The organism is Maribacter sp. HS (assembly GCF_048059195.1).
Taxonomy (GTDB): Bacteria; Bacteroidota; Bacteroidia; order Flavobacteriales; family Flavobacteriaceae; genus Maribacter; species Maribacter dokdonensis.
Map to the genome: position 1 here is coordinate 173,014 of NZ_JAYLVV010000009.1, position 57,671 is coordinate 230,684.

The window sequence follows — 57,671 nt, forward strand, 5'->3', positions numbered from 1 at the left end:
AAGAAAACAACAGCAAGTATTTTTATGAACTGGCTTCGGCAAAATTTGGATTTTCTTGGGATAAGCTAGACAAAGTTCAAGCTTTTCATTTTAAAGGCGGACAAGGTGCTAAAACAGGTACAGGGGGGCATTTGCCAGGTGCTAAAGTAAGTAAGGAAATTGCTGAGGTAAGAGGTTTAAAAGAAGGCGAGACGGCAATTTCACCGGCAACTTTCCCAGATTTTCATGGTGTAGATGACTTCAAATCTTTTGCAGAAAAAGTAAGAGAGCGTACGGGTGGTATTCCAATCGGTTTCAAAATTGCAGCCAGTCATATAGAAAAAGATATTCAGTTTGCATTAGATGTAGGTGTAGATTATATCATTTTAGATGGTAGAGGTGGGGGAACAGGTTCAGCACCAACCATATTAAGAGATAATATTAATGTACCTACAATACCTGCTTTAGCAAGAGCAAGAAAATATTTAGATAAAGTAGGTGCTACAGATGTAACCTTGGTAATTACAGGAGGTTTACGTATTGCAGAAGATTTTGGTAAAGCACTTATGTTAGGTGCGGATGCTATTGCCGTATCTAATTCGGCTTTACAGGCAATCGGTTGTTTGGGTATGCGTGCTTGTGGTAGTAACAACTGTCCGGTGGGTATTGCAACTCAAAAAGAATTTTTGCGTAGTAGGTTGATTATAGATTCTTCAGCGAAACAATTACATAACTATTTTGATGCCACAAATAACCTTATAAAAGTTATTGCAAGAGCTTGTGGTCATGATGATATCTCAAAATTCAATTTTGATGACTTATCTACTTTTAATCATGATATGCATCGTTTAACAGGAATTAATTATGGTGGTGTTAACCCCTAAAAACAAAATATAAATGGAAAAAATGATGCACTTAGCAGCACAATATTTAGCAGCTGCAGGAATAAGTTTTGTAGAGAAGAAGGCAGATGATAGTCATACTAATCTTGGATGGTCAATTGATAAACAACGTCTTGAAACGCACCCGTTATCAACAGACGGAGACGTTCTTACTTTAAACTACAACACCTTTTCTTTGGAGTGGGATTCTCCTAAGAACAAAGCTTCTTTTGCATTGGATGGAAAAACCCATCAACAAGTATTGGAACGGTTAACGAATTCTGCAGATTCATTTTTGGGTAAGACATATACCTATGATTTTCATTACGACCTGCCATATTCAATTGATGATTCTTTCACCTTTGTACTAGATGGGTCTAAATTAAAGGAACTTGCGGATTTAAGATCCCTGACGCAATCTAGTTTAGAAAAAACACTTGCCGTAAATGGTTTAGAATCAGACATTCGTATTTGGCCCCATCATTTTGATTCGGGTGCTTATGTTGTAATTTCTGATGATTTGTCTATAGGCTTTGGTTTAGCTGTACCCGATACGATGGTCACTGAACACTATTTTTATATCAGCGGATACAAAGGTCATAGTGGTTTAGATACTTCTAAGTTTGATTCACTTTCCTTAGGTGAATGGAAAAATGAAGGATTCAAAGGAGCAGTTTTACCAGCTACAAATATTAATGAAGAACAAGCGGTACAGTTTTTTACGGAAGCTATTAACACCTATAAAAAGTAAATATGCAGGTAACCAGTCTTTCCTTAGAAGCCTTTAAAGAAATGGATTATTGGGCAGTTGAAAAATACAACCTGTCCATTGAGTTGATGATGGAAAATGCCGGTTTGCAGTTGGCTAGGTTAATCGCTAAAAAAGCAAATAAAAGTTCGGTAATAACCATTGGGGTAGGTAATGGCAATAATGGCGGCGGCGGTCTGGTCGCTGCTCGTAGACTTGCTGCTTGGGGTTACAATGTAAATTTAGATTTGGTTGTACCTATTAGCAAAGACCTACCAAAAGCTCAATTAGAAAGAGCATTGCTATTTGGGGCAAAGAAAGGTATACCGGAAACTACTGATATTTGGGTAGATGCCTATTTGGGGTTCTCTCAAAGATTACCGCTGTCTGATGCATTTGCCAAAAGTATTGTACTAGCCAACGCATCATCGGCATTTAGAATATCGTTGGACATTCCCGTTGGTATTTCTAAAGATGGTGAATTATCAGGTTTTAAAGCGGACCAAATAATGACCTTGGCAGCTTCTAAAATTATTTTAGAAAAATTACCAAGCGGAGTAGAAGTGTTTATGGCTGATTTGGGAATTCCGAAATCTGTTTATGAGCATTTTAATATAAAAATGCCAAATTTTAAAGAACACCAATTGATAAAGATTAAATAACCTAAAAAGAACCGACCCATGGAAAAGAAAGTAGTGTGGCATAAAGTGTTAGATAATAAAAAGAGATTGGCAGAAGGTCGTGTAATGACCGTTACTGCTGCTCATAAAGGTATTTGCTTAACACATTTTAAAGGCAAATTTTCTGCTCTAGATAATAAGTGTCCGCACCAAGGTGGACCTTTGGGCGAAGGTTCTATTGAAAACGGATTGCTACGTTGCCCGTGGCACGGTTGGGATTTTGACCCTTGTACAGGTGTGCCACCAGGTGGTTTTGATGATGGTATTGAAACATTTCCAACAAAGGAAGAAGGCAATGAAATTTTTGTGGGTATTGAAGAGGAAGAGAAACACGCAGAAACGATTTCTGACGTGATGATTGAAACCATGGTAAATTGGGGCGTTGATACTGGTTTTGGCATGGTTGGTCATTCAAACCTAGGGGTTGCCGATGCTATGATGCGTCAAGAAGAAAAAGGAAATTTCAGATTTTATGGAATACGTCACGAAGGTGCTGCAGCATTTGCGGCATCTGCTTATGGTAAACTAATGGGGAAACCCGCAGTTTGTTTTGGAATAGCCGGTCCGGGTTCTACCAATATGTTTACCGGTATGTGGGATGCTAAAGTAGACCGCTCACCAATGCTTGCTATTTCTGGTCAGGTGAATACACAAGTACTAGGAACTGGTGCTTTTCAAGAAGTAGATTTGGTAGGTGCTTTTCAAACCGTAGCCAATTTTAACCATAGTGTACAACAAAACTCTAAGCATAGTGAGTTAATGAGTTTGGCTATTAAAAGTGCATTGATAAATAGAGATGTGTCTCATGTTACTTTCCCAGATGAGGTAGCCTTTATGCCAAAGCCAGATAACGAAAAGGCACAGACTCCAGAAGATAGAATTACACCTTTTAATATTTCACCGCCAAGACAAATGGTAGCGAAAGCGGTGGGTATGATTACAAATTCAGAACTACCTGCAATTATAGTAGGGCATGGCGCTCGTTTTCAAATGGATGCTATAATCGCATTTGCTGAAAAATTAAATTGTCCAGTAATCACCACCTTTAAAGGAAAAGGACAAATTTCTGACCATCATGAATTAGGTTGTGGTGTGTTAGGACGAAGCGGAACACCTATAGCTTCTTGGTTCATGAACGAGAGTGATTTATTGATTGTTTTTGGCGCATCGTTTTCTAATCATACAGGTATTACGCCTAAAAAACCTATTATACAGGTAGATTATGACCCAGCAGCTTTAAGTAAATTTCATAAAGTTGATGCTGCCCTATGGGGAGAGATTTCTGAAACCTTGACCATTATAGAAGAACAAACCGAAGGAAAAATAAATACGGTAGATAGACGCCCAGAAATTGCCAAAAGATGGGAGATTTGGCAAGAAGAAAAATCAAGTAGGTTACAAGATGAAAGTACGGTTGGTTTAAGTTCAATAGCCGTTTTTGATGCAATGAACAAAGTAGTGCCAGACAATGCGGTTATTGCCGTAGATGTTGGTAACAACACCTATTCTTTTGGTCGTTATTTTGAACCTAAAAATCAATCTGTATTAATGTCCGGTTACTTAGGTTCTATAGGCTTTGCGTTGCCTGCGGCAATGGGCGCATGGGCTGCTCAAGGCAACGAAAGACCTATTTGGTCGGTCTCAGGTGATGGTGGCTTTGGTCAGTATTTAGGTGAAATGATGACTTTGGTGAAATACAATATGAACATCAAACATGTGCTTTTAAACAACTCAGAAATTGGTAAAATTTCAAAGGAGCAAAAAGCGGCTGAATTAGATGTTTGGAAAACTTCTTTACACAATGCAAATTTTTCAAAATATGCAGAGAATTGTGGAGCACTTGGTATTAGGGTTACCAAAATAGAAGAATTAATACCTGCTTTAGAAAAACTAAAAGCACACGATGGTGCGGCATTACTGGAGATAATCACTGATGCTAATTTGATTTAAATAAGAAAACATGTTTCAATCATTTAGTATCATATTCTTAATTGCCGCCTTTTTTAGTTACGTTAACTATAAGTGGTTAAAGTTGCCATCAACTATAGGGTTAATGATTTTAGCCTTGTCAATGGTCGTGCTAATTACATTGACGAAAAATATATTTCCGGCATTTTATCTTTATTTCTGTGATTTAGTAATAAATACAGATTTCAGAAGTCTGTTAATGGACGGTATGTTGAGTTTCTTGCTCTTTGCAGGTTCTTTACATGTTAATATAGATGACCTAAAAAAAGAGCGGAAATCCATACTATTGTTTGCAACGTTTGGGGTGCTTATTTCTACTACAATAGTCGGTTTTTTAACCTTTTACCTTGCTCAATCCTTATCAATAGAATTACCACTTATACATGCTTTGCTTTTTGGAGCATTAATTTCGCCAACAGACCCCATAGCGGTAATGTCAATTTTGAAAAAGGCAAATATTCAGAAAAGCTTGGGAGTGAAAATTGAGGGCGAATCTTTATTTAATGACGGTATTGGAGTTGTAGTGTTTTCTGGTTTGCTAATTGTAGCACGTTTAGATGAAAATAGTAATGAATCATTAAGTAGTACTATTGGTGAGTTATTTTTAATGGAAGCCGTTGGTGGAATTGTCTACGGTTTGATTTTAGGTTATATAGGATATAGAGTTATTAAATCTATTAATGAAAATCCGCAATTAGCGGTACTAATAAGTTTAGCCATTGTTATAGGCGGTTATGCAATAGCCTCTATACTTCATGTTTCTGGACCTTTAGCTATGGTGGTATCTGGAATGGTCATTGGTAATAAAATTAATATAGCATCAAATAAAGGAATGACGCGGAAAATGCTGAATAATATTTGGGAAGTTCTAGATGATGTTTTCAATGCTATTCTATTTGTTCTAATAGGGTTGTCAATACATCTTCTTAAATTTGATTCGTTATATCTTACATTAGGCTTCTTGTCTGTATTGGTGGTACTTTTGGCTCGTTTTATATCGGTATTATTACCGTATAGCTTACTTAAACATGAAGAAAGTAAACCTATAAAAACAGTGGCGATTTTAACTTGGGGAGGCTTGCGCGGTGGTATATCAATAGCGCTGGCACTTAGTTTATCAGAAGACCTTTCCGCAGAAATAATATTGTATATAACCTATGTTGTCGTACTGGTGTCGGTAATCGTACAAGGATTAAGTGTTGGTAAAGTAGCAAAGAAAATATATAGCGAGTAAAATTATTTAATGATGGACGAATCAGAAAAAGTAATAAAAAAGCAGGAAAAAGCGATTGATAAGCAATTGATTGCCGAATTGGGTATTGATAAAGAGAAGCTGAAAGAGCTAAAGAAGAAACTTTCAAAAGTTGAACCTCGCTCAGAACGTGGAGCAGAAACCTTGTTTCGTTTAGTGTCTAAAAATCAGTATACCTTGAATACAATGATCGATAGAAAATCGAACATTCTTATTTCCATAAACGCGCTTATTCTTTCTATAATTTTAGGTACCGTATTAAGTCAATTAGATAAAGATCCACATCTTATATATCCGGCAATTATAATGTTAGGAACCAATCTCATTTCTATAGCATATGCCGTATTTGCGACTAGACCAGAACTTACGCATGGAGATAGGAGTACCAATAACCTTTTGTTCTATGGTAATTTTAATACCATGAATGAAGAAGAGTATACCGAAGGGCTAACGAGTTTAATGTATAAGGGAGACGAGCTTTATAAGACTATTGCAAGAGATACGTTTCATTTAGGTAAGACGATAGATAGAAAATTTAAACTACTTAGAACTTCTTTTCATGTATTCTTAGTAGGTATTATTTTGGCGGTGATAGGGTTTATAGCGTGCCATATCATGTTTGCTATGTAGTATTAACTTAACAGTACAGCGTTTGTTTTAATTCTAAAACAACGTTCTTCTCCCAAATAAAGAGGATTACCGTGTTTCTCGGACCAAAATCCGTCTAGAACATCTTTGCTAAGGCACTGGTACACTACAACACCTTTGTAAATATTTTGGTCATCGCCAGTATAGCTGAAATTTATCACCAAAATATTATTCTTGAAAAAACCTGTTCCAGTCTGTTTCTGAGTATTATTAATGGTCCATTTTGCAATAATTCTTTTATTACCATCAAGGGATAATAAAAGTAGGCCTTTGTAATTATGCGATTCCCCATCTTGGTTGCTCCCTATAATAGAATACGAACCAACTAATTCTTCAATATTCATATGGCATTCAATTAAAAGGCGAAAGTATTGAAAATTTCATTTGAGGTCTCCATAAAGTGAAGCCTACCCTTCATATGTTCCGTTTATGTTTAAATATTCTTTTTCATTTAAATTTAAACCTTCTATAATTTCAAGAGAGTTGTAGATTCTTCAGAAAAGAACAATCTTTAAACTTTAAATTAAACTGACAACGACCATGAGGAAAGTAACCGTGTATTTTGTAATATTATTTTGGTGCGGATTTAACATAAAGGCACAAGAACAAGAGTATGGAAAAAATCAGCCCTATTCTTCTTATTGGTTTGTACACGAGCTTTTAGAATGGTCACCAGAAAATGATAGGGAAGCAAAGTTTAATGTAAGTAGTATTCCTTTGGCAGATCGGTTTTTAAATGATAGTACGGATTTAGGAGAAAGTTCACCAAAAATTCCGGGTATTATAGCTTTAATGGCACCTCATACCACTAATTTTCATCCATCTCAAGGGTTTTCTTCGGTAAAACAATATGCTTTTCCATTTTGGCAATACATAGATTATTTTGTGCAATGGGGTGGCTCAGCAAACGAAGGTATTATTGTGCCACCAACAGCGTTCTGGACAGATGCTGCCCATAAAAACGGAGTAAAGAGTATAGGTACGGTGTTTTTTCCGCCCAACGTTTATGGTGGTAAGGAAGAGTGGGTGTATGAGTTTCTTGTAAAGAATGAGGATGGAAGCTTTCCCGTTGCCGATAAACTTATTGAAGTAGCTAAAACATATAATTTTGATGGCTGGTTTATTAATCAAGAAACGTATGATTTGGTGGGCAATGTGGGGGAACTCATGCAAGAGTTCATCACATATTATAGGGAACGATCAAATTTAAAATTGGTCTGGTACGATGCCATGATAGATGATTCACGCGTAATTTGGCAAGACGAATTAAACGAGCACAATCAAATGTATTTTCAAAATGGAGATACTAATATGTCTGATGTGTTTTTTATCAATTTTAGGTATCACGATGTTAATTTAGAAGATAGTAAAGTTCTGGCCAATAAACTGGGAAGAAGTGAGTGGGATCTGTTCGCGGGTATAGATGTACAGTCCAAAAGTTATAAGACTCTTGTTAAATGGGATGCACTATATAAGAATGGTAAACCTAATAATACATCTATAGGTATTTACTGGTCCAATGCTACCTTTGATATTTCTGAAAGTAAAATGCCAGAGGACGTATACCGTAATGAACAAAATTTTTGGAATGGTGGTTCAACCATAGAGACCAGGTTTGGCGAAAGTACTTGGCAAGGATTCTCCAATTATTTTGAACCACGTAGCGTAATTAATGAACTGCCTTTTAAATCTAATTTCAATTACGGACTTGGTAGTTTTTACAATGAGAAAGGAATAACGGTTTCTAGAGAAGAATGGCATAATTTAAGTATTCAAGACGTATTGCCAACATGGCAATTTCATGTAGATACTACCAAAGTTGAACCTACCATTAGTTTTGAGGATAGTTATTTTGGTGGTAGTAGCTTATTCTTAGAAGCGTACGAGAATGCAGAACTACCTTTGTACAAGACAAAAATAAGTTTAGAAAAGAATGTGAATTTTAGCGTTGTCGCTAAAACTACTGGTGATATAAGTTTAGAGTTTTATTGCCAATTATCTAACGGGGAGATTTTAACCAATGCGCTTAAAAATTCACTTTCCTGGAAGAAAAACAATTTTAGAATAACCGCTCGTAAAAACGTTCGTATAATTAAGATTGGAGTTAGAACTAGGGGCAAAGGTAGTGCGTATTTAGGCGAGGTTGCCATAAACTCCAAACACGAACCATCACCAACTACATCTCAATTTCAGGTAAATGGTTTTTTAAATGAAAACAATGCCGAATTGTATGTTCATTTTAAAACTTTAGATGCTCCTGTATATCATAATATATACTTTATAAATGAAGAAAATGACAAAATTTGGTTAGGTAAAACACCCTCTAAAGATTTTTATATTTCAAAAATTCCTACAAAAAACGGAAAAATAAAAATTGAGGTGCAATCGGAGAGTTTTGGTGGTAAAAAAGGTGAAATCATTAAAAAAACCATTGACATTTCTAAATGATACCATTTGATTTTTTAAAGAGAAAATTGAGTTTTTTAGACAGATGGGTAAAGCTATTATATTGAAGAAAAACGACTTAAGTTGGTCAACTTAAATTGTAAAAAATTACATCAATGTTAATAGTATGTTATTAGAAAAAAATGACTATGGCCAACTTTATTAAAAATTATTTATACAATTATTAGCTGAAGTAATTCTTTAAGCAAATCTAAATTTAGAATTTAAATTTATCAATATAAAACATTGATTTAAAGATCTTTAGTGTGTGATTTGGAGAAGGTTGGCATTCTTCTATTTTTAGTTAAAATTGCAATTGTTGATAACCATGTTAAAAGCTTAACGAGGTAAATGTGAAAATAAGGTGATTAATTTTGGAACTTTACACCTCGCTTAATTAGTTCATCATTAACATTATTTTAACATGAAAATCACACAGGTCATAAAACGGGATTTTTCAACAAAACCCTTCCATTTACACAAAATTACAAATGCTATTTTAAAGGCTATGACAGCCGTTGAACATGGTGGTCCTGGTGAAGCTGAAATAATTTCCAATAATGTGCATTTAGCACTGTTAGAAAGAAAGAAATTAGACGATAATTATATTCCTACAGTAGAGGAGGTTCAAGATTTCGTTGAGAACAAGTTAATGGAAGGCGGTTACTTTGATGTTGCTAAGGGATATATTCTATATAGAAATGAGCAAGCACAGAAAAGAAAATCGAACATCTTTGAAAAGCGAGTGAATCTAAAACCATATGAATACCCAGCATTGTACGAATATGTATCGGCAATTAGACATTCATATTGGATACATACGGAATTTAACTTTACAAGTGACATTCAAGACTTTAAGACCGGCTTGAATGACATTGAAAGAAATGCCATAAAAAATGCGATGTTGGCCATTTCCCAAATTGAAGTTGCGGTTAAGAGCTTTTGGGGAGATATCTACCATAAGATGCCAAAACCAGAAATTGGTTCGGTAGGTGCAACGTTTGCAGAAAGTGAAGTAAGACACCATGATGCGTATTCTCATTTGTTGGAAATATTAGGTTTAAATGCAGAGTTCAAGAACTTGAAGAAAAAGCCTGTTATAATGAAAAGGGTTCATTATTTGGAAACGGCTCTTAAGAACTCTAAAAGCGAAGACAATCAAGAGTATTCAGAATCAATTCTATTATTCTCATTATTCATAGAGCACGTATCATTGTTCTCTCAGTTCTTGATTATCATGGCCTTTAATAAACATAAAAATATGTTTAAGGGTATCTCTAATGTTGTTGAGGCAACCTCAAAAGAAGAGCAGATCCATGGCGATTTTGGTATTGATATTATCAATATTATAAAAGATGAGAACCCTAAGTGGTTTAATGCAGAATTTAATAGTACTGTTCAAGATATGTGTAAAGATGCATTCTTGGCCGAGAGTGATATTATAGATTGGATTTTTGAAGCAGGTGAAATAGATTTCCTTCCTAAAAACTTAATCAAGGAATTCATTAAAAAGAGATTTAATGATTCGATAGAAAGTATCGGAATCGAAAAAATATTTGAGGTAGACGAAGAATTATTATCTCAGACAGAATGGTTTGATGATGAGATAATCGGTACCAAACATGGTGATTTCTTCGTAAAGCGCTCCATTAACTATAGCAAAAGAACACAAAGTATAACCAGTGACGACTTATTTTAAATGAACGATTCAAAAATTAACTTAGAGACTAGCGTAAAAGAAGAAATTAAGCTGAATGGTTCTAATGAACTGGTACAAGCAAGAAAAGAAGCGCTTAAAAGTATAAAACAAGACAAAGAAGAAGGGTTTAAGTGGTTAAATCAAGATAGTCGTAACTTCTTGGCTTCTGGTTATTTAACTCCTGGAGTATCAGCCGAAACCCGTATTCGTGAAATTGCCGATAGAGCGGAGAAAATATTAGGTATGCCTGGTTTTTCAGATAAGTTCTATGGGTATATGAGTGAAGGTTTTTACTCATTGGCATCTCCGGTATGGTCTAATTTTGGAAAAGAAAGAGGATTGCCAATTAGTTGTTTTGGCTCTAATATAGCCGATGATATGGGTAACATTTTGTACACCCAATCTGAAGTAGGTATGATGTCTAAATTAGGTGGTGGTACCTCTGGTTACTTTGGTAATATTAGACATAGGGGAGCAGAAGTTAAAAATAATGGTAAAGCATCTGGTGCGGTACATATTATGCAGCTTTTTGAATCTATGGTAGATGTCGTAAGCCAAGGTTCTGTACGTAGAGGTCGTTTTTCTCCTTACTTGCCGGTAGAACACGCTGATATTGAAGAGTTTTTGGAAATTGGTACTGAAGGTAACCCTATTCAAGAATTGACTCATGGCGTAACTGTTACGAATAAGTGGATGCAAGAAATGGTAGATGGTGACAATGAAAAACGTTCTATCTGGGCCAAAGTGTTACAAAGAAGAGGTGAAATGGGCTACCCGTATATCTTCTTTAAGGATAATGCCAACAATGGTGCTGCAGATGTATACCAAGAAAAAGGTCATAAGATTTATGCTAGTAACCTGTGTACGGAGATTATGTTGCCATCTAGTGACGAGTGGTCTTTTGTATGTGTATTGTCTTCTGTAAACGTTCTTCACTACGATAAATGGAAAGATACAGATGCTGTTGAAACTATGGTTTTCTTTTTAGATGCCGTAATTACGGAATTCTGTGAAAAGTTAGAAGTATACCGCGATTCTGAAAATAGGGAAGATCGCCAAACCTTTTTGTTCATGGAACGCGCTTATAATTTTGCAAAAGACAACAGAGCGCTAGGCTTAGGAGTATTAGGTTGGCATTCATTATTGCAATCTAAAATGTTGCCTTTCAACAGTCAAGAAGCCTATAATCTAAATAGTGAGATATTTAAGACAATTAAAGAGAAATCTTATAGTGCTTCTGAAGAGTTGGCAGATAAATTTGGAGAGCCAAAGGTTTTAAAAGGTTTTGGAAGAAGAAATGCGACATTGAATGCAATTGCACCTACAACGTCATCTGCATTTATATTAGGTCAGGTTTCTCAAGGTATAGAACCAATTTGGTCAAATACATACGTAAAGGATATTGCCAAGGTGAAGACAACAATAAGAAACCCATTCTTAGTTGATCTTTTAGAGGAGAAAGGCATGAATACCACTGAGGTGTGGAGAAGCATTCGTGATTTTGATGGATCTGTACAGCATTTAGATTTCCTTTCTGATTTGGAGAAAGATGTATTTAAGACCTATTCAGAAATTGACCAGATGGACATTATCTATCAAGCAGCAAATAGACAGAACCATATTGATCAAGGTCAATCCGTTAACATTATTGTTCATCCAGAAATGCCAGTTAAAGAAATCAATAAGATTCACGTAACAGCATGGAAATTAGGATTGAAGTCATTGTACTACCAACATAGTATGAATGCTGCCCAAAAATTCAAGCAAAAGAAAGATTGTGCTAGTTGTGAGGCATAAATAATTGTTCTAGAAATAGAATATACAGTTTAAGATCCGGTGTTTTAGAGAACGAAAACGTTCTGCTAAGGCACCGGCTTTTTTTTATTAAACAGTTTGTGCTGTTATCATAGCGTAAATATGTTCAGCGTATAAATTCTGAGAGGTTAAAATATGTTAAATAATAAGGTATATTAAACCATTTTTAAATTTTGAAGTCATATTTAATTGCCTTTATGATAGTCTTTGATATCATTTTTTATTTAGTTGAAAATATGGTGCTAAAACCTTGTTAAATATAGCTTAAGATATCCCCAAAATAGGTGTTTAGGTTTAGATTTGTTAGTAACCAAACTAACTAAAAACAATCCACCACCTATGAAAACAAAATACATTGTTTACGGTATCTTGCTGATAGGGTTGACCGCTTTGATCGTTTATCGAATAAATGCCAATAACGAAATTGGAGAGCCTAAACTGTCAGAGGAATCATCAACAGCTACAACAGTAAAAGGCCTTGTTTTACAAGAACAAGAATTTAATGACAATATTTCTCTCTCTGGAACTATTGAAGCCAATGAACAAATAGAAATTAGAAGTGAAATATCAGGAGTTGTAGAGAGTATCAATTTTGAGGAAGGTAGTAAAGTGGTAGAAGGTCAAGTACTTTTTACTGTAAATGATGTTGAGCTACAGGCACAACTTTCAAAAGTACAAACGGCACAAAAATTAGCTTCTGAAAATGAACGAAGGGCAAAATTGCTTTTAGAAAAGCAGGCTATTAGTCAAGAAGAATATGAAATTGCAAGTGCGGATTTTCAGTCCGCAAGTGCAGAATCACAACTCATACAAGCCCAATTATCAAAAACTATTGTTAGGGCACCGTTCTCAGGTACCATTGGTTTACGTTCCATATCAAAGGGAACCTATGTTACACCATTAACACCTATTGCTAAGTTGGTGAATACCAGTAAACTTAAAATCACCTTTTCCATACCCGAAAAGTATGCATCCCAGGTGGAGATTGGTACAAATCTCACTTTTACCACTTCAGACGCCAATATAAATCATCAGGCTACCGTGTATGCTATAGAACCTGAGGTTGAAATTGCTACCAGAACCTTGAAAATGAGAGCAATTGCAGAGAATAGTGACGGGAAAATTTATCCAGGTACTTACGCAAACGTGCTTTTGCCTTTAGAAAGCGTTGATAATGCGTTATTGGTTCCGTCAGAATCTTTGATTCCGGTACAGAACGGTAAACGCATTTTTATATCTGAAAAAGGTAGGGCGAAAGAGATAGATGTAGAGATTGGTACAAGAACTGGAAATGAAGTTAGGGTGTTGACAGGCTTAAAAGCCGGTGATACCATTTTAACTTATGGCGTAATGGCCTTAAAAAATGGCACACCGGTGGAAATAGATCTTAATCAACCAGAAGCAAGAACAGGGGAATAATGAATCTATCTACTTTAAGCATAAAAAGACCGGTACTTGCCATAGTAATGAATGTGACCCTGGTTCTTTTTGGAATTATAGGTTACACGTATTTAGGAATTAGGGAATTTCCGTCAATTGACCCGGCACAAGTTTCGGTAAGAACTACATATTCTGGTGCCAATGCAGATATTATAGAATCTCAAATTACAGAACCACTGGAGAAGGCCATTAATTCTATTGACGGCATTAGAAATTTAAGCTCATCTAGTGTACAAGGTTCAAGTTCTATTAATATAGAATTTAATCTAGATAAAGATCTTGAAGAAGCAGCAAACGATGTTAGGGATAAGGTGTCACAAGCAATTAGAAGTTTGCCCGATGATCTTGACTCTGCGCCTGTGGTGTCTAAATCTGATGCGGATGCACAAAGAATATTGTCAATGACCGTTCAGAGCGATAATAAAAATATTCTTGAATTATCCGATTATGCTGAAAACGTCATCGCTCAAAGAATAGAAACCATACCAGGCGTTAGTAGTGTGCAAATTTGGGGTCAACGAAGATATGCCATGAGGCTCTGGATAGACCCTTTAAAACTTTCCTCATATGGATTAACGGTTTCAGATGTACAAGATGCATTATTGGCACAGAATGTAGAATTACCATCGGGAAAATTAACCGGCGATAACACAGAGCTAACAGTAAAGACCATAGGTAATTTAAGTACTGAAGAACAATTTAATAATATCATTATCATGGCAGATAATGATAAGTTAGTGCGTTTAAGTGATATAGGCCAAGCTTCATTAGAGGGTGAGAACATGGAGACTAAAATGAGTGATTCTGGTCAGCCCATGGTAGCTACTGCGGTAATCCCACAACCCGGTACTAACTATTTGGAAATCGCAGATGCTTTTTACGAAGAATACGAAAACCTTAAAAAAGATTTACCGGAAGGCTTTAAATTGAATATTGTAATTGATGACACCGTCTTTGTAAGACGGGCGGTTACCGAAGTAGCCGAGACCTTACTTATTTCGGTAATTCTGGTAATACTGGTCATCTTTGTTTTCTTTAGAAATTGGTCAATGGCCATGCGCCCTTTAATTGATATTCCTGTATCCTTAATTGCTACGTTTTTCGTAATGTGGTTGTTTGGTTATTCAATAAATGTTTTAACACTTTTGGCTATTGTATTGGCAACGGGATTGGTTGTTGATGATGGTATCGTTGTGACCGAAAATATTTATAAAAAGGTAGAAGAAGGTATGAGTCCCATTGAGGCGGCTATCAAAGGGTCTAATGAAATATTTTTTGCCGTCATATCCATATCTATAACATTGGCTGCCGTATTCTTGCCCGTCATCTTTTTAGAAGGGTTTGTAGGAAGACTATTTAGGGAGTTTGGGGTAGTACTTGGAGCAGCTGTACTAATTTCGGCATTTGTGTCCTTGTCGTTAACTCCCATGCTTAATGCTTACTTGATTAAACCGGGCAAACAAAAGCAAACTAAATTTTATCACGTAACTGAGAAATACTTTTTGCAAATGAATAAATCCTATGCAGAATCGCTAAGGGTTTTCATGAAAAGAAAATGGTTGAGTTTCCCTATTCTAGCGGGCTGTATAGCTTTAATTGCGGTATTTTATATTCTTCTACCAAAAGAAACGGCTCCTTATGATGATCGTAGCTTTATACGTTTAAGTGTTAATGCTCCTGAGGGTTCTTCTTATGAGTATATGGATCGGTTAATGACCGATATTACCGAATTGATAAATGATTCGGTGCCAGAGAAAAAGGTGAGTTTGGTTTTGACTTCACCTGGTTTTGGTTCTTCATCTGTGAACAGCGGTAGGGCTAATATTGCATTGGTAGATCCTAGTGAGCGTGATCGATCGCAAAGAGAGATTGCCAATGATTTAGGTGAATGGGCAAAAGCTTATGTAGGAGGAAAATCTAACGTATCGGAACGCCCAACTATTTCAGTGAATAGACGTGGAGGTCCACCGATACAGTATATTATTCAAGCTCAGAATTTTGATAAGTTAAAGGAATACATACCGGAATTTATGGCAGAAGCTGAGAATGATGAGACCTTTTCTTATGTAGATGTCAATTTGAAATTTGATAAACCGGAGCTATATGTTTCCATAGATAGGGAGAAAGCGGAGACATTAGGAGTATCTGTTATAGATGTAGCCCAAACTTTGCAATTGTCATTAAGTGGTCAGCGTTTTGGCTATTTTTTAAAGAATGGAAAACAATATCAAGTAATAGGTCAGTTTGATAAGGAGGATAGGAATGCACCAATGGACCTCACATCCATATTTGTAAAGAACAAGGACGGATTACTTATTCAATTGGATAATTTGGTACATACTACCGAGCATAGTAGTCCGCCACAATTATATCATAACAATCGCTACATGGCAGCTACGGTTTCAGCAAATCTTGCACCTGGAAAAACTATAAATGATGGTATTGCCGCAATGGAAAGAATTAAAGAAAATGTACTTGATGATACCTTTACCACTGATCTGGGAGGTGAATCTCGTGATTTTGTTGAGAGTAGTTCCAATACACTCTTTGCATTTGGACTAGCATTATTACTGATATTTTTGATTTTAGCGGCTCAATTTGAAAGCTTTATTGACCCTTTTATTATCATTTTAACGGTGCCTATGGCGGTTGCCGGTGCACTGTTTTCATTGTGGTTGTTTGGGCAATCTTGGAATATATTTAGCCAGATCGGTACTATAATGCTAATTGGTCTTGTAACTAAGAATGGTATTTTGATTGTTGAGTTTGCAAACCAATTAAGGGAGCAAGGTATTGAAAAAAGTGAGGCAATTATGAAGGCTTCAGAATCAAGGTTAAGACCTATTTTAATGACCAGTTTAACCATTGCATTAGGCGCTCTACCAATTGCGTTATCTCTTGGAGCGGCATCAACTAGTAGAATAGGTATGGGGGTAGTAATTATAGGAGGTACCATGTTTTCTTTACTATTGACCCTTTTTGTGATACCTGCCCTGTATTTATTGTGGTCTAGGGAGAAAGTAGAGAGACCGGAGTTTAAAGTACTTGAAACCAACTAGAATGAATATAACCAAGTTACCATTTTTATTATTGATTATTTTACATCTTAACGCCGCCGCACAAGAAATTCTGACTATTGAAGATGCCGTTAAGATTACGGTGAAGAACAACTATCAGATCATCACGGCCGCCAACAATTTAAAAATTGATTCTGTCTCCGTAAGTCCAGGTTTTGCTGGTATACTTCCTACTTTAGAAGCAAGTATTGAAGATAATAATAGTGTGCAGAATTTATCACAAACAAGAACAGATGGTTCTCAAGTAGAACAGGACAATGCTAAAAATAATAGTTTGGACTATGGAGTAACTTTAGATTGGACCTTATTTGATGGGGTAAGTATGTTTGCGGCATATGATCAATTGAAACAGAACCGGGAATTAGGTGCAGAAGAATTAAAGCAAGTGGTATTGACCAAGGTTGGCGAGGTAATGATTACCTACTACGATTTGGTACAACAACAACAGCAATTAGCCGCTTTGGACAGTACTATTTTTATTTCAGAACAAAGAGTAGAATTGGCTAGAAATAGATTCTCTATTGGAAAAGCCTCTAAATTGGAAGTTTTAAATGCTCAAGTAGATTTAAATACCGATCAAACTTTAATGCAACGCCAAAAAGAACTGTATGCAAATACCAAAATTCAGTTGAACGAACAATTGGCGAGAGACTTAACAACCGATTTTAAGGCAGTACCTGAAATTTTTGTTGATGAAAGTCTAATACTGACCGATTTAGAATCGAAGTTAATGGAAAATAATCCCGAATTAAATGCAGAACGAATCAGTAGAAGGATAAGTGAGCTAGAACTTAAACAGGTTAAGGCATCAAGGTACCCCACCATTTATGCTACTACCGGTTATAATTTTGGAAAATCAGAATCTAGTCTTGGTTTTACTACAAGTTCGGAGTCTAACGGATTTAGTTATGGATTTGGGGCAACATTAAATTTATTTGATGGATTTAATCAAAATAGGAATGAGAAAATAGGAAAAATAGAATTGGAAAACGCAGCAATAGCTATTAAAGAAAAAGAACAACAGCTGCTTTCTACTTTGAGTACAACCTATCAAACTTATTTGACCAATATTAGTTTAATTGAACTAGAGGGAAATAATGAAGCAATAGCGAAAGAAAATTTAGACATAACCGTAGAAAAGTACAGGATAGGAATTATTCCTACAATAGAGTTCAGAACGGCACAACTTAATTATATAAATGCTAGGGTTAGGTTTAGTAATGCAAAATTTCAAGCCAAATTATCTGAAATTATTTTAAAACAAATGTCTGGAGAATTGGACATATGAAACTGGTTCATTATGAACGGGAAAGCCTTGGAATTTAGCCATCAATTACAGAACAAATTCCAAGACTTATAATCATCACTAATTAATTAACTGGTAAACCTGTTTGGCAATTTCTAATTCTTCATTTGTAGGGATTACCAGAATTTTAACCTTAGAATCCGTGGTGTTTATTTCTCTAACATTTTTAGACCTTAAATCATTTTTGGAGTCGTCTAAGTGAAGATTAAAACAATCCATATCCTTGCACACAAGTTGACGCATTAAACTAGAGTTTTCTCCAATACCGGCAGTGAAAATAATAGCGTCTAAACCGTTCATTGCCGCAATATAGGCGCCTATGTATTTTTTAATTCGGTAGGCATTCATTTCTAAGGCAAGAATGCAGTCGGTATTACCTTTACTCGCCTCTACTTCAATATCACGTAGGTCATTGTAACCTGTAAGGCCTAGCATTCCACTTTTTTTGTTTAAAAGTTCATTTACTTCATCTAAACTATACCCAAGTGTTTTCACCATATAAAAAATAATGGAATGGTCAATATCTCCACTTCGTGTACCCATTACCAATCCGTTAGACGGTGCAAATCCCATACTATGATCTATGCTCTTACCATTTTTGATAGCGGTAATACTACAACCATTTCCCAAGTGAATGGAAATGAGCTTGGTATTTTGATTGCCTAAATATTCATTTGCTTTCTCAGAAACATATTTATGGCTGGTACCATGAAAGCCATACGCCTGAACTCTCTTTTCTTCGAACAGGATATTTGGAACGGCATATTTTTTAGCTTTTATGGGTAACGTACCATGAAAGGCAGTATCGAAAACAACGATTTGCTTAGATGATTTAAAAATTTCTTCCGCCATTAGTATTCCTTCTAGATTGGCAGGGTTGTGTAAAGGGGCTAGGGGAGAAAGTGATTTTATTTTTTGTTTAACTTCTTCATTGATTAAAGTAGTATCTACATAATCTTTACCACCATGTACCACACGATGACCAATGGCATCTATTTCCTCAGTACTATCGATCACGCCCATTTCAGCATCAAGCAAAAGAGAAGTAATTCGCTCTAGACCAGCTTTGTGAGTTGCAATTTCATAGGTTTTTTCAACCTTATGTGTATCCGTTTTATAGGTTGAAATAGCTTGGGTACTACCAATACGCTCAATAGATCCTTGGCAAATAATCTTTGCCGCAGGCATATCTAAAAGTTGATATTTTATAGATGAGCTACCAGAGTTGATAATTAAAATGTTCATGAAAATGAGTTTAGAATCCTTCTGCTTGAATAGCAGTAATTATTACGGTGTTAAAAATATCATCTACGGTACAACCTCGGCTTAAATCATTAACCGGTTTATTTAGACCTTGTAACATTGGTCCGATCGCCAAGGCACCAGTTTCTCTTTGTACCGCTTTATAAGTATTATTTCCTGTATTCAAGTCAGGGAATATAAACACGCTAGCTTGTCCTGCAACTTCAGATTCGGGCAATTTACTTAAACCAACTTTGGCATCAACTGCTGCATCATATTGAATGGGACCTTCCACTTTTAGGTCGGGTCTTTTATCTTTTATGATTTCAGTAGCTTTTCGTACTCTATCAACATCTTCACCAACACCCGATGCTCCTGAAGAATATGATAGCATGGCTACTTTAGGTTCTATGCCAAATGCAGCGCTTGTTGCCGCAGATGAAATTGCAATTTCAGATAATTGCTCTGAAGTAGGATTAGGGTTAATGGCACAATCTCCAAAAACAGTGACCCTATTGGGTAAACACATAAAAAATATAGAAGATACTATAGAAACACCAGGCTTTGTTTTTATAAACTGTAATGCAGGTCTTATGGTATGTTGGGTGGTATGTACGGCACCGGAAACCATGCCGTCAGCATGCCCTTTATAAACCATCATGGTACCATAATATGATACGTCTTCCATTAAATCTTTGGCCATTGCCAAGTTTACGTTTTTATGCTTACGTAATTCAAACAGGGTAGTGGCGTAATCTAAAAAATTGTCAGATGTTGTAGGATCAATAATGTTTATGGTACTAAGGTCTATGTCAATATCCAGTTCAGTGATTTTTGAAATAATCTGATCTCTATTGCCTAAAAGTGTAATGGTTACCGCTTCGGCATCTATCAGCATTTTGGTTGCCATCAGAATTCGTTCATCTGAACCTTCGGGCAGTACAATATGTTTTTTAGATGATTTGGCTTTTTGCAGAAGGTTATATTGAAACATTCTAGGGGTAATGCCCTTAGCTTTAAAAGTGATTAACCTTTCGGCCAGTTCTTTGGTAGGAATGTGTTTTTCGAACTCTTGTATTGAGGTCTGTATTTTTTCGGTATTTTCAGCATAAATACGTGGTCTAATAGTCCCTATTTTATTGGTGACATGGAAGGTACCTCTTGCTACAGATAGAATAGGAATGATGTCTGAAAGTCCCTCTATCAACTTTATAATGGATTCTTCCGGTAATAAACCACCGGTTAGAACAATACCGGACAAGCTAGGGTAGTTCGTAGAAATATTTGCCTGTAGCGCCCCTAAAATAATATCTGCGCGATCACCAGGTGTAATCACCAAGCTATCATCTTTTAAATGCGTTATGTAGTTACGTAATTGCATGGCGCCAACACTAAAACTACCAACTTGATTATTGATATAATCTTCACCAAAAAGTATTTTAGCATCTAATTCTTGGGCAATTTCCTTTAATGTAGGGCTACCTAAAATAGGGTTTACAGGTATGGTACCTACCAATACATCATTGGGTAGTTTTTCTTTTAATCCTTCAGAAACAATAGAAATATTTTCTGGTTGTACTTTATTGGCTACGATTAAAAGTACATCTACACCTTTCTCTTTAAAAGAGTCATAGGCCATGTAAAGATTACCGACCAACTCATCCAAAGTTTTGTTTTTTCCGCTTGCTAGAATAACTGCAGGTATACCCAGGTTTTTTGCAATAAGAACATTAATGTCCCATTCAATTATGGCACCTTCTCCAGAAAAATCGGTTCCTTCCACTAAAACGAAATCGAACTTTTTTTCAATAGTTTTATACTTGTGTATAATATGCCCTACAATTTCATCGTCTTTATCTAGGTTTTTTAATTGTACTACTTGACTTCGTGTATATGCAAAAGCTTCTTCAGGCTTCATATCCACATTAAAGTAGCTTAAAACAGTGTCAATATGATTGTCGGTTTTCCCTTTGGGAACATCATCGATAATAGGTCTGAAATAACCAACTTTGGCAGTTCTACCTAAAAGAAGTTGCATAAGACCTAATGAAATAATTGATTTTCCACTATTTGGTTCTGTAGTAACAATATATATAGCTTTACTCACGTGTAAATGGTTATATGTGTTTATTAAACCTTTAAAAATAAGGTGTGCTTGTTAAAATCTGACACTAAATTTAAAGTTCTAGATTATTTTAAGTTTTATAAGGTATTAGATATAAATATAAGTAATGTTATTGCGACAACAGTCTCGTTTTCTTATTTGAAACAAGGTTAATTTAAATTGTTTTAAGTTTTCAAATCTGAATTATAACTAAATAAACAAAGGCAAATTTAATTACCATAGGCTCATTTAAACATGACAATGCTCATATAACAATGTAGTACGTAATATGACCGAAAAGTTTAAAAAAAACCTGCTCCACAATTTTTAACAGAAGAACGTGCTTTTCTTGATGGTCCTAGAAGTAGGTTTAAAGAATTGTGGTTTACGTTTAAGGTACAATATCAGTTTATTAGAGCATTCAGAAAATTACACTTTATTGGACCTTGCGTAACCGTTTTTGGTTCTGCTCGTTTTAAAGAAGATAATGTCTACTGCAAACAGGCAGAAGAAGTAGGTAGAGCATTATCTGAAATGGGTTTTGCTGTTATGACCGGTGGCGGACCAGGTATTATGGAAGCGGCTAATAAAGGTGCTTACCTAAACAATGGTTATTCTATTGGACGTAATATTATACTGCCGCACGAACAAAAACTGAATCCCTATTTACATAAGTGGATCAACATACCTTACTTCTTTGTACGCAAATTTTTACTGCTGAAATATTCATACGCATTTGTTGTGTTGCCAGGTGGTATTGGAACGCTGGATGGCTTTTTGAAGCAGTAACGTTGATATAGACAAAAATGATTCACAACTTTCCGGTAGTGGTTATTGGTAAAGAATATCATAAAGAATTGTACCACCATATAAAGACCATGGCGGACAATGAAAGTATTTTAAAAGAGGATATGGATTTAATGTTCTTGACAGATTCGGTTGAAGAAATGAAAGCGCACCTTAAAGAATATGCCGTTAAACTATTTGGACTTATTAAGAAACCAATGCGGAAAAGATGGTGGTTTGGAGAAACTGAAAGAAATTATAAAAATAATAACCTATAATAATGAAAATCAGATTTATATATTTAATCACCCTTATTTTTTCTTTGGTCTTTTTTAATTCTTGTCAGTCAAAAAAACAATCAAATTTAGAAACAGCCCAAATAGACAGTACAGGAATAACACTGGTGTACCAAAAGTTAGTTAATGAACCAACACTCATACAGATTTCAAAAGATATTAGGGTAGGAAAGTATTATCAGTTCATAGATTCTGTGGTTGATAAATATGATTCTATTGTACCTTATGATTTATCTGAACACCTACTGGTGCGCAATAACTCTTGGATTATTGATACACTTGAAAACACTGATTATTACAGAATGATGGCTCGCGATTCATTTGTATATGACCAAAAGCAAATGATAGTGCTACCAAAAGGGAGTCAATTAACTATTCCAGATTCACTCAGTGCCTGTAAATTATTAGAAGCATTTTCTAATATAGAAATTGATGTGAATATACCTGAGTATAAATTACGCATCTTTCAAGATTCTACTTTGTTGTACGAGTTTCCGGTAAGAGTAGGGCAATTTAGAGAACTGTATTTAAAATTTGGAGACCGAGTAACAGATTTAAGAACGAAAACAGGAAAAGGTACTATTGTTAAACATGTGAAGCATCCAGATTTTTATAATCCTGTAAATGGCAAGCGTTTTTACGTAACCAGAAGAGATGATGAGAAGACTACAATGGTGCCGCAAATTCCATGGATAAAAACTGAAATTAATAATGTTAGAAATGGACAAATGATTCACCCTACTACAAACCCTAAAACATTAGGTAAAGCTGATTCTAACGGATGTATTGGGTTAGGGGAGGCAGACTCTTGGAGGGTGTATTATTATGCACCATTGGGTACCAAACTCCGAATTAGGTATGATTTAGAGACTTATGATGAAGGCATGGTTATTTCTGTACTATGAGATATTTAATATTTAGCCAATTAGAATGAATATGAATTGGCTTTGGATCCCAAACTAAGGTATGCTATATTAAAAATTTTATTAATTTTACTTAAGTGAATAAACTGTTTTCCATACTACTATCATCGCTCATTATGCTGCAAAGCTTTGGTGTGCATTATGATGATATTGTTCAATTAGATGAACTAATTGAACATGCGCAGTTTCACAGTGACCAGTATGGAGATAATATGATTGTTTTTCTTTCCAAGCATTATGGGGAATTAAAAGCAGATCATCAAAGAGATCACCAAGAAGAAAAAAAAGATCACGAAAAACTTCCTTTTAATCATAGTAGCACTTCTCATACATGTTTGGCAGATGTTTTTATTAGTGCCTATAAGTCAGACTTGAATGTAGTTGAATTTTTAGATTATAAATCTGCCAACTTCTATTATCAGGCACCAACATCTTCATTGCATACACAAGGTATTTTACAACCACCACGCATTTCATAATAAAATCGATTTTTAATTTTTTAGTTCAAATTCATTTTGTGGAATTTGAGCGCCTAACATTGATTTATATGAAAACATGCTTTCACATATCATTAATTTCAGTTTAAAGAATAAGCTAATTATTCTATTATTTACCATATTTATAGTTGGCTACGGACTATTTGCCCTTTCACAAATTCCGATTGGGGCAGTTCCAGATGTAACGAATAACCAAGTTCAGGTCATTACTACTTCGCGTAACCTTTCTACTCAAGATATGGAGCAATTCATAACCTATCCCGTAGAATTGGAAATGGCAAACTTGCCAGGAGTTAAAGAAATTCGTTCTGTGTCAAAATTCGGTCTATCGGTGGTAACCATAGTTTTTGACGATGATTTAAAAACATACTTGCCAAGACAATTAATTGCCGAGAAAATAGCTTCTGCTTCAGAGAAAATACCAGCTGGTTTTGGCACTCCACAAATGGGACCAATAACTACAGGATTAGGTGAAATCTATCAATATATATTGGAGGTGGAACCGGAGTATAAAGATGAGTATACCACTACAGATTTAAGAACAATACAAGATTGGGTCGTTAAGCGACAATTGTCTGGTATACCAGGTGTTGTTGAGGTCAACACATGGGGTGGATTTTTAAAACAGTATGAAGTCGCCATAAACACCCAAAAGTTAAACGCCATGAATATTACTGCAGGTGAAGTTTTTAAATCGCTTGAAAGTAATAATAGTGTTTCTGGTGGTGGGTATATAGAAAAGGTGAATCAGGCATTTTTTATTCGTGGAGAAGGCTTGGTTACATCTCATGATGATATTAGAAATATTGTTGTGAAAAATGAAGGCGGAGTCCCTATCTATATAAAGGATATTGCCACGGTAGATTTTGGTAGTGCCATACGTTTTGGAGCGATAACCGGTAATGGGGAAGGTGAGAAGGTTATGGGGCAAGTGATGATGTTAAAAGATGCGAACTCTAAAAAAGTGATAGAGGCTGTTAAAGAACGTGTTGCTGAAATTTCAAAGTCATTACCAAAAGGCGTTTATATAAATCCGTTTTTAGAGCGAAGCGAACTGATTGCGAAAACCACTTTTACGGTCACCGAAAACTTAATTTTAGGATGCTTGATAGTCATCTTTGTAGTTGTGTTGTTATTGGGAAACTTCAGATCAGGTTTAGTGGTTGCATCGGTAATTCCGTTATGTCTGTTGTTCGCATTATCACTCATGTATATATTCGGAGTCGATGCCAATTTAATGAGTTTAGGGGCAATTGATTTCGGTATTATAATAGATGGTGCGGTAATTATTGTAGAGTTCATAGCCTTTGAAATCACTAGAAAACAGGAAGAAATTAATAGTCTGGCAACGTCTGAAAAACAACAGTTAAAAGATGAGATAACCTTTAATGGGGCATCAAAAATGATGAATTCTGCCATTTTTGGGCAGCTCATAATTTTAATTGTTTTCATTCCCATTCTATCTTTAAGTGGTGTGGAAGGTAAAATGTTTAAGCCTATGGCATTAACATTTAGTTTCGCCCTAATTGGTGCAATGATTTTATGTTTCACCTATGTGCCAGTGGCTGCATCAATTTTCTTGAAACCGTCTAAAGAATCTGATAAAAATATTTCGGTTCGCCTAATGAAATGGTTGAACAAGAAATATGAACCAATTATAGACTGGGCATTACAAAGTAAGAAATTGGTCTTGGGGATTGCGTCGGTATTTCTTTTTGGTGCAATATTCTTGTATAGCACTATGGGTAGTGAATTTGTGCCAACATTAGATGAAGGTGATTTTGTAATACAGCCTGTTTTAAAAACGGGAACGTCATTAAGCAAGACGGTAGAAATAACCACTGAGATTGAGAAAATTCTACTGAAAAAATTCCCAGAAGTTCAACAGGTGGTAACTAGAATTGGGGCTGCCGAAGTACCAACGGATCCAATGTCAATGGAAGAAAGTGATGTCATCATTAAATTGGCTCCAAAAGCGGAATGGACAAGTGCTGATTCCAAAGATGAACTAGCTGATAATTTTAAAGAAGCCTTGGCTGTAATACCAGGCATGGAAGTAGAGTTTACCCAACCTATAGAAATGCGTTTTAATGAGCTGATAACCGGAGTACGGGCAGATATTGCCATTAAAATATTCGGACCTGATTTAGATGTTCTGGCTAAAAAAGGTAGTGAGATAGGTAATTTAATTAAGAATGTAGAAGGTGCCGCAGATATTAGTGTGGAGAAAATTGCGGGTTTACCAGAAATGAGCGTCAACTATGACCGTGCTAAAATTGCCCGTTTCGGGTTAAACATTCAAGAATTGAATGATATGGTGTCTATGGGTTTTGCAGGTAAAACTGCTGGCAGTGTGTTTGAGGGGGAAAAGCGATTCGATTTAGTAGTACGATTAGATAAAGCGAAGCGACAAGATATTGAAGATCTTAAAAATTTATATGTAGACCTACCAATGGGCGGTAAAGTGCCTTTGATTGAATTGGCAGAAATCAGTTATAAAAAAGGAGCCGCTAAAATTTCTAGGGATGATACAAAGCGCCGAACCGTAGTAGGGGTAAACGTTCGTAACCGCGATTTGCAGTCGGTAGTAGACGATGTTCAGCAATTGATTAATGAGAAAGTTAAGTTGCCAGCAGGTTATACGATTACCTATGGTGGACAATTCGAAAATTTACAGAGCGCTCGTGACCGTCTTATCATAGCTGTGCCAATTGCGTTGGTGCTCATTTTCGCACTACTTTATTTTGCTTTTAAATCGGTAAAAGAAGCGTTAATCATTTATTCTGCAATTCCATTGGCAGCAGTTGGTGGCGTATTGCTTTTATGGATGCGAGGTTTGCCATTTAGTATATCTGCCGGGGTTGGCTTTATAGCGCTTTTTGGTATAGCGGTACTAAACGGAATCGTTTTAATAGAGCATTTTAAAGAACTGAAAAAACATTCGTTCGATAGTTTAGACGCGTTAATAAAACAAGGCACAAAAGACAGACTAAGAGCTGTATTGCTTACCGCTTCTGCAGCTGCTCTTGGTTTTTTACCGATGGCTATATCTACAAATGCAGGGGCAGAGGTGCAAAGACCATTGGCAACTGTAGTAATTGGGGGCTTGTTTACGGCTACTATATTAACCTTGGTCGTTTTACCTGTTCTATATTCCATCTTTGATAAATATGAGAATACAAAAAAGCCAATTCCTAAAACAACTTTGCAAAATGGTATAGCATTTATTGCGCTACTCATAACTGTAGGCGTATCTGCACAAGAAATAAAAGGTCAAAATCTTGATGAATTGTTATTCTTAGCTATTGAAAACAATATGGGTTTAAAAGCTGGTAAATTAAAAGTTGAGGAATCTCAATCGATGATTAACAGTGCTTTTAATTTTAATAAAACGCATGTGTATTATGAATACGATGAAAATAATCTTGCGATCAATGATGTGCCATTAATGGTCTTTGGTGTTCAACAAGATTTTCGTTTTCCTACTGAATATTTTTCTCAAAAGAGGGTGAATAAGGTGAGAAATAATTTGGCACAAACTGAGTTCGATATTCAAAGTAAGGCTTTAGAAAGAGATGTAACAATTGGGTATTACGAATATCAGATTGCTCGCGAAAAAGTTAGGGTTTACAAACGTTTAGATAGCTTATATGCTAATTTTTCGTCTGTCGCCGCAAGAAAATTTGAATTGGGCGAAACCAATTATTTAGAAAAGATAACTGCAGCTTCAAAACAGCGAAAAATCAATCTAGATTATCAACAGGCAATTCAGCAAGTATCTATAGCACATGCTAATTTGTTGCAAATAATTCAAGTTGAGGATAGTTTGGAGCTATCTGAAGAAATGAATCTTAAAATCGATTTTAAAGCTATTACTGTTGAAAGCACTCCTGAGATTGCCTATTATGAAACTAATATGCAATTAATGGCTGCCGAAAGTAATTTTGAAAAACAGCAATTACTTCCAGATATAAGTGTAGCTTATTTTCAAGGTTCAAATTCAGAGTTGAACGATAACCTTATTGGATATCAATTGGGTTTAAAAATTCCGTTGTTGTTCAGTGGGCAAGTCGCTAGAATTAAAGCTTCAAAAATTGCCAAAAAACGGGCGGTAAGAGAGTCTATTGATTATAAAATTCAAATAAAGTCGAAGCAAGAAATCTTATTCGAAGAAATTGCACAGATTCAAAATTCGCTCAATTATTATGAAAATGAGGGCACTGAGCTATCCGATGAAATTTTAAAAACCGCTCAAATTAGTTTTAAAAATGGTGAAATTGATTTCTATCAATATATACAGAGTTTAGAAAGCGCCTATGATATTAAATTGGGCTATCTAGATAAATTGAAAGAGTACAATGAAACTGTTATAAACATTAATTTCTTAACCTTATAAATACTGCATCATGCAAAACTATATATATAAAATTTTAGCCTTATTCATTTTTGTATTATTATCAAGTTGTGGAGAAGCAGAAAAACAATCCAACGAAAATGGTGCGTCAGAAGGAAATACTGATGACCGAATTCAAATTTCTAAAGCACAATTTGATCAGAACAATATGGAGTTAGATGTCATAAAAGAATTGGAATTTCCTCTAACGATTACTACTTCAGGTATGATAGATGTGCCGCCAGAAAATAGAGCAGTAGTTAGTGCCACAATGGGCGGTTATATTAAAAGAACACCTTTGTTAATAGGGGATAAGGTTCGTAAAGGTCAATTATTGGTGACTATTGAAAATCCGGAGTTTGTAGCCTTACAGCAAGAATATATGGAGGTGAATGGTCAACTAAGTTATTTAAAGGCTGAGTATGACCGCCAGCAAACTATGGTTGAAGAAAAAATATCTTCACAGAAAAGCTTTCTTAAAGCAGAGAGCGACTATAAAACAGCGGTCGCAAAATATAATGGGCTACGTAAGCAATTAGGTATGTTAAATATTTCAGCAGAACAAGTTGAAAAAGGTAATATAAGTTCTGTAGCATCCATTTTTGCACCAATAGCAGGTAGTATTACCAAAGTAAATGTATCTAGAGGAACGTTCGTTTCGCCGTCGGTTTCAATCATGGAAATTATTAACAACGACCATATTCATTTAGAGTTGTCTGTTTTTGAGAAGGATATTTTGAAAGTGAAGAAAGGGCAACCGGTAGCGTTCAAAATACCAGAATCATCAACAGAAACTTTTAAGGCAGAAATTCATTTAGTAGGTACTTCAATTGATGAGAATAGAACAATTAAAGTTCACGCTCATTTAGAGGATGAAGTGGCAGCTAATTTTCTAACGGGAATGTTTGTAGAGGCGAATATTATTACAGATTCATCCAAACAAATGGCATTGCCTACAGATGCTATCGGTGTAATTGATGACCAATCATATGTACTAGTTTTAGATGATACAAAAGAGGACAGTTATTACTTTAAACAGGTGCCGGTAAAAGTTCAAGGCAGTTATCAGGATATGAGTGCCTTAGGTGAAAAGGTGATTTTTAAGCAGGAAACACAATTTTTAACAAAAGGTGCGTTTAGCCTGATAGGAGAGTAAATGATTATTCCTTTTTAGTTTTAGCGTAATTTGGTTTTAAAAGAAAGTTTTGGGTATAATTATTGACTTATGTTAAGTCCAATTGATAAAAGATATGAAAAAATATATAGTGCTAGTATTGCTTGTAGTAACAGGATTAGGTTCATCGTTTGCCCAAGATTGGCAGACGGATTTTACTGAAGCAAAAGAACTTGCTAAAACTCGCAATTTGCCTATTGTTCTTGTTTTTCAAGGTTCAGATTGGTGTGCACCTTGTATTAAATTGGATAGATCGGTGTGGTCAACAGATGAGTTTAAGAAGTATGCCATAGACCATTATATTATGTTACAAGCAGATTTTCCACGTAGAAAAAAGAATGCATTGCCAGTAGTGCAATTAAATAAGAACAAGGTTTTGGCAGAAAAGTACAACCGTCAAGGTATCTTCCCCTTCGTGGTAGTAATGAATGCGGATGGTAAAGTGTATGGCGAAACCAGTTATAAAAAACTGTCACCAAAAGAATACATTGCAGAATTAAATTCATTCATAAAATAGCTTGAAAAAACTAGTTCTCATAGTAATGATATGTTCTGTTGGGCGGCTTTTGGCTCAAGAGCCTTTTAAGCGTACTATGAAATTAATGGGTAGCCGTTTTGATATTACGGTTGTGGCTAAAGATCCTATTGAAGGTGAACAGTATATAGATTTGGCTATCAATGAAATAAAGAGAATAGAAAAGTTGATTTCTTCTTGGGACCCAAATTCACAGACATCGGAAATTAATAAAAACGCAGGAGTACAACCTGTTAAAGTTGATGTGGAATTGTTCAATTTAATACAAAGGGGAATAGGAATTTCTACATTGACCGATGGTGCTTTTGATATCAGTTATGCATCAATGGATAACATCTGGAAGTTTGATGGTAGTATGACTGAAATGCCTGAAGAAGCAGCCATTAAAGCATCCGTTTCTAAAGTAGGATATCAAAATATCCTTTTGAATAAAAAGGATCATACCGTTTTCCTCAAATTGAAGGGTATGAAAATAGGTTTTGGAGCAATAGGAAAAGGTTATGCGGCGGATAAGGCAAAAGAACTATTGATTTCCAGAGGTGTGGTAGCAGGTATTATAAATGCATCTGGAGATATGAATACTTGGGGAAAGCAACCTAATGGTGATAGTTGGCAAGTAGCCATTACCAACCCTATGGATAAGAACAAGGTGTTTGCATTATTACCCTTGGATAATGGAGCGGTGGTCACCTCAGGTAATTATGAGAAGTACGTAACTTTTAATAATACCAGATATACACATATTATTGATCCCCGTAGCGGTTATCCGGCAACGGGTATAGTTAGCGTAACGGTATTTGCCCCAAAGGCAGAACTTGCAGATGCACTTGCAACATCCGTTTTTGTAATGGGTAAAGAAGTAGGTTTAAATAGAATAGAGCAGTTGCCAAAGGTAGAGTGTATTATTATTGACGACTTGGGTACAATAATTACATCTAAGAATATTCAAATAAATAAGTAAAATGAAAAGGATTTTAATTGTGTTGGTAATGATTGGTGGTCTTAGTAGCTGCACGGTATTAAAGGAATACGATAAAGTGAATATCAATGATCCGGATATGACCTTGCAAGATAAAAAGTGTGATAGAAATGTAATTACCATGCATTCGTATAGAGAAGCAGCGGTAGGCGCAAACGGAGGTAAAACAGGTGGAGGCTGCGGCTGTAATTAGTAAGTAATGAAACAACAAAGACATAAGTTTAAATTTATAGTGCTACTCATTGCATGTATGCTATGCGGTGCTGGTTACGCCCAGCAAAATACCGGTGCAACCAACTCTTATAAAAAACGTGTGTTGGAAACTACCGAAGTAGATTTCTTGAGCAGTTACTATTCTCAAAACGGTGATAATGCTGCTGTTACCGGTGGTATTGGTACAGAAGAACTTACAGATGTTACGGGAACTATTATAGTATCGGTACCATTGAATGATGATGATATTTTAACCATTGATGCTGGTGTTTCTGCCTACACCTCTGCATCTTCCAGTAATGTGGATCCATTTGATGGTAGCGAAAGGGCAGATGCTTTTGTAGCAAGTACTGGAGCTTCTAGGTCAGATGTATGGACCAACTTGTCCGGCACATACACGCATAGTTCAGATGATAGAAATACTATGTACTCTGGAAATCTATCAGTGTCATCGGAATATGATTATTTTTCATTCGGATTTGGTGGTGGGTTAACAAAGCTCTTTAATGAGAAAAATACCGAGGTAAGTATTAATGCGAATATATTTCTAGATACCTGGACTCCCATTTACCCAACGGAACTAAGACCTTTTGCAAGTGGGGCAAATGGTTTGGATAACGGATTCTTTTTAAACAAAACAATTACCGGGAACACAGATTACAGCCCTACTTTTGAGAAGTTTACAGATGAGACAAGAAACTCCTATTCGGTAGGTTTGGGCTTTTCTCAAATTCTAGGTAAAAATCTTCAAGGTTCATTGGCTTTGGATTTTGTAAAGCAAGATGGTTTACTGAGTACACCTTTTCAACGTGTATATTTTGCAGATGTAGCCGATTCATTTATTCAAGAATTTCAACTTGCGGATGCTATTGAGCAATTACCGGATAGCCGCTTTAAAGTTGCAGGTGGCGGAAGGTTGAATTGGTATATAAATGAAAGTGTTGTGTTACGATCCTACTATAGATATTATTTTGATGATTGGGGTATTAACTCGCACACGGCAAGTGTAGAAATGCCTATTAAGCTAACGGATAAGATTACGGTATACCCATCCTATAGATTTTACCAGCAGTCAGCGGCAGATTATTTTTACGGATATGAAGAAGCATTTTCTACGGATACGTTTTATACCTCTGATTATGATTTGTCTAAATATTCGGCAAACCAATTTGGAATGGGAGTTTCCTACACGGATATTTTTACAAAAATGCATGTCTGGAAACTCGGACTTAAAAGTATAGATGTAAAGTTCTATAAATATGATAGGAATACGACCTTTAGTTCCAGCATTGTTACAGCAGGCTTTAAGTTTGTGATGGATTAATTTTATATTACATTTTAAAAATTTATAATGGTTTTACGAGAAGAATATGACCTAATATGTGTAGGTGCAGGTATCATGAGTGCTACGTTAGCTTTATTGGTAAAACAGTTAAAGCCAGACCTTAACGTTTTGATCGTTGAACGATTAGGTAAAGTGGGACAAGAAAGCTCTGCCGCTTGGAACAACGCCGGTACTGGTCACTCTGCCTTATGTGAGTTGAACTATACTCCAGAAAACGAAGATGGTGCTGTAGATATTAGCAAGGCTATTAACATCTGTACCCAGTTTGAAATATCTAAGCAATACTGGTCTTATTTGGTAGCGGAAGGCTTGATCAAAGACCCTAAATCATTCATCACTCCCGTACCACATCATAGCTGGGTAAAGGGAGAAGAGAATGCCAACTATCTTGAAAATCGTTTCAAAGCTTTTAAAGAGCATTTTATGTTCAACTCGATTGAGTTTACTAGAGAAGTTGAAAAAATGAAAGAATGGTTTCCTTTAATGATGCATAATCGCACTGAAAATGAAGTTATGGCAGCATCGCGCATAGATAGGGGAACCGAGATGAATTACGGCGCTTTAACGGAAAAATTATTTACTATACTTAAAGATGAATATGATACTGAAGTATTGTTCCATACAGAGGTAGAAGACATAGACCCTGACCATGATGAAGAATGGTTGGTGAAAATGAAAAATTTAGAAACAGGTAAGAAAAATACGATCGATGCCGAACATGTTTTTATCGGTGCCGGTGGCGGTAGTCTTTTATTGCTGCAAAAGGTTGAAATTGAGGAGAAAGACGGCTACGGTGGATTTCCTGTTAGTGGCGAATGGTTAGTCTGTAAAAATCAAGATATCATAAATCAGCATAACGCCAAGGTATATAGCAAAGCAGGTATTGGTGACCCGCCTATGTCGGTACCGCATTTAGATACCCGTTATATCAATGGAAAGAGAGAATTGTTATTTGGTCCGTTTGCTGGTTTTAGTCCTAAGTTTTTAAAGGAAGGTTCTTATTTAGACCTGTTTAAATCTATCAATTTTGATAATATACCATCCATGTGGGGCGTGTTTTGGTATAATCTTCCATTGACAAAATATTTATTGGAACAAGTTGCCATGAGCTTTGATGATCGCATGGAATCATTGCGTCAATTTGTTAAGGATGCCAAAAATGAAGATTGGGAAATTGTAATTGCAGGTCAACGTGTTCAAACGATAAAAAAAGATGAATTTGAAGGCGGTTCGTTGGAGTTTGGTACACAATTGGTAAGTAGTAAAGACGGTAGAATTACATGTTTGTTGGGTGCATCACCAGGAGCTTCAACTTCTGTTAAAATAATGCTCGATGTTATTGAAAAAGCATTTCCAGAATTGGTGGCATCGGAACAAGGGAAAGATAAACTAAATGAAATGGTCCCATTTTATAACAAGGAAGTCACTAAAGAATTATTCGATCAAGAATTGGTTAGGGTAACTAAAGATTTGAATTTGTAGTTTAAGGTAAATCTTTTAAGATACTTTTATGCTTATTAGAACAACAAGTGTACAATAAATAGACCGTACTTGCATTATCCTTAATTAGATAGATGGTAAGTACAATTACATGCATCATAAAATTTTAATCCTTTTTTTATTTTTGATTACCGGATCTGCCTCGGCACAGTTGAGCGATTTGGCAAGAATAGATTTTACGTTTATACCCAATAAAAATTCTGATGTAGAATATACCCGTTCTAGAGTATTGATAAATGCTCCAATACCTTTAAAGGGAGAAGGTAAATATTTGTTTTTAGGGTTTGATTATAGCAATATTCATCTTCGCTTTAAAGATGAAGAATTGCCGTTTGATAGAAATCAATTAAATGACTTTAGAATACTTGATTTTACCATAGGGTATACACAGCCACTAAAGAATGATTGGCGATTAGGGGTAAGGTTTCAGCCGGGTATAAGTACAAATCATACGGCAAGAAATTTAACGGTTGATGACATCGTCTTTTCGGGAGACTTGGTTTTTATTAAAAAATATGAAGATGACTATAAGCCATCACGATTGATCTTAGGGCTTTCGTATTCCCAAAATAGAGGCTATTTGTTCCCTTTGCCGTTTATAAGCTACTACAAGAAATTTAGTGCAGATTGGTCATATAATTTGGGGATTCCCAAAACCAATTTACAATACCATATATCGGACAAACATAGAATGAAGTTGTTTGCCCAATTAGATGGTTTTACTTCTAATGTGCAGAATGGGGCACTGGTGAATGATACGGATGTTGCGGAACTCATAAATATGTCTTTGATCAATGGTGGTCTACAATATGAGTATCATTTTACAGAACATTTTCAGCTAGATTTAAGGGCGGCTTATAACTTTAGTTTAAGCAATAAGCTAAAAGATGGAGACAATAATACCATACTTACAATAGATAACGATTCTAGAAGTTATTTGAGGGCGGTATTGAAATTTAAAATATGAACTAAAAAAACGCCAGAATTTTTATTCTGGCGTTTTAGTATTACAATAGCATAAGGGTATTAACCTATTACGGATTTCTCCGTAATAAACGGTTGATTATAATGTCTTTGTCCTGTAGCTTTATAAAGGGCATTGGCCAACGCGCCAATAATTGGAGGTAAAGATGGCTCTCCCAAACCTGTTGGGTCAATTCCGTTATCCACAAAGAACGTTTCTATTTCTTTAGGTGCTTCCTTATGTCTTATTAAGCGATAGGTGTCAAAATTCTTGTGCTGTGGTTGCCCGTTTTCAAAGGTCATTTCACTATAGGTGGCATGCCCTATGCCATCTATGATACCACCTTCAATTTGGTTTTTTGCAGCCATTGGGTTGATTACAATACCGCAATCTACTGCACACCATACTTTATCAACTTTTGGAGCATCCGTATCATCATTTAAGTCTAATACTTGTGCAACATAAGAGTTATGGCAGTAATAGGCAGAAACACCTCTTTTTGCACTACCTTGCCCGTTAGACCAACCGGATTTATCCCTTACCAATTTTAAAACGCCGGCATAACGCTCGGGATCGTAATCGTTCTTCTCTGGTTCACCAACAGGATTTTTAATTGCTCTGTCAAAAAGTTCCAGTCTGAACTCAATAGGGTCTTTACCTGCGGCTTCTGCAACTTCATCAATAAAGGCTTGTTCTGCACCGGCAACAAAGTTTGAGCGTGGCGCTCGCCAAGCTCCGGTAGTTACTACCGTTTCTAAATTAAACTTCTCAGCTAAGTAATTATCTACGGCACCGGCAGGAAACCTGTTTTCAAAAAGTAGGTCGTCATTAGATCCGGCACCTTTAACATGCCATGCAAGCAAGTTACCCTCTTTATCCAATGCTGCTTTATATTTTACCTTGTAGGTAGGGCGATATGTTCCTTGGGTCATATCATCCTCTCGGGTATATACTAATTTTATGGGAGCTTGCATTTTTTGTGAAATCACCGCAGCTTCTACTCCAAATGTTCCATAGAGGCGTCTTCCAAAACCACCACCCATACGGGTCATTTTAATATCGATTTTTTCAACCGGTAAGCCTAATCTAGAAGCCAATGTTTTTTCTAAAAACTCAGGTGTTTGTATGGGACCGTTCAATAGCGCCCTTTCTCCATTTACATCTGCAAAGAAGTTCATGGGCTCCATAGTATTGTGTGCTAAAAATGGTGCGCTATACGTACGTTCAATAATCTTATCGGCTTTTCTAAATGCACTTGCCACATCACCATCTTTACGTGCAGGTTTTTTAGAAGTAGAATTCAATAATTTAGTCAATGCCTCATCATGGCCTTCGGTACTTTCTAAGGTCGAAGTTTCTTCCCATTCAACCTTCAACGCTTTTTTGGCTTGCATACATTGCCAGGTAGAATCACCTACAATGGCTACCAACTTAGCAATTGCACCACCATCTGACCACTGCTTTTCAACATTTTCAGGATAAACATCAATAGGGAAAACATCTTTAATGCCGGGCATAGATTTTACGGCTTCGGCATCCATTGATTTATAGGTGAGTCCAAAGGCTGGTGGATGTATGATCATGGCAATCATCATACCTTCCTCTTGAATATCAATACCAAATAAAGGTTTACCGGTAACCAAATTAGGTCCGTCAACGTTTCTTTTATCCGTTCCTATAATATTGAAATCACTTGTTTCTTTTAACGCAACCTCTTCTGGCACCGCCATGGTAGCAGCTTTAGAGGCCATTTCCCCAAAACCAGCGGAATTATCAGAGGCGGTATGGCTTATAACACCATTGTCAACGGTTATTTCAGAGGCATCTACTTGCCACGCATCCGCTGCCGCAGCAACTAACATATGTCTCGCTGTGGCACCGGCCATTCTAAGTCCAGACCAACCAGCTCTTATAGATTGGCTTCCGCCTGCAAGTTGTCTTTGAAAAATATCGGTATTCAAAGGGGCTTGTTCAACCACAACATCTTTCCAATCAACACCTAGTTCATCTGCTATGATCATAGGCATTGAGGTTTTTACATTCTGTCCAATTTCTGGATTTGGAGACATTATGGTTACCAAACCGTTATCGGCAATTTTTAAGAAACCATTAATGTTGAACCATTCCTTTGGAATACTTTTTATTTGTTCTGGTGTAGGTTTGCATGAAGCAAGCCAGCTAAACCCTAAGATCATTCCGCCACCTGCTAGCGTACTACTTTTTAGAAAGGAACGTCTATTATATGAAGTTTTAATGAGTGTCATCTGTTTGTTTTTTAGAAGGTTAAAATCTCAATTAGAGTGCAAATCTTTTACGCATTTGAACTACTTGCAGCGTTTTTAATTGCTTTCTTAATTCGAGTATAAGTACCACAACGGCAGATGTTACCGTTCATGGCATCTTCAATTTCAGTATCGGTCGGATTAGGATTTCTCTTTAAAAATGCACTGGCATTCATAATTTGACCGGCCTGGCAATATCCACATTGGTACACATCTTCTTCTAACCAAGCTTTTTGAACTGGGTGATCTCCGTTTTCAGAGAGACCTTCAATAGTAGTAATTGATTGTTCGCCAACCGCTGATACGGGTAGTTGACAAGACCTAACGGCATTGTCGCCCAAATGAACGGTGCAAGCGCCACATTGCGCAATACCACAACCAAATTTTGTACCTACTAATTTTAAATGATCTCGTAGTACCCAAAGCATTGGCGTTGATGGGTCAACGTCTACTTCTTGGGTTTTTCCATTAACTTTTAAATTGAAGTTTGCCATTCTATTTTTTGTATTTGTTTGAGTCGCTTGAAATTAAGGTTTTTTTTAGAGTTTTAATGTGGTTTCAACTTTAAATATTCTTAAAGAAATGCCAACTTTTTGGTTAGCCATTGAAAGTGTCAAATTTGAAAGAGTTACTATAATATTTTATCGTGATATCGTAAGAAAAGTAATGCCGGTACATTTATCAAAATTAATATCCAATTGCTTAAGGGCATTTAATTGATAAGCACGGTATGATTACTCAAAATATAACCTCAATTTCAGAATCTATCATAGACACGGTAGGTAATACACCATTGGTAAAGCTTAATAACGTTCTAAATGATTCACATTTTAATTTATTTGGTAAACTAGAGGCGGCTAACCCTGCGGGGAGTATTAAGGATAGGACCTCACTTTTTATTTTAAAACAGGCTCTTGCTAGCGGAACAATTAAAAAGGGAGATACCGTTATAGAATCAAGTTCCGGAAACATGGCCGTGGGCCTTGCCCAAGCTTGTTTGTATTATGATCTAAAACTTATAGTGGTAGTAGACCCCAAACTAAATTCGCATACAGAAAAGATTTTAAAAACCTATGGCGTACGCATTGAGCATGTTACGGTACCCAAGGAAAATGGCGGCTATTTAGCGGCTAGGCTTGAGAGGGTTCAGCAATTATTGGATCAAATACCCAACAGTTATTGGTCTAACCAATATGGTAACCAAAATAATCCTTTAACGCATCACGAAACTATGTCTGAGCTAATGGATTCTTTACATGGCAAGTTAGATTACCTATTCGTTGCTACAAGTACTTGTGGAACACTAATGGGCTGTGCAGATTATATCCACGAAAACCATTTGAACACCAAAATTATTGCCGTTGATGCCGTTGGAAGTGTTCTTTTTGGCGGTCCACCATTAAAGAGGTTGATACCGGGTCATGGTGCCGGTGTGCCCTCTCAATTTTTAAATACCAGTAGAATTTATGATCATGTATATGTAGATGATGTGGATTGTGCCCGCGGATGCTGGAGCTTACTGGAAAAAGAAGCCATTTTATGTGGTGGTTCTTCTGGTGGAATGATCAGTGCCGTACGTAAATACAGTCAAAAAATGGAGCAGGATAGTAATTGTGCATTGTTTCTATGTGATCGTGGAGAGCGTTATTTAGATACCATTTATAATAGAGATTGGTTATTAAAAGAACTTCCGGAAAGTAAAAACGCTTTTACGCCAATTGGCGGTTGGTAGAAGAGATATGTTATGGAAAATACACAATCATATAAAATAGGAATTGTAGGTTTTGGACCTAAAGGCTTCTATGCATTTGAAAGATTAATTGCATATATAAAAGCTTATAATCTGCTTGAACACATACAAGTACATATTTTTAACACGACGGGTTTTTTAGCCTCGGGAGATGTTTATAGGCAGGATCAACCGGAGTTTTTGATTATGAATTATACCAATGGCAATATTTCTGGTTGGGCTTTGCAAGAGCCATTTTCAGTAGTACCTAAAACACCTGATTTTGTATCATGGCTTGAAAATAACAATTATGGAAGCACTTCGCCTAATTCATATGCTCCTAGAGCGCTAGTAGGTGAATATTTATCAGATTGTTATCATCAGGTTATGGAACATTTACCAGACAATGTAGAAGTTATAGATCATATAGGTTTGGTTACTAACGTAGTCAAGAATAACAACGAGTATCAGTTGCATTTTAAAAATGATGGGCTATCACAGGAATACATGGTTAATTGTGATAAGGTACTTTTTGCTACTGGTCACAATACGTTTAGATCTCAACGAGATAGATCCATTGACAATGCCAAAAAGATAAACTTTATTTACCCTACCAATGATACATTAAAACATCTGAAAAAAGATTTATTAGTGGGGATTAAAGGCTTCGGGTTAACTGCCATTGATGCTATTTTGGCGTTGACCGAGGGTAGGGAAGGAACTTTTGTCAAAAATGAAAAAGGAGTATTAAAATACGAGGCATCTGGTAAAGAACCATTTAAAATTTATCCGTTTTCAAGAACCGGATTGCCAATGATACCTAGAAATGGTTCTATTGAATCTTCTATAGAATTACATTATTTTACCAAAGAGTGTATGGCTCACTTAATGGAAAATAAACCCGTAAGTTTTGAGTGCACGGTACTGCCTTTGATAAAGAAGGAATTCTATTTTGCTTACTACAGTGTTTTGTTCAAAAACTATGGGCATCAGTTTTATTATGATGAAGATTTTACCGTACTAGAAAATCAAGTGCAGTACTTTCATGAAGATTACCCTGAATCACCCATTTTTAATTGGGATAGCATAGTGAATCCGTTTAATGATGAGCCTATTTTATCAACGGTGCTTTTACAATGCTATCTAGAATTTTTAATACAGGAAGCAAAAAAAGGAGAGGATGAAAGTCCATTTATGGCTGCTGTTGGCGCATGGCGCAAAATAAGTCCGTTATTCAATGAACTGTACAGTTTTGGAGGATTGGATGCCGCTTCGCATAAATTGTTTGATACGTACTATTTTGGACTGTTCAATAGATTGTCTTATGGTCCACCAGTACAGAATATGCAGAAAATGCTGGCATTGTGCAAAGCGGGTATTTTAGATTTTACTTATATAAAAGCTTCGACCATTACAGAAAACACCGTGGAAGACAATTATACTTTGCAATTAAATGATGCCCAGGCTACAGAACTAAATTACATAGTTAATGCCACCATTTACAGGGCAAGAGAGGGTGAATTTAAAAATGAGCTATACCAAAACTTACTAAAGAATGGACTAGTACGTGCGTTTCAAAATAAACTAAATACCAGTTATAGCCCGGGTTGTGTAGATATAGATGAAAACGGTAATGCCATAAATGCACATGGTAAAGTTGATTCCCATATTACATTTTACGGTACTCCAACTGAAGGAATAACCTGTGATAATGATACCCTATCAAGGTCTAGAAACAATTTTGCAACTATTTGGGCGAAGCAAACCTGTAACACCATATTAAAAAAAGCTAGAATCACCGAAAATTATGGAAGAGAATAAGATGTATTATAAAGGAAAACCAAAATATCAACTTACACCGAAAACATCGGATTGGATGCATGAATTATTTAACAATCAATCCGTTGTTAAGGGTTTGGTAGAAAGATATGGTTCACCGATCAATGTACATCATTTGCCATCTTTCAATAACAATTGTGAGATGTACAAACAAGTATTTGAGAGTTACGGATTAAAATATAGAATCTTCTATGCCAGAAAGGCCAATAAATCCAGAGGGTTGGTAAAACAAGCATTTGCATCGGGTATTGGTGTAGATACCGCCAGTTTTAAAGAATTGGAACAATCATTGGCATTAGGTGGTAATAGTGAAAATTTAGTGCTTACAGCTGCAATTAAGACAGAACCGCAAATTGAATTGGCCATAAAGAATGGCGTTCCTATCATATTGGATAATGAAGACGAGTGTGTACTAACACAAGCAATTGCCAATAGAATTGGTCTAAAAGCAAATGTAGGTTTTCGCATTAGCGGATTTACGGTTGACCAAGAAAAACTATATAGCCGTTTTGGTTTTGATATTGATGAGGTAGTAAACTTCATTGCATCATATGTTGGGGAAAACAAGTCCTTTGATATGCTTGATGTAACCGGACTTCACTTTCATTTAGATGGATATTCCACTTATCAACGCAGCGTAAGTTTGGTTGCCAGCATCCAAATTTTTTCAAAGTTGAAAAAAAAAGGATATGCAATGTCCTTTATTGATATAGGTGGGGGTATACTAATGAACTATTTAGAAGATGAAAAAGAATGGAATACATTCAATGAACAATTGAAAAATTCAGTCCTAGAAGATAGCAATGATATTACGTTTAACAATAATGGTCTTGGTTTTAGACTAGAGGATGGTCAGCTACGTGGTAAACTGAATACGTATCCGTTTTCTAATGAGATAAACAAAGAAAGTTTTATTAGAGAGGTGCTGGATTTTGTAGATGATCAATCTGGTTTGTCGGTAGCATCATTATTAGTAAAGAATGGAGTTGAATTGCGAATAGAACCCGGTAGATCATTATTGGATCAAGTAGGTATGACAATTGCAAAAGTGATACACCGAAAGAAAGATGCAAAAGGGCAGTGGTTGGTAGGTCTAGAAATGAATATGAGCCAAATGATGAGTTCAAGCGCAGATTTTCTTTTAGACCCGTTTATGTTATATAATTCTGAGGTTGAAAAAAACGAGAATGTAGATGTATTTTTTACAGGAGCCTATTGTTTGGAAAGAGATGTGTTGCTGAAGAGAAAAATCACCTTTCCTAGATTACCTGCAATAGGGGAGTATGTTGCTTTTGTCAATACTGCTGGTTATATGATGCATTTTTTTGAAACCGAGGCACATTTATTTGAGTTGTCATCCAATTTAATGTTTACGGGGTCCAATGAAAAATTATCGTTTTTTCAATTTATTGATGATGCCAAAATTGCCTTGGAACAGTAAAGATATCTTACAATATGTAATGCATCAATAACTGTATTTTTCAAGGTAAGGGAACGGTATGGTATTGGGTAAATTGTATTAAAACAATATATCATGAAAATACAAGCATATTTAGCCTTTAACGGTAATTGTCAAGAAGCATTGAACTTCTACGCAAACCTGTTCAGTGCAGACATAAAAAATAAACAAACATACGAGGATAAGAAAATAGATGTTCCGTCTTCTTATCGTGGAAAATTACAGCACGCAGAGCTCAAAGGAAAAGGAGTTCATTTTATGGCATACGATGCCTCTCCGGACACACCTTTGAACAATGGCAATCAAATTAATATGAGCGTTGATCTCGATAATTTGGACGAAGGCAAACAGTTTTTTAATGACTTGTCAAGTGGAGGTCAAGTACACCATGAATTTAGGGAACGTGAATGGGGACATTTTGGTAGATGTACCGATCGTTTTGGCATAGGATGGATGGTAAACGTTGATAAGTAAACATCAAAAATAAATAAAGTAAGAGGTATTTTCTAGCGGCAATTATTGTCGTTTGAAAAGCCTCTTTTATTATTAACCTCGCTAGGCGAGTAAAAACAAGAGAATTTATGGAAATTATATATGAGTATGATGGTGTAACAGCAAGTGACAGGTTGGAAACATATATCAAGGACAAGCTGGACAAATTGCATGCAAAATTTGATGATGTAATTAGGGCAGATGTATTTATAAAGCAAGAAAACACATCTTCTGATGAAACAGGTATGATCTGTAATATACGGTTAAGTGTACCTGGTCCTAGAATTTTTGCAGAAGCCAGTAATCAAAATTTTGAAGAGTCGGTAAACGAATCTATTAGTGAACTGGAAAGACAGTTGAGAAAACGTAAGGATAAAATGAAAACGTATTAAACTTAGATTATGAAAAAAGCATTGATATTATATTTTGGTAAAAAGTTCTATAAAAGTTGGCTAAGGAAAAAACGAGCTCAAGCAGCTAGAACTTAAAATTAAATATTACGTATAAAAATAGCCCTTGCTAAAACAAGGGCTATTTTTATTGATAATTATATAAGATTATCTATAGTCTTCAAGAACTTCCTTGGTTTCTAAATCATTCTGTAATTGTTCTCTTTGTGCTCTGATAATTTCCTTTAAACGGTGTGGCATCATGGTTTCTGCCAAGGCATTATCATAATCGTTAATGGCTGCTTTGTCTCCCCTAACTGCTTCCTCTAACATTGCTTCATCATTATCTTCAGCAAAGAATGCCTTAACATCCATCCAAGTTCTGTGTAGTGTGCCGGCTGCGCTACCTTCAATTTGAACGCTACCTAAATCTAATTCAGGAACAGAACCTCTAAGTTCTTTCAAGAACTGCATGCGATCTATAATTTTTTTCTCAAAGTAACTTTTAATGCCTACATCCTTTGAATTTTCAGATGCTTTTTCAAAACCTTTAATGGCATCTTCATTTTTACTTACCAAGTCTTTAAGACTATCTTCAATTTTCTTTATATCGTTATTCATAATATTAAATTAATAGGCGATCATGCCCGTTATTAATCATTTCTGTTATAGGCAATTTAAGGGTAAACGGGCGTTTACATTGACGTTATACGATAGTACTTTAGCTGTATGCAGTTAAGCTTTAAACCCCTAAGAATTAGCTTCTAAAAGAAGGTTTTAGCATAGATTTTATATGGATAGAGTTAAGTTGAAATCTAGGTAGTGCTTACATTGTTATCGAACTTAAAAAAGAAAAACTATGAGATTATCACCACTATTTGGAGTAGCAAAAATGTTAGTAAGAAGTAGAAAATTGAAAATGGCGGCGGTTGGTTTACAATTGGCCTATTTAGGGTACACTTATTATTCAGAGAAGAAAAAAAATAAACAGGTGTCAAAATAATTTAAAAAATAGAGTTAAATATCTGATATTCAATTAATAATGTGTATTTATTAAAGTTATTGATTTACAGAATATGATAAAACCTATGAATTTTTATTAATAATCAATTGAATGAGTTGCTAGACCTTTGGAGTATGAAATCCCAAAATCTAGTATTATGAACAATTCATTTAAAATTAGCCTTTTGTTCGCCTGTATGGCGACCATGGGTTATGGCCAAGATTTGGCCTACAACGATTCTTCAACCAGTTTTCTTGAAAGAAAGGTTACAGAAGTTTCTAACCGTACAGATAATTACAACAAGTTAAAATCACTTGGTTATTCAGATGAAGAAATCTTTGAAGACCTAGGTAATGCCAATTTCCTGACCAAAAAATACGAGAATGCTTTATACTGGTATGGCAGACTTATGGAAATTTCTGAAGATGGTACCTTAAAGAAAAGTTACCAAAAAAGATTTGATCACGCTGTTTCTCAGTTAGGTAAAGAGGTACAAAACGAGATTGCCGATGAAAACTGGACAGAGCTGGTTAAAGATGACTATAAGATGACCCGTAATGTTATTCACCCACGTCTTACCTCAAACAATAGACGAAATTTTTTACCGTGGGATGACAACCAGGTGAGTAGCGAATTTGCAGCTACAACAAATACACCGGCAAAAAAAGCATCAGGTGAGTACGCTCCGCCCGTGGCGTTGACCAATGGTGGTAATACGGCATACTATAGTAAAACCGTATATCGTAAACCCGTAACCGGCATGTTCTCCAAGAAAAAAGCAGTTCACAAAATTTATAAAGCTGACAAAGTAGGCGGCGAGTGGAAAAAAATAACCGAAGTAGCGGTTTGTCCAGGTGATTACTCGGCAAAGCACCCAGCCGTATCACCAGATGGCAGTAGATTGTTCTTTGCATCTAATATGCCGGGCACATTTGGCGAGTATGACATTTATGTGGCAACCATTCAAAAAAACGGAATGTTGGGTCAGGCGAAGAATTTAGGTGAAAAGGTCAATACCGCTAAAAATGATATTCACCCTAACCCTATATCTAACGGTAGTCTAGTATTTGCCTCTGACGGTAGGGAAGGCTATGGCGGTTTAGATGTGTACATGGTAGAGGTTGGTCAACGTAGTGTAGGGCTGGCGGTTAACATGGGTAATACAATAAACAGTTCTTATGACGAGTACTCCGTAAACTTATTGCAAGGTGATGGTTCTGGTTATGTGGTATCTAACAGAATTGCAAAAGGTAAGCATACACAGAACGTAGCATTTAACTTAAATGATAAACCTATAAACGAGAGAGACAGAGATGATCGTTTCTTGGAAGCTTTTAACTCAGAAAAACAGATGCAATATTCTAGCTCTGTATTTGAAGATGAATAACCACCCATTATTCATATCCCCCAATTCATAGACAATTTCAATTCTAATCATTAAAATCAAACGTTATGGAAAGTCCGTATAAAATCAGTAGTTTTCTTATTGCTTTATTTTTATTGGCTCTTGTCCAAACAGTAAAAGGTCAAGAAACCAATGCAAACTTAGGCTCCAGTAGTACCTATCACAATCAATTATTCTTCAACAGGTTTTTTATAAACCCAACATTCTCATTGGTACGTGAGAACAAGTCATATTTGAACATTCTACATAGAAACCAATATGCAACCTTTGACGACAACAGTCAAAATTACTTTCTAGGTTTCAGTAATAAGTTAAATGACCATACAGCTGTAGGTATTGGTGTATATAGCCAATGGTCTGGTGTGGTTCAAGAATTTGGTTTCAATGCCAACTACGCATCGTCTGTTCGTTTAGGAGACAAATCTGTATTAACGTTTGGTACCAATGTAACTTACTTTAATCAAGGTTTGGACAAGAATAGAGTTGTTGTAAGTACAGATGACCCAGAGATAGCAGATGCTAGAAAAGAAAGTAAAATTGCGGTACAACCAGGTATCAATCTATCACTTGGTAGTTTTGATTTTGGACTGTATGCAGAAGATTTAGTAAAATACAATCAAACAACGAACGAATTTTTGACCGATTTGTCAACCAAGAGTGTTAAGGCATCGGTTCAATATACCCATTCATTTGAGCATTCAAGAGGACTTTTTGAAAATGCGAGATTAATGCCAATGGCTCAAATAGGGCAAAATTATGATGGTAGCCTATACTACTTTGGTTCCATGTTATTGGACTTACCAAATTATGGTTGGTTGCAAACTACGGTAGACCAAGAATATGGTGTGGCAGCTGGTGTAGGTTTTAACTTAAGTGAAAAAATGTCTTTAGGTTATTTAATGGAGAAAGATCTATCAAGTGATGATGCCAACCTTGGCTGGAACCATGAGATTACATTGGCATATAAGCTTAAAGATGATGATTTGGCCATTTCGGTAGCAGATAATTCATCGGACAATCAAATAGATAATATCGTAAGAAATTATGAAGAGCAAATAGCCAATTTAATTGAAGAAAGAGATAGTGCAAGAAAGGCAAGTAGAAGAAAGCAAGAAAGTAGTTCTAATGCACCTGTTTCAGAAAGTAGTTTGGCTTATGAAAATAAAATAATCTTAGATGAACTGATTCTTCGTCAAGATTCAATTGAGAGTGAAAGAATAGCAGCGTTTGAAGAGCGTTTTGAGCTAATTGTAAGAATGTTGCGTAACGATATTGATACTACCATTAAAAGCTCTTTACAAGACTTTAGTGTAGAGGAAAACACCTCATATGTAAACAATGATATCGTGGATGATGCTATAGATTTTGTAACAGAGCCTGCCGATGCATTTGCTACGGGTACTACATCAGCATCTTCAAATACATCTACAGCGGCAACATCGACTTCTTCAAGAAGGGCGAACTTCAAGGAGTTTCCATCAACAAGAGATAATTTTAAAGAAATGCCTGTTAAAATGTTAGTGGATTCAGATGCAATAGATATGAATTCAGGATATTATGTTATCGCAAACGTATACAGCCAAACAAAGTATATGAATGCTTTTATGAAAGATTTACGTGAAAAGGGTTTAGATCCAAAGCAGTTTTACAATAAGGAGAACGGTCTATATTATGTATACTTGGCAGACTATGATTATAAGAACGAGGCACAAATGGCTGCAAGTACGGATTTAAACGGTAAATACAATCAAGAGAAATGGATCATGCAAGTGAACGAAGCAACTGCAACAGCATCCAATACTTTTGAAGACGATTATATAAGTAGAGAATAATGAATTGAGTTTCCATAATTTCCTAAGGTTTTATGGTTGATTTGAATTGTCAATAAAAGGAGGGGTGTTATCCGGGGGGATGACTGGGTCCCCTCCTTTATTATTTGGTTTACATTGGTGGTAATTCTTGATTTTAACTTTACGTTAACTATCGATGAATTACCTTATTTTTTAAGAAAAATTGGTAGTTGAACGAAAATATATGGGTTTTCAACGGCTATGTTGCATTAATTTATATATTTCCAACACCAAAAAGATTCAAACCCAATTGTATAACCCCAAATCCCCCCACAACCATGAATGAGTATTACCTACACAATTCCCATTTTAAAACACATCTTTTTCTTCACAGGTTTTCTAATTTTTTAGAACTCAAAAATCTCACAGATTTACTGTTTGGCAAACGGCTCGGTTTTATAAACTGACACGTTAGCGGTCATCCGTTTTTCAATTAGATTTTTTAACTGAACAATAGCAAAGAACTTTCAATTTTTGATTGCTCTTTAGGGCAACTTTTGTCTATTGATTTGTAAAACTGAATTTATAGTTTTCACTATTTGTTCATTTACATGTCCGTTGTTTAGTGGTTTTAACCTTTGTAAAAGGTTCCTGAAATTATTAAAAACTAACAGTAGTCAATATTCTGTAAATGGAATATTGGCTTCAAAAACTATGGAGATTATGAAAAGCTCAAATATTAGAATAATAGTATTGGAAAAAGATACCTCACTGCATACCGTTTATAGAAATCATTTTGAGGAAATAGAAGGTTATGAAGTAGTGGGCAGTTACACGTCTGCCAAAGATGCCATCAAAGATTTCAAGTTTACAAGACCTCAAATTGTACTTTCTGAAATAGAATTGAACGATATGAACGGCGTAGATGCCATTAAATTGTTTAAAAAGAAAGACTGGGAAATCAAAATTGTAATGTTCAGTGAAAATAATGATTTTGAAATGATTAAGAATGCGTTTAAAAAAGGAGCAAATGGTTACTTAACAAAACCATTGACTTTGGATAAATTGGAGCACGCCCTAAAGAGTATGGAAAAAGAAGGTGCAGCAATGAGCAATGATATAGTCAAGAAAATCATTAGCAATTTTCATAGAAAAACTTTTGCTTTTTTCTCAGAAAGAGAAAATCAGATCGTAGATTTTCTATGTCAAGGAGCTACTTATAAAATGATTGCCCAAAAGCTTTTTGTAACACCAAGTGCAGTAAATTTCCACATTCAAAATATCTATTTAAAGTTAGATGTTAATTCTAAATCAGAAGCACTTTCTAAATTGGAACAATTACAAAATCAGCTATAAAAGTGGTATAAATTAAAATCTTATTCTTTTGATTGTAAAGGTTATACGAAAACCTTTTCGAAAATTATTAGTAATTTAAAATCAATATAAAGAATTGTAAATCAATACTTTAAAGATTTTTAATTAAAAATTTAAATTTGATTAAATTCAGTTACGATAATTTTTCGTAGCCTAAATATCTATTGCTAAGGATAGTACTTATTTTTGGTTTAACTTATTACAGCAAACCAATTTATACTATTTATGTACCATTTAGGATTAGATATAGGAAGCTCATCTATTAAGATAGCCTTGGTAAAGGCTTCAACGGGAAAGAGCGTTGGGGTAGTTACTGAACCAGAGACAGAAATGTCTATGGAGGCTGTAAAAAATGGTTGGGCAGAACAAAGTCCATTAGATTGGTGGCGTTATGTTTGTAGCGGCATTGACAAACTATGTATACAAGAAAAAATTGAAAAATCAGATATATCGGGTATCGGTATATCCTATCAAATGCACGGTCTAGTGCTTATTGATAAAGAAGGGAATCCACTTAGAAAATCTATTATATGGTGCGATAGTAGGGCAGTGGGTATAGGTCAACAAGCATATGAAGAAATGGGGGGCAATACCTGTAATTCGCACCTACTGAACTCGCCATCTAACTTTACGGCTTCTAAATTAAAATGGGTAAAGGAAAATGAGCCTGATATCTATGCGCAAATCTATAAAATGATGCTTCCGGGCGATTTTATCGCCTATAAGTTATCTGGTGTGGTAAATACTACAGTTTCCGGCTTGTCAGAAGGTATATTCTGGGATTTTAAAAGTGATGCCATAGCAGAAATTCTACTTGATCATTACGGACTGGAAAAAGAGATGATTCCAGATATTGTGGATACCTTTTCTGTACAATCTAAAGTAAATGAAAAAGGTGCATCTGAAAGTGGGCTACAAATAGGTACGCCAATTCTTTATCGTGCAGGAGACCAACCCAATAACGCTTTGACGCTAAATGTATTTAATCCGGGTGAAGTAGCGGCAACGGGCGGTACATCTGGTGTTGTATATGCAGTGACAGATAATCTTTCTGTAAAAGAAAGCTCAAGAGTAAACAATTTTGCACATGTAAACTATTCTCCTGGAAAACCCGCTAGAATAGGAAAATTACTTTGTATCAACGGAGCAGGAATACAGTACCGGTGGTTACTTAATAATTTAAATGTCTCTTCTTACGAAGAAATGAATATACTGGCCAACGAAGTGCCGATCGGGTGCGATGGGGTATCCATGATTCCCTTTGGTAACGGGGCAGAAAGAATGCTGGAAAGTAAGGAAGTGGGTACTAGGATCATCAACCTAAACCTGAACAATCACGGTAAAGGGCACTTATGCCGTGCAGCATTGGAAGGTATTGCCTTTTCTTTTGTTTACGGTATGGAAATTATGGAATCTGACGGAATAAAAGTAAATGTAATGCGCGCCGGGAACGATAACCTATTTCGTTCAGAAATCTTTTCAACTACGGTAGCCACTTTAATTGGTTATGATATTGAAATTTATAATACCACTGGGGCAATCGGTGCTGCAAGGGCGGCCAATCTGCATAAAGGAGATTTTAAAGCTTTTGGTAAAACGGTTTTGGATAATGATTATGTAATGACCTTTAGTCCAAAAGAAGATAAAACGGCATATAAAAACGCGTATGCCACCTGGAAAAATGAATTGGAATTAATATTGAACAACTTATAAAATCAACATAATGGCAAACAAAGAATACTTTAAAGGTATAGACAAAATTAAGTTTGAAGGAAAAGAATCCGATAATCCGTTGGCATTTAAATATTACAACCCAGAACAAGTTGTAGCGGGTAAGACCATGCGTGAGCACTTTAAGTTCTCCACGGCATATTGGCATACCTTCTGTGGTCAAGGATCAGACCCATTTGGACCTGGTACGCAGAGTTTTGAATGGGATAAATCATCTGATGCGGTACAAGCGGCTAAAGATAAGGCAGATGCTGCATTTGAATTCTTTGATAAAATAGGATTCGATTACTACTGTTTTCATGATTTCGATTTAATTCAAGAAGCACCCACCTTTGCTGAATCTGAAAAAAGATTGGCAACAATTACGGATTACCTGAAAGAAAAACAGAAGGAATCCGGGAAAAAATTGCTTTGGGGTACGGCCAACTGTTTCTCAAACCCAAGATACATGAACGGTGCAGCTACCAATCCAGACTTTAACGTTGTGGCAAGAGCCGGTGGTCAAATTAAATTGGCTTTAGATGCTACCATAGCTTTAGGAGGGGAAAATTATGTGTTCTGGGGCGGTAGAGAAGGTTATATGTCCTTATTGAACACAGATTTAGGTCGTGAGGTAGATCATATGGGACAATTCTTGACCATGGCGAGAGATTATGCACGTAGTCAAGGCTTTAAAGGTAATTTCTTTATTGAGCCAAAACCTATGGAGCCAATGAAGCATCAATATGATTTTGATTGTGCTACGGCAATTGGATTCTTAAAGGAATATGGTTTGGAGAAAGATTTTAAAATGAACATTGAGGTCAACCATGCAACGTTGGCGCAGCATACTTTTCAGCATGAAATTGCGGTTGCCGCAAAAGCAGGTATGTTAGGTAGTATGGATGCAAACCGTGGAGATTACCAAAACGGTTGGGATACCGATCAGTTCCCTAACAACATTCAGGAAACTACAGAAGCTATGTTGGTATTCTTAGCTGCAGGCGGTTTACAAGGTGGAGGTGTCAATTTTGATGCTAAAATTAGAAGAAATAGTACCGATTTAGAAGATGTATTCCATGCACATATTGGCGGAGCAGATACTTTTGCCAGAGCATTGATCACTGCGGATAAGATTATTTCTTCCTCTTCATATAACAAATTGCGTGAAAACAGATACAGCTCTTTTGACTCTGGTAAGGGTAAAGATTTCGAGAACGGTAAATTAGATTTGAAGGATCTTTACAATATTGCCAGTGAAAACGGAGAGTTAGATTTACATAGTGGTAAGCAAGAATTGTTTGAGAACATCATCAATCAATACATATAGTTTTCTTAGTTCAATCTCCTCTAAAAAATAGAGGATTGTTAGCCCAATTTTGAAAAGCTAATTTGAAAGGAAATGCCCCTAGTTTTATAACTTGGGGCATTTTGCTTTTTGCAAATAATTTAAATGTCAATTTAAATCTGTTCTTTTGCAGAATAAGTTATGAAAAAAGTTACCCTAAAGGATATTGCAGGACATTTTAAGGTGTCTATCTCAACCGTTTCAAAAGCGATAAATGATAGTCATGAGATCAGCATTGACCTAAAGGAGAAAATACAGGCCTACGCAAAGGAAAAGCACTACAAGCCTAATAGGTTGGCACTGAATTTATTGAATAAAAGCACCAAAACTATTGGTGTCGTAGTACCCAATATTTTAAATTACTTCTTTGTTCAGGTGCTGTATGGTATTGAAAAGGTCGCTAATGAAAGCGGTTATAATATCATTAGTTGTATTAGTAATGAATCTAGTGCAAAAGAGACCAAAACTTTAGAGTTTTTTGATGCCGGTACAGTAGATGGCGTAATCATGTCATTGGCAGAAGAGAGTCAGAACGAAGACAAGCATGATGCACTCACCGATATCATTAATAATGACATTCCCGTAGTTCTTTTTGACCGAGTGTCGGATAACGTGCAGTGTGACAAGGTTGTGGTAGATGATTTTGAAGCAGGTTACAAGATTACCAAATACTTGGTGCAAATAGGCTGTAAAAATATAGCGGTAGTAAATCCCATATCAAGTTCCAGTGTCGGAAAATTAAGGTTGTTGGGCTATAAAAAAGCATTGCAGGAATTTGAAATTCCTTTCGATCCCAAATTGGTAATTAACCTAACGGTGAAAGATGATTTGGATCTGTTGATGTCTTTTTTGTTGAATTATAAGACAATTGAAGGTATCATAGGTATTGATGAGCTTATTGCGGTACAAGTGTTAGAAGTTGTAAAGGCAAGAGGCTACAACGTGCCCAATGATATTTCAATAATAGGATTTACGAACGGACAATTGTCAAAATATGTTACACCATCATTGACCATGGTTAGTCAGCACGGTAAGTACATTGGTGAACAAACGGCTAAATTGCTGATCAACAGAATTAAAAACCCTGAGTTGCCTTACGAGACCAAGACGGTGAAAACCAGTTTGCTGGTAAGAGATTCCACTAAAAAATTACAATAGCCTTAAACTGTTTCTGGGTGAGGGTGTTTCCAGTCTCCGCGATATTCTCTTTGCAATAACGCAGTTGCTTCAGGATCATTTAAAACCGTCCTGCTTATTGGGTCATAGGTTAATGGCCTTTTTAGATCCATAGATAAATTGGCCAAAATACAACTAGCGGAAGAGATATGCCCTTGTTCAATATCTGCAACAGGTTTTGTATTGTTTTCAATGGCATTTAAAAAATTGATCATATGTCTACGGGTGGCTGGTGCGGCATGTAATTCAATATCTTTTTCGGTTACATCTTCAGGATATTCATCTTTCTCATAAAGCACGTTGAACCTAATGGTGTCACCACCATCAACAGGTACAAATTCAGCCTTCATTACATCGCCCTTGAGTACACCTTTGGATCCGTAGATTTTGAATGCCCAAGGGTAATCTGGGTCATCTGGGTTTCCCCATGTTCTATGTTGCCAATTACAATTAAGATCATCATATTCAAATACGGCAGATTGGGTGTCGGATATATTTGATTTTCCGTCCTTGTCAACAAAAATGCCTCCGTGAGAACTTATTCTTTTGGGCCATCCTAGGTCTAGCATCCAACGAACGGTATCAAGCATATGAACACACATATCTCCGGTAATTCCGTTTCCATATTCCCTGAACGTACGCCACCATCTTTTGTGAGGTAAGCCATCATAAGGGCGTAATGGGGCAGGACCTGTCCACATTTCATAATCAAAGAAATCCGGTACTTCTTGTTCTGGGGGATTGCCATTGGCACGCATATGATAATAACAACACATATCTACATGTCCAACAGTACCTAAAAGTCCGTTGTTTATAATTTTATTTTTAGCATCTACAAGATGAGGTGTGCTTTTTCGTTGAGTGCCCACTTGTACTACTTTATTGTATTTTCTAGCTGCTGCAACCATGGCTTCACCCTCTATTACATCAACACTAATAGGTTTTTGAACATAAACATGGGCACCATGTTTAAGAGCTTCAATACAAGTTAAGGCATGCCAATGATCCGGTGTTCCAATAAGGACAATGTCTAATTTTTTTTCTTGCAACATGGTTCTGTAATCTGCATACAATTTTGGTATTTTACCGTTTTTTTGCCGTTCGGTAACTAATTGTGCAGCGGTATTTAGTTGATGTTCATCTACATCGCACAGGGCTGTAACTTCAACGTTGGCTACTTGAATAAGGCGTAATAAATCACCAGTGCCATACCATCCCGTGCCAATTAGTGCAACTTTCTTAGGTTTTTCATTGGCAAAAAAATCATAGCTATACGGGTTTATAGAAGTAAAAAGTAGCGATGCCGAAGAAGCTTTAATAAAATTACGTCGTTTCATCAAATAGGGTGTGGAAGACATGATTTTGCGAATTTTAATATTAAGAACTTCGTAAAAATAGCATCCATTTTAACAAATTCATTGAAAATTACACTAAAAATTTATGAATTTGTTAGTGTTTGTTATAATTGGGTATATTTAGATCAATTAATAATACATCTAATGAAGTTACGAAATTACCTACTCGCGTTTTGCATTTTGGCGACATCTTTTGTAAAAGCTGAAATTTCTTTACATGGCATTTTTACAGATCATATGGTTTTACAAAGAGAGACCAGTGTGCTGTTGTACGGATGGGCAAATCCAAATGAGGAGTTCACAGTGTTTACAAGTTGGAACAATGAAACTGTAAAGGTTAAAACGGGCAATGATGCAAAATGGGAGATCAATGTAAATACGCCAAAGGCAGGTGGCCCGTATGAGATTAGCTTTAAGGGTGAAAGCAATGAAATTACATTGAAAGATGTTTTGGTCGGTGAGGTGTGGTTGTGTTCCGGGCAAAGTAATATGGAGTGGAGTGCAAACAGTAACATAGCAAATAAGGACATAGAAATTGCCAATGCCAATTATCCCAATATTAGATTGTTCTCAGTGAACAAAAGAACATCTACATATCCACAGGATGAGATAAGCGGTACATGGGTTGCCTGTACTCCCAAAGCCATGCAGGATTTTAGTGCGGTTGCCTATTTCTTTGCTAGAAATCTTCAAAAAGAAATGAATATTCCCATAGGTTTGATAGATAATGCATGGGGCGCCACCAGTGCGGAAGTGTGGACCCCAAAATCTGTTTTTGATGCACATTCAGATTTAGTGGAAGCCCATAAAAAAGTAGCACCCAACAAGTGGGTTACCGTTGAAAAATCTGTTTTATATAATGGTTTAATAGCCCCGTTGACCAAATTTAAGATAGGTGGTACTATTTGGTATCAGGGCGAATCTAATACGGCGAATGCAGAAAGCTACCAAAAGCTTTTTACAAATATGATTACTTCATGGCGAAATGCCTGGAACATTGATTTTCCTTTTTATTATGCCCAAATAGCACCCTTTAAATATGGACAAGAATTTGCCGGGGGCGTGGTACGCGATCAACAGAGAAGAGCATTGGGATTGAAAAATACAGGTATGGCCATGACCAGTGATATCTGCACCATAGAAGATATTCACCCGTTAAACAAGCAAGATGTAGGGTTAAGACTAGCGAACATAGCACTTAAAGAGCATTATGGATTTTTGGAGGATAAAGAAATTTACGGACCTCTTTACAAGGATTTTACAATTGACGGAAATAAAGTAGAAGTTCATTTTAGTCATGCCGATGGCTTGTATAATAAAGGAAAAAAAATTACGCTATTTGAAATTTCCAATGCCCAAGGAGAGTGGTTTCCAGCTAAGGCAAAATTGAAGAATAAAACGGTATTAGTAAGTGCCAAAGAGGTTAAAAAACCTACAGCAGTTAGGTATGCCTGGAAGAGTACGGATATAGCCACTTTGTACAATAGTGCGGGTTTACCGGCTTCTACATTTAAGACAGAGAAGTTAAATGATCAAAAGTGAAGTATTGTACTTCAAAAATATCCGTCCGTCCAATTACAAATGTTATTCAGCTAAAAACGGGGGTCGTTATTCTATTAAAAATTAAATTGTAATCAATAACTAATTTCAAATTATGCAGATAAAAGAATCCTCAGAACTCTTTGACGTGATCATAGTAGGTTCAGGAGCAGGTGGTGGTATGGCTACCAAGCAGTTGGCAGATGCAGGTTTAAATGTAGCTGTTGTAGAGGCGGGTCCGTTTTTTGACCCGGCAGATCCAAAAACCATGACGCAATTAAAACAACCATATGATTCACCTAGAAGAGGGGCAGGAACCACCCGTGCCTTTGGCGAATGGGATATGTCTTGGGGAGATTGGGAAGTTGAAGGAGAGCCATATACACATGCGGAAGGAACTGAATTTAAATGGTGGCGTGCAAGAATGCTAGGTGGTAGAACCAATCACTGGGGGCGTATTTCTTTACGTTTTGGACCAAAGGATTTTAAAGGAAAAACTCGTGATGGCCATGGCGATGATTGGCCAATAGGCTATGAAGATGTAAAGCCATATTATGATAAATTAGATAAATTAATTGGAGTATTTGGCACCAATGAAGGTAGAGAAAATGATCCCGACGGATTCTTTCTTCCTCCCCCGAAACCAAGATTACATGAATTATATTATATCAACGGGGCAAAGAAGTCTAACATACCGGTTATACCAGGTAGGCTTTCCATGTTGACCAAAAGAATTAATAATGACCGTGGTGTTTGTTTCTATTGTGGACAATGTGGTAGGTCATGTCAAATTTATGCTGATTTCTCTGCGGGTAGTTGCTTAATTTTTCCGGCACAGAAGAGCGGTGGTCAAGTGAAATTGTTCGTAAACTCCATGGTACGTGAGGTTACTACAAATGAGGAAGGTAAGGCCACCGGTGTTTCATATATCAATAAAGAAGATAGAAAAGAATACAAACTAAGAGGTAAAGTAGTGGTCTTGGCCGCTTCTGCATGTAGTTCTGCACGAATTTTGTTGAATTCAAAAAGTAAGCAGCACCCTAATGGTTTGGGTAACAGTAGTAACTTGGTAGGTAGATATTTACATGATTCTACCGGGGCAAGTGCAGCAGGTGTTATACCGGGCTTAATGAACAGAAAAACCTCATATAACGAAGATGGTGTAGGGGGTATGCATGTGTATTCACCTTGGTGGGGAGACAACTCTAAGCTTGATTTTCCAAGAGGATACCATATTGAAGTTTGGGGTGGCATGGGGCAACCTAACTATGGTTTTGGTTGGGATCCCAATGCTATGAACAAATACTTCGGGTTAAAATCTGGTGGTTATGGAGAAAGCCTACGTGATGATGTAAAGAAATATTACGGATCGGTTGTTGGGTTTGGTGGCCGTGGAGAAGGCTTGGCCAATATTGATAACTATTGTGAAATAGACCCAACTACGGTAGATGAATACGGTATTCCCGTTTTAAAATTCAACTACAAATGGTCTCAGTATGAAAAGAATCAGGCAAAGCATATGCAAGATACTTTTGAAGAGATTATTCATAACATGGGCGGTCATTACCTAGGTGAAAAACCTGGTAAAGATCAAGATTACGGTCTTCATAAGCCAGGTGAAATTATTCATGAAGTTGGTACCACAAGAATGGGCGATGATCCAAAGACATCGGTAACCAATAAGTTTCAACAATTACATGATGCAGATAATGTATTTATTGTAGATGCGGGTGTTTTTGTTTCTCAGGCGGATAAAAACTGTACTTGGACCATTATGGCGCTTTCATGGAGAGCATCAGATTATATCATTGAGCAATTAAAGGCACAAAATATTTAGAATGATGGATAGAAGAAAGAGTTTACAAACTATAATACTTGGAGGTGCTGCAGCA

At 36.1% G+C, this 57,671-nt stretch carries 46 protein-coding genes (2 of these 46 only partly in view); 39 read left to right on the forward strand and 7 right to left on the reverse strand.

The genetic code is table 11. The annotated features are described in order from the left end of the window. The 6 genes in view from VBZ51_RS16990 to VBZ51_RS17015 are tightly spaced (at most 22 nt apart) and all read left to right on the forward strand, a layout consistent with a single transcriptional unit that may run on beyond the window. Positions 1–863, forward strand: the 3' portion of a protein-coding gene (locus VBZ51_RS16990) for a glutamate synthase-related protein (protein WP_416577700.1). 751 nt of this gene lie to the left of the window's left edge; only the last 863 of its 1,614 coding nucleotides appear in the window; its start codon lies beyond the left edge, outside the window; the stop codon is at positions 861–863. Between the two features lie 22 nt (positions 864–885). Further along, positions 886–1,611 carry a hypothetical protein gene (locus VBZ51_RS16995; RefSeq protein WP_416577701.1) on the forward strand — a complete coding sequence of 242 codons (726 nt, stop codon included), beginning with the start codon at positions 886–888 and terminating at the stop codon, positions 1,609–1,611. Positions 1,612–1,613: 2 nt separating this feature from the next. Continuing rightward, positions 1,614–2,270 (forward strand): NAD(P)H-hydrate epimerase, encoded by a 657-nt coding sequence (locus tag VBZ51_RS17000; RefSeq protein ID WP_416577702.1) that lies wholly within the window; start codon positions 1,614–1,616, stop codon positions 2,268–2,270. 18 nt (positions 2,271–2,288) lie between these two features. Then, positions 2,289–4,238 carry a thiamine pyrophosphate-binding protein gene (locus tag VBZ51_RS17005; protein WP_416577703.1) on the forward strand — a complete coding sequence of 650 codons (1,950 nt, stop codon included), beginning with the start codon at positions 2,289–2,291 and terminating at the stop codon, positions 4,236–4,238. A gap of 10 nt (positions 4,239–4,248) precedes the next feature. Continuing rightward, a complete protein-coding gene (locus VBZ51_RS17010; protein ID WP_416577704.1) occupies positions 4,249–5,490 on the forward strand; it encodes a cation:proton antiporter in 1,242 nt (413 codons plus the stop codon). Between the two features lie 9 nt (positions 5,491–5,499). Continuing rightward, positions 5,500–6,138 carry a Pycsar system effector family protein gene (locus VBZ51_RS17015; protein WP_416577705.1) on the forward strand — a complete coding sequence of 213 codons (639 nt, stop codon included), beginning with the start codon at positions 5,500–5,502 and terminating at the stop codon, positions 6,136–6,138. Positions 6,139–6,140: 2 nt separating this feature from the next. Here the strand turns inward: VBZ51_RS17015 and VBZ51_RS17020 are convergent, their stop codons facing one another. Further along, the gene (locus tag VBZ51_RS17020) at positions 6,141–6,500 is read right to left on the reverse strand and encodes a hypothetical protein (RefSeq protein ID WP_416577706.1); all 360 of its coding nucleotides are present in this window, start codon (positions 6,498–6,500) and stop codon (positions 6,141–6,143) included. A gap of 196 nt (positions 6,501–6,696) precedes the next feature. On the opposite strand from VBZ51_RS17020, the gene VBZ51_RS17025 reads away from it, so the two are divergent. From VBZ51_RS17025 to VBZ51_RS17050, 6 genes are all read left to right on the forward strand, one after another. After that, positions 6,697–8,604 carry an endo-beta-N-acetylglucosaminidase gene (locus tag VBZ51_RS17025; protein ID WP_416577707.1) on the forward strand — a complete coding sequence of 636 codons (1,908 nt, stop codon included), beginning with the start codon at positions 6,697–6,699 and terminating at the stop codon, positions 8,602–8,604. Between the two features lie 421 nt (positions 8,605–9,025). After that, a complete protein-coding gene (locus tag VBZ51_RS17030; protein ID WP_348359770.1) occupies positions 9,026–10,300 on the forward strand; it encodes a ribonucleotide-diphosphate reductase subunit beta in 1,275 nt (424 codons plus the stop codon). Continuing rightward, positions 10,301–12,097, forward strand: coding sequence for a ribonucleoside-diphosphate reductase subunit alpha (locus VBZ51_RS17035; RefSeq protein ID WP_416577708.1), 1,797 nt, complete (start codon positions 10,301–10,303; stop codon positions 12,095–12,097). 357 nt (positions 12,098–12,454) lie between these two features. Beyond that, entirely contained in the window at positions 12,455–13,534 is a 1,080-nt protein-coding gene (locus VBZ51_RS17040; protein WP_416577709.1) for an efflux RND transporter periplasmic adaptor subunit, read from the forward strand. Next, positions 13,534–16,614, forward strand: a complete 3,081-nt coding sequence (locus VBZ51_RS17045) for an efflux RND transporter permease subunit (RefSeq protein WP_058105481.1) — start codon at positions 13,534–13,536, stop codon at positions 16,612–16,614. The genes VBZ51_RS17040 and VBZ51_RS17045 overlap by 1 nt, the downstream gene beginning before the upstream one ends. Position 16,615: 1 nt before the next feature. Beyond that, complete coding sequence (locus tag VBZ51_RS17050) at positions 16,616–17,920, forward strand: TolC family protein (protein WP_416577710.1); 1,305 nt, start codon at positions 16,616–16,618, stop codon at positions 17,918–17,920. Positions 17,921–17,998: 78 nt separating this feature from the next. On the opposite strand, the gene VBZ51_RS17055 is transcribed toward VBZ51_RS17050, so the two are convergent. Beyond that, positions 17,999–19,183 (reverse strand): acetate/propionate family kinase, encoded by a 1,185-nt coding sequence (locus VBZ51_RS17055; RefSeq protein ID WP_416577711.1) that lies wholly within the window; start codon positions 19,181–19,183, stop codon positions 17,999–18,001. 10 nt (positions 19,184–19,193) lie between these two features. Further along, the gene (pta, locus tag VBZ51_RS17060; protein ID WP_416577712.1) at positions 19,194–21,287 is read right to left on the reverse strand and encodes a phosphate acetyltransferase; all 2,094 of its coding nucleotides are present in this window, start codon (positions 21,285–21,287) and stop codon (positions 19,194–19,196) included. A gap of 375 nt (positions 21,288–21,662) precedes the next feature. Here pta and VBZ51_RS17065 point away from each other — a divergent pair, with 375 nt between their 5' ends. The 12 genes from VBZ51_RS17065 (at position 21,663) to VBZ51_RS17120 (ending at position 34,892) form a co-directional block, all read left to right on the forward strand. Continuing rightward, the gene (locus VBZ51_RS17065) at positions 21,663–22,073 is read left to right on the forward strand and encodes a TIGR00730 family Rossman fold protein (RefSeq protein WP_416577713.1); all 411 of its coding nucleotides are present in this window, start codon (positions 21,663–21,665) and stop codon (positions 22,071–22,073) included. 17 nt (positions 22,074–22,090) lie between these two features. Continuing rightward, positions 22,091–22,348, forward strand: coding sequence for a hypothetical protein (locus VBZ51_RS17070; RefSeq protein WP_416577714.1), 258 nt, complete (start codon positions 22,091–22,093; stop codon positions 22,346–22,348). 2 nt (positions 22,349–22,350) lie between these two features. Then, entirely contained in the window at positions 22,351–23,271 is a 921-nt protein-coding gene (locus tag VBZ51_RS17075) for a L,D-transpeptidase (protein ID WP_416577715.1), read from the forward strand. A 95-nt stretch (positions 23,272–23,366) separates the two neighbouring features. Continuing rightward, positions 23,367–23,768, forward strand: coding sequence for a hypothetical protein (locus VBZ51_RS17080; RefSeq protein WP_416577716.1), 402 nt, complete (start codon positions 23,367–23,369; stop codon positions 23,766–23,768). A 76-nt stretch (positions 23,769–23,844) separates the two neighbouring features. Beyond that, on the forward strand, positions 23,845–28,182 hold the full coding sequence (locus VBZ51_RS17085) for a CusA/CzcA family heavy metal efflux RND transporter (protein WP_416577717.1): 4,338 nt from the start codon (positions 23,845–23,847) through the stop codon (positions 28,180–28,182). A 10-nt stretch (positions 28,183–28,192) separates the two neighbouring features. Beyond that, entirely contained in the window at positions 28,193–29,335 is a 1,143-nt protein-coding gene (locus VBZ51_RS17090) for an efflux RND transporter periplasmic adaptor subunit (protein ID WP_416577718.1), read from the forward strand. A gap of 94 nt (positions 29,336–29,429) precedes the next feature. Beyond that, positions 29,430–29,870: a thioredoxin family protein gene (locus VBZ51_RS17095; protein WP_416577719.1), complete on the forward strand. Its 441-nt coding sequence runs from the start codon at positions 29,430–29,432 to the stop codon at positions 29,868–29,870. 25 nt (positions 29,871–29,895) lie between these two features. Then, positions 29,896–30,849 carry an FAD:protein FMN transferase gene (locus VBZ51_RS17100; protein WP_416577787.1) on the forward strand — a complete coding sequence of 318 codons (954 nt, stop codon included), beginning with the start codon at positions 29,896–29,898 and terminating at the stop codon, positions 30,847–30,849. A gap of 1 nt (position 30,850) precedes the next feature. Next, positions 30,851–31,060, forward strand: a complete 210-nt coding sequence (locus VBZ51_RS17105; protein WP_058105487.1) for a DUF4266 domain-containing protein — start codon at positions 30,851–30,853, stop codon at positions 31,058–31,060. Positions 31,061–31,117: 57 nt separating this feature from the next. Further along, positions 31,118–32,404 carry a DUF3570 domain-containing protein gene (locus VBZ51_RS17110; protein ID WP_416577788.1) on the forward strand — a complete coding sequence of 429 codons (1,287 nt, stop codon included), beginning with the start codon at positions 31,118–31,120 and terminating at the stop codon, positions 32,402–32,404. Between the two features lie 27 nt (positions 32,405–32,431). Beyond that, positions 32,432–33,907 (forward strand): malate dehydrogenase (quinone), encoded by a 1,476-nt coding sequence (gene mqo / locus VBZ51_RS17115; protein ID WP_416577720.1) that lies wholly within the window; start codon positions 32,432–32,434, stop codon positions 33,905–33,907. Positions 33,908–34,016: 109 nt separating this feature from the next. After that, positions 34,017–34,892, forward strand: coding sequence for a DUF6268 family outer membrane beta-barrel protein (locus tag VBZ51_RS17120; protein ID WP_091602973.1), 876 nt, complete (start codon positions 34,017–34,019; stop codon positions 34,890–34,892). Positions 34,893–34,951: 59 nt separating this feature from the next. Here VBZ51_RS17120 and VBZ51_RS17125 read toward each other — a convergent pair whose 3' ends face one another. Together VBZ51_RS17125 and VBZ51_RS17130 are read right to left on the reverse strand one after the other, a co-directional pair. Next, on the reverse strand, positions 34,952–37,153 hold the full coding sequence (locus VBZ51_RS17125) for a xanthine dehydrogenase family protein molybdopterin-binding subunit (RefSeq protein WP_099193267.1): 2,202 nt from the start codon (positions 37,151–37,153) through the stop codon (positions 34,952–34,954). A gap of 47 nt (positions 37,154–37,200) precedes the next feature. Beyond that, on the reverse strand, positions 37,201–37,665 hold the full coding sequence (locus tag VBZ51_RS17130) for a (2Fe-2S)-binding protein (protein ID WP_058105492.1): 465 nt from the start codon (positions 37,663–37,665) through the stop codon (positions 37,201–37,203). Positions 37,666–37,901: 236 nt separating this feature from the next. On the opposite strand from VBZ51_RS17130, the gene sbnA reads away from it, so the two are divergent. The 5 genes from sbnA to hpf all read left to right on the forward strand — a co-directional run bounded on the left by sbnA (position 37,902) and on the right by hpf (position 43,082). Beyond that, the gene (gene sbnA / locus VBZ51_RS17135) at positions 37,902–38,903 is read left to right on the forward strand and encodes a 2,3-diaminopropionate biosynthesis protein SbnA (RefSeq protein ID WP_416577721.1); all 1,002 of its coding nucleotides are present in this window, start codon (positions 37,902–37,904) and stop codon (positions 38,901–38,903) included. Positions 38,904–38,915: 12 nt separating this feature from the next. Further along, positions 38,916–40,721, forward strand: coding sequence for an FAD/NAD(P)-binding protein (locus VBZ51_RS17140; RefSeq protein WP_416577722.1), 1,806 nt, complete (start codon positions 38,916–38,918; stop codon positions 40,719–40,721). After that, on the forward strand, positions 40,708–42,180 hold the full coding sequence (locus VBZ51_RS17145) for a Y4yA family PLP-dependent enzyme (RefSeq protein WP_416577723.1): 1,473 nt from the start codon (positions 40,708–40,710) through the stop codon (positions 42,178–42,180). The genes VBZ51_RS17140 and VBZ51_RS17145 overlap by 14 nt, the downstream gene beginning before the upstream one ends. A gap of 93 nt (positions 42,181–42,273) precedes the next feature. After that, complete coding sequence (locus tag VBZ51_RS17150; RefSeq protein ID WP_416577724.1) at positions 42,274–42,672, forward strand: VOC family protein; 399 nt, start codon at positions 42,274–42,276, stop codon at positions 42,670–42,672. Between the two features lie 107 nt (positions 42,673–42,779). Then, positions 42,780–43,082 (forward strand): ribosome hibernation-promoting factor, HPF/YfiA family, encoded by a 303-nt coding sequence (hpf, locus tag VBZ51_RS17155; protein ID WP_058105497.1) that lies wholly within the window; start codon positions 42,780–42,782, stop codon positions 43,080–43,082. Between the two features lie 165 nt (positions 43,083–43,247). Here the strand turns inward: hpf and VBZ51_RS17160 are convergent, their stop codons facing one another. Beyond that, complete coding sequence (locus VBZ51_RS17160; RefSeq protein ID WP_416577725.1) at positions 43,248–43,700, reverse strand: ferritin-like domain-containing protein; 453 nt, start codon at positions 43,698–43,700, stop codon at positions 43,248–43,250. Between the two features lie 238 nt (positions 43,701–43,938). Here VBZ51_RS17160 and VBZ51_RS17165 point away from each other — a divergent pair, with 238 nt between their 5' ends. The 7 genes from VBZ51_RS17165 to VBZ51_RS17195 all read left to right on the forward strand — a co-directional run bounded on the left by VBZ51_RS17165 (position 43,939) and on the right by VBZ51_RS17195 (position 52,867). After that, positions 43,939–44,082 carry a hypothetical protein gene (locus tag VBZ51_RS17165; RefSeq protein ID WP_175518911.1) on the forward strand — a complete coding sequence of 48 codons (144 nt, stop codon included), beginning with the start codon at positions 43,939–43,941 and terminating at the stop codon, positions 44,080–44,082. A 157-nt stretch (positions 44,083–44,239) separates the two neighbouring features. Continuing rightward, positions 44,240–45,469: a TolB family protein gene (locus tag VBZ51_RS17170; protein ID WP_416577726.1), complete on the forward strand. Its 1,230-nt coding sequence runs from the start codon at positions 44,240–44,242 to the stop codon at positions 45,467–45,469. A 65-nt stretch (positions 45,470–45,534) separates the two neighbouring features. Next, a complete protein-coding gene (locus tag VBZ51_RS17175; RefSeq protein ID WP_416577727.1) occupies positions 45,535–47,319 on the forward strand; it encodes a PorP/SprF family type IX secretion system membrane protein in 1,785 nt (594 codons plus the stop codon). Between the two features lie 681 nt (positions 47,320–48,000). Next, complete coding sequence (locus VBZ51_RS17180; protein ID WP_416577728.1) at positions 48,001–48,633, forward strand: response regulator transcription factor; 633 nt, start codon at positions 48,001–48,003, stop codon at positions 48,631–48,633. Positions 48,634–48,876: 243 nt separating this feature from the next. Beyond that, positions 48,877–50,364: a xylulokinase gene (locus tag VBZ51_RS17185; RefSeq protein WP_416577729.1), complete on the forward strand. Its 1,488-nt coding sequence runs from the start codon at positions 48,877–48,879 to the stop codon at positions 50,362–50,364. A 10-nt stretch (positions 50,365–50,374) separates the two neighbouring features. Further along, positions 50,375–51,691 (forward strand): xylose isomerase, encoded by a 1,317-nt coding sequence (gene xylA / locus VBZ51_RS17190; RefSeq protein ID WP_416577730.1) that lies wholly within the window; start codon positions 50,375–50,377, stop codon positions 51,689–51,691. A 159-nt stretch (positions 51,692–51,850) separates the two neighbouring features. Continuing rightward, entirely contained in the window at positions 51,851–52,867 is a 1,017-nt protein-coding gene (locus tag VBZ51_RS17195) for a LacI family DNA-binding transcriptional regulator (protein ID WP_071339803.1), read from the forward strand. A gap of 2 nt (positions 52,868–52,869) precedes the next feature. On the opposite strand, the gene VBZ51_RS17200 is transcribed toward VBZ51_RS17195, so the two are convergent. Next, positions 52,870–54,222 carry a Gfo/Idh/MocA family protein gene (locus tag VBZ51_RS17200; RefSeq protein ID WP_416577731.1) on the reverse strand — a complete coding sequence of 451 codons (1,353 nt, stop codon included), beginning with the start codon at positions 54,220–54,222 and terminating at the stop codon, positions 52,870–52,872. A gap of 162 nt (positions 54,223–54,384) precedes the next feature. Between VBZ51_RS17200 and VBZ51_RS17205 the strand changes: the two genes are divergently transcribed. From VBZ51_RS17205 to VBZ51_RS17215, 3 genes are all read left to right on the forward strand, one after another. Then, entirely contained in the window at positions 54,385–55,782 is a 1,398-nt protein-coding gene (locus VBZ51_RS17205; protein WP_416577732.1) for a sialate O-acetylesterase, read from the forward strand. Between the two features lie 112 nt (positions 55,783–55,894). Beyond that, positions 55,895–57,616: a GMC family oxidoreductase gene (locus VBZ51_RS17210; RefSeq protein WP_416577733.1), complete on the forward strand. Its 1,722-nt coding sequence runs from the start codon at positions 55,895–55,897 to the stop codon at positions 57,614–57,616. Between the two features lie 4 nt (positions 57,617–57,620). Then, on the forward strand, positions 57,621–57,671 hold the beginning of the coding sequence (locus VBZ51_RS17215; RefSeq protein ID WP_416577789.1) for a gluconate 2-dehydrogenase subunit 3 family protein. 672 nt of this gene lie beyond the right edge of the window; the window shows 51 of its 723 coding nt (coding positions 1–51); the start codon lies at positions 57,621–57,623; its stop codon lies off the right edge, out of view.

Bases quoted from the DNA above. Each gene is read 5' to 3' on its own strand.
- VBZ51_RS16995 (WP_416577701.1), top strand. From the start codon at position 886: ATGATGCACTTAGCAGCACAATATTTAGCAGCTGCAGGAATAAGTTTT.
- VBZ51_RS17000 (WP_416577702.1), top strand. From the start codon at position 1,614: ATGCAGGTAACCAGTCTTTCCTTAGAAGCCTTTAAAGAAATGGATTAT.
- VBZ51_RS17005 (WP_416577703.1), top strand. From the start codon at position 2,289: ATGGAAAAGAAAGTAGTGTGGCATAAAGTGTTAGATAATAAAAAGAGA.
- VBZ51_RS17010 (WP_416577704.1), top strand. From the start codon at position 4,249: ATGTTTCAATCATTTAGTATCATATTCTTAATTGCCGCCTTTTTTAGT.
- VBZ51_RS17015 (WP_416577705.1), top strand. From the start codon at position 5,500: ATGATGGACGAATCAGAAAAAGTAATAAAAAAGCAGGAAAAAGCGATT.
- VBZ51_RS17020 (WP_416577706.1), bottom strand. From the start codon at position 6,500: ATGAATATTGAAGAATTAGTTGGTTCGTATTCTATTATAGGGAGCAAC.
- VBZ51_RS17025 (WP_416577707.1), top strand. From the start codon at position 6,697: ATGAGGAAAGTAACCGTGTATTTTGTAATATTATTTTGGTGCGGATTT.
- VBZ51_RS17030 (WP_348359770.1), top strand. From the start codon at position 9,026: ATGAAAATCACACAGGTCATAAAACGGGATTTTTCAACAAAACCCTTC.
- VBZ51_RS17035 (WP_416577708.1), top strand. From the start codon at position 10,301: ATGAACGATTCAAAAATTAACTTAGAGACTAGCGTAAAAGAAGAAATT.
- VBZ51_RS17040 (WP_416577709.1), top strand. From the start codon at position 12,455: ATGAAAACAAAATACATTGTTTACGGTATCTTGCTGATAGGGTTGACC.
- VBZ51_RS17045 (WP_058105481.1), top strand. From the start codon at position 13,534: ATGAATCTATCTACTTTAAGCATAAAAAGACCGGTACTTGCCATAGTA.
- VBZ51_RS17050 (WP_416577710.1), top strand. From the start codon at position 16,616: ATGAATATAACCAAGTTACCATTTTTATTATTGATTATTTTACATCTT.
- VBZ51_RS17055 (WP_416577711.1), bottom strand. From the start codon at position 19,183: ATGAACATTTTAATTATCAACTCTGGTAGCTCATCTATAAAATATCAA.
- VBZ51_RS17070 (WP_416577714.1), top strand. From the start codon at position 22,091: ATGATTCACAACTTTCCGGTAGTGGTTATTGGTAAAGAATATCATAAA.
- VBZ51_RS17075 (WP_416577715.1), top strand. From the start codon at position 22,351: ATGAAAATCAGATTTATATATTTAATCACCCTTATTTTTTCTTTGGTC.
- VBZ51_RS17085 (WP_416577717.1), top strand. From the start codon at position 23,845: ATGCTTTCACATATCATTAATTTCAGTTTAAAGAATAAGCTAATTATT.
- VBZ51_RS17090 (WP_416577718.1), top strand. From the start codon at position 28,193: ATGCAAAACTATATATATAAAATTTTAGCCTTATTCATTTTTGTATTA.
- VBZ51_RS17095 (WP_416577719.1), top strand. From the start codon at position 29,430: ATGAAAAAATATATAGTGCTAGTATTGCTTGTAGTAACAGGATTAGGT.
- VBZ51_RS17100 (WP_416577787.1), top strand. From the start codon at position 29,896: ATGATATGTTCTGTTGGGCGGCTTTTGGCTCAAGAGCCTTTTAAGCGT.
- VBZ51_RS17105 (WP_058105487.1), top strand. From the start codon at position 30,851: ATGAAAAGGATTTTAATTGTGTTGGTAATGATTGGTGGTCTTAGTAGC.
- VBZ51_RS17110 (WP_416577788.1), top strand. From the start codon at position 31,118: ATGCTATGCGGTGCTGGTTACGCCCAGCAAAATACCGGTGCAACCAAC.
- mqo (WP_416577720.1), top strand. From the start codon at position 32,432: ATGGTTTTACGAGAAGAATATGACCTAATATGTGTAGGTGCAGGTATC.
- VBZ51_RS17120 (WP_091602973.1), top strand. From the start codon at position 34,017: ATGCATCATAAAATTTTAATCCTTTTTTTATTTTTGATTACCGGATCT.
- VBZ51_RS17125 (WP_099193267.1), bottom strand. From the start codon at position 37,153: ATGACACTCATTAAAACTTCATATAATAGACGTTCCTTTCTAAAAAGT.
- VBZ51_RS17130 (WP_058105492.1), bottom strand. From the start codon at position 37,665: ATGGCAAACTTCAATTTAAAAGTTAATGGAAAAACCCAAGAAGTAGAC.
- sbnA (WP_416577721.1), top strand. From the start codon at position 37,902: ATGATTACTCAAAATATAACCTCAATTTCAGAATCTATCATAGACACG.
- VBZ51_RS17140 (WP_416577722.1), top strand. From the start codon at position 38,916: ATGGAAAATACACAATCATATAAAATAGGAATTGTAGGTTTTGGACCT.
- VBZ51_RS17145 (WP_416577723.1), top strand. From the start codon at position 40,708: ATGGAAGAGAATAAGATGTATTATAAAGGAAAACCAAAATATCAACTT.
- VBZ51_RS17150 (WP_416577724.1), top strand. From the start codon at position 42,274: ATGAAAATACAAGCATATTTAGCCTTTAACGGTAATTGTCAAGAAGCA.
- hpf (WP_058105497.1), top strand. From the start codon at position 42,780: ATGGAAATTATATATGAGTATGATGGTGTAACAGCAAGTGACAGGTTG.
- VBZ51_RS17160 (WP_416577725.1), bottom strand. From the start codon at position 43,700: ATGAATAACGATATAAAGAAAATTGAAGATAGTCTTAAAGACTTGGTA.
- VBZ51_RS17165 (WP_175518911.1), top strand. From the start codon at position 43,939: ATGAGATTATCACCACTATTTGGAGTAGCAAAAATGTTAGTAAGAAGT.
- VBZ51_RS17170 (WP_416577726.1), top strand. From the start codon at position 44,240: ATGAACAATTCATTTAAAATTAGCCTTTTGTTCGCCTGTATGGCGACC.
- VBZ51_RS17175 (WP_416577727.1), top strand. From the start codon at position 45,535: ATGGAAAGTCCGTATAAAATCAGTAGTTTTCTTATTGCTTTATTTTTA.
- VBZ51_RS17180 (WP_416577728.1), top strand. From the start codon at position 48,001: ATGAAAAGCTCAAATATTAGAATAATAGTATTGGAAAAAGATACCTCA.
- VBZ51_RS17185 (WP_416577729.1), top strand. From the start codon at position 48,877: ATGTACCATTTAGGATTAGATATAGGAAGCTCATCTATTAAGATAGCC.
- xylA (WP_416577730.1), top strand. From the start codon at position 50,375: ATGGCAAACAAAGAATACTTTAAAGGTATAGACAAAATTAAGTTTGAA.
- VBZ51_RS17195 (WP_071339803.1), top strand. From the start codon at position 51,851: ATGAAAAAAGTTACCCTAAAGGATATTGCAGGACATTTTAAGGTGTCT.
- VBZ51_RS17200 (WP_416577731.1), bottom strand. From the start codon at position 54,222: ATGAAACGACGTAATTTTATTAAAGCTTCTTCGGCATCGCTACTTTTT.
- VBZ51_RS17205 (WP_416577732.1), top strand. From the start codon at position 54,385: ATGAAGTTACGAAATTACCTACTCGCGTTTTGCATTTTGGCGACATCT.
- VBZ51_RS17210 (WP_416577733.1), top strand. From the start codon at position 55,895: ATGCAGATAAAAGAATCCTCAGAACTCTTTGACGTGATCATAGTAGGT.